At 64.1% G+C, this 55276-nt stretch carries 54 protein-coding genes and 1 tRNA gene (2 of these 55 only partly in view); 30 read left to right on the forward strand and 25 right to left on the reverse strand.

Annotated features, from left to right (window positions below; translation table 11 throughout):
• Together JY96_RS19965 and fliE are read right to left on the reverse strand one after the other, a co-directional pair.
• Positions 1 to 770, reverse strand: partial view of an MFS transporter gene (locus JY96_RS19965; RefSeq protein ID WP_235333995.1) — the 5' portion only. Its footprint begins 490 nt before the window's first position; 770 of the gene's 1260 nt are visible here — the first part of the coding sequence; its start codon is at positions 768 to 770; the stop codon falls past the left edge of the window.
• A 138-nt stretch (positions 771 to 908) separates the two neighbouring features.
• Positions 909 to 1259: a flagellar hook-basal body complex protein FliE gene (fliE, locus tag JY96_RS19970; RefSeq protein ID WP_035040083.1), complete on the reverse strand. Its 351-nt coding sequence runs from the start codon at positions 1257 to 1259 to the stop codon at positions 909 to 911.
• 303 nt (positions 1260 to 1562) lie between these two features.
• Between fliE and fliF the strand changes: the two genes are divergently transcribed.
• The 15 genes from fliF (at position 1563) to JY96_RS20045 (ending at position 16711) form a co-directional block, all read left to right on the forward strand.
• Positions 1563 to 3173, forward strand: a complete 1611-nt coding sequence (gene fliF, locus JY96_RS19975; RefSeq protein WP_235333996.1) for a flagellar basal-body MS-ring/collar protein FliF — start codon at positions 1563 to 1565, stop codon at positions 3171 to 3173.
• A 16-nt stretch (positions 3174 to 3189) separates the two neighbouring features.
• A complete protein-coding gene (gene fliG / locus JY96_RS19980) occupies positions 3190 to 4185 on the forward strand; it encodes a flagellar motor switch protein FliG (RefSeq protein WP_035040088.1) in 996 nt (331 codons plus the stop codon).
• Complete coding sequence (locus JY96_RS22595) at positions 4172 to 5263, forward strand: FliH/SctL family protein (RefSeq protein WP_052162789.1); 1092 nt, start codon at positions 4172 to 4174, stop codon at positions 5261 to 5263. The genes fliG and JY96_RS22595 overlap by 14 nt, the downstream gene beginning before the upstream one ends.
• The gene (gene fliI / locus JY96_RS19990; RefSeq protein ID WP_369796180.1) at positions 5260 to 6690 is read left to right on the forward strand and encodes a flagellar protein export ATPase FliI; all 1431 of its coding nucleotides are present in this window, start codon (positions 5260 to 5262) and stop codon (positions 6688 to 6690) included. Before JY96_RS22595 ends, fliI begins: the two co-directional genes overlap by 4 nt.
• A gap of 44 nt (positions 6691 to 6734) precedes the next feature.
• Positions 6735 to 7220: a flagellar export protein FliJ gene (gene fliJ / locus JY96_RS19995; RefSeq protein WP_081961480.1), complete on the forward strand. Its 486-nt coding sequence runs from the start codon at positions 6735 to 6737 to the stop codon at positions 7218 to 7220.
• 39 nt (positions 7221 to 7259) lie between these two features.
• On the forward strand, positions 7260 to 8657 hold the full coding sequence (locus tag JY96_RS20000; RefSeq protein WP_081961482.1) for a flagellar hook-length control protein FliK: 1398 nt from the start codon (positions 7260 to 7262) through the stop codon (positions 8655 to 8657).
• A gap of 161 nt (positions 8658 to 8818) precedes the next feature.
• Positions 8819 to 9466 (forward strand): flagellar basal body-associated protein FliL, encoded by a 648-nt coding sequence (fliL, locus tag JY96_RS20005; protein WP_035040094.1) that lies wholly within the window; start codon positions 8819 to 8821, stop codon positions 9464 to 9466.
• 45 nt (positions 9467 to 9511) lie between these two features.
• The gene (gene fliM / locus JY96_RS20010) at positions 9512 to 10513 is read left to right on the forward strand and encodes a flagellar motor switch protein FliM (protein WP_035040096.1); all 1002 of its coding nucleotides are present in this window, start codon (positions 9512 to 9514) and stop codon (positions 10511 to 10513) included.
• Positions 10506 to 10985 (forward strand): flagellar motor switch protein FliN, encoded by a 480-nt coding sequence (gene fliN, locus JY96_RS20015; protein WP_035040098.1) that lies wholly within the window; start codon positions 10506 to 10508, stop codon positions 10983 to 10985. The genes fliM and fliN overlap by 8 nt, the downstream gene beginning before the upstream one ends.
• A gap of 13 nt (positions 10986 to 10998) precedes the next feature.
• Entirely contained in the window at positions 10999 to 11349 is a 351-nt protein-coding gene (locus JY96_RS20020) for a flagellar biosynthetic protein FliO (protein WP_035040101.1), read from the forward strand.
• Positions 11350 to 11426: 77 nt separating this feature from the next.
• The gene (gene fliP, locus JY96_RS20025; protein ID WP_235334060.1) at positions 11427 to 12122 is read left to right on the forward strand and encodes a flagellar type III secretion system pore protein FliP; all 696 of its coding nucleotides are present in this window, start codon (positions 11427 to 11429) and stop codon (positions 12120 to 12122) included.
• A gap of 27 nt (positions 12123 to 12149) precedes the next feature.
• On the forward strand, positions 12150 to 12419 hold the full coding sequence (gene fliQ, locus JY96_RS20030) for a flagellar biosynthesis protein FliQ (RefSeq protein ID WP_035040107.1): 270 nt from the start codon (positions 12150 to 12152) through the stop codon (positions 12417 to 12419).
• Between the two features lie 13 nt (positions 12420 to 12432).
• Positions 12433 to 13194, forward strand: a complete 762-nt coding sequence (gene fliR, locus JY96_RS20035) for a flagellar biosynthetic protein FliR (RefSeq protein WP_035040111.1) — start codon at positions 12433 to 12435, stop codon at positions 13192 to 13194.
• Positions 13195 to 13273: 79 nt separating this feature from the next.
• Positions 13274 to 14674 (forward strand): alkaline phosphatase family protein, encoded by a 1401-nt coding sequence (locus tag JY96_RS20040; RefSeq protein WP_081961484.1) that lies wholly within the window; start codon positions 13274 to 13276, stop codon positions 14672 to 14674.
• Between the two features lie 30 nt (positions 14675 to 14704).
• Positions 14705 to 16711 carry a DNA topoisomerase IV subunit B gene (locus tag JY96_RS20045; protein ID WP_052162792.1) on the forward strand — a complete coding sequence of 669 codons (2007 nt, stop codon included), beginning with the start codon at positions 14705 to 14707 and terminating at the stop codon, positions 16709 to 16711.
• Between the two features lie 23 nt (positions 16712 to 16734).
• Here the strand turns inward: JY96_RS20045 and JY96_RS20050 are convergent, their stop codons facing one another.
• From JY96_RS20050 to JY96_RS20060, 4 genes are all read right to left on the reverse strand, one after another.
• Entirely contained in the window at positions 16735 to 17520 is a 786-nt protein-coding gene (locus JY96_RS20050) for a hypothetical protein (protein ID WP_035040116.1), read from the reverse strand.
• A gap of 125 nt (positions 17521 to 17645) precedes the next feature.
• Positions 17646 to 19199 carry a cryptochrome/photolyase family protein gene (locus JY96_RS20055; protein WP_035043795.1) on the reverse strand — a complete coding sequence of 518 codons (1554 nt, stop codon included), beginning with the start codon at positions 19197 to 19199 and terminating at the stop codon, positions 17646 to 17648.
• A complete protein-coding gene (locus tag JY96_RS22990) occupies positions 19196 to 19360 on the reverse strand; it encodes a DUF2256 domain-containing protein (RefSeq protein WP_081961487.1) in 165 nt (54 codons plus the stop codon). Before JY96_RS22990 ends, JY96_RS20055 begins: the two co-directional genes overlap by 4 nt.
• Positions 19361 to 20998, reverse strand: coding sequence for a cryptochrome/deoxyribodipyrimidine photo-lyase family protein (locus tag JY96_RS20060; RefSeq protein WP_052162793.1), 1638 nt, complete (start codon positions 20996 to 20998; stop codon positions 19361 to 19363).
• Positions 20999 to 21172: 174 nt separating this feature from the next.
• On the opposite strand from JY96_RS20060, the gene parC reads away from it, so the two are divergent.
• A complete protein-coding gene (gene parC, locus JY96_RS20065; protein WP_035040118.1) occupies positions 21173 to 23497 on the forward strand; it encodes a DNA topoisomerase IV subunit A in 2325 nt (774 codons plus the stop codon).
• A gap of 28 nt (positions 23498 to 23525) precedes the next feature.
• On the opposite strand, the gene JY96_RS20070 is transcribed toward parC, so the two are convergent.
• Positions 23526 to 24017 carry a DUF4405 domain-containing protein gene (locus JY96_RS20070; RefSeq protein ID WP_052162794.1) on the reverse strand — a complete coding sequence of 164 codons (492 nt, stop codon included), beginning with the start codon at positions 24015 to 24017 and terminating at the stop codon, positions 23526 to 23528.
• A 289-nt stretch (positions 24018 to 24306) separates the two neighbouring features.
• Here JY96_RS20070 and JY96_RS20075 point away from each other — a divergent pair, with 289 nt between their 5' ends.
• Entirely contained in the window at positions 24307 to 25128 is an 822-nt protein-coding gene (locus JY96_RS20075) for an NAD(P)-dependent oxidoreductase (RefSeq protein WP_035040121.1), read from the forward strand.
• 20 nt (positions 25129 to 25148) lie between these two features.
• On the opposite strand, the gene JY96_RS20080 is transcribed toward JY96_RS20075, so the two are convergent.
• A complete protein-coding gene (locus JY96_RS20080) occupies positions 25149 to 26558 on the reverse strand; it encodes a bifunctional serine/threonine-protein kinase/universal stress protein (protein ID WP_035040124.1) in 1410 nt (469 codons plus the stop codon).
• A 64-nt stretch (positions 26559 to 26622) separates the two neighbouring features.
• Positions 26623 to 27366, reverse strand: a complete 744-nt coding sequence (locus JY96_RS20085; RefSeq protein ID WP_035040125.1) for a metallophosphoesterase — start codon at positions 27364 to 27366, stop codon at positions 26623 to 26625.
• 196 nt (positions 27367 to 27562) lie between these two features.
• Here JY96_RS20085 and JY96_RS20090 point away from each other — a divergent pair, with 196 nt between their 5' ends.
• Positions 27563 to 27838: an H-NS histone family protein gene (locus JY96_RS20090; protein ID WP_035040127.1), complete on the forward strand. Its 276-nt coding sequence runs from the start codon at positions 27563 to 27565 to the stop codon at positions 27836 to 27838.
• Here JY96_RS20090 and JY96_RS22600 read toward each other — a convergent pair whose 3' ends face one another.
• The 10 genes from JY96_RS22600 to JY96_RS20140 form a co-directional block, all read right to left on the reverse strand.
• The gene (locus JY96_RS22600) at positions 27839 to 29074 is read right to left on the reverse strand and encodes a diguanylate cyclase (protein ID WP_161784369.1); all 1236 of its coding nucleotides are present in this window, start codon (positions 29072 to 29074) and stop codon (positions 27839 to 27841) included.
• A gap of 85 nt (positions 29075 to 29159) precedes the next feature.
• Positions 29160 to 29234, reverse strand: a tRNA-Arg gene (locus JY96_RS20100).
• Between the two features lie 16 nt (positions 29235 to 29250).
• Positions 29251 to 29895: an urease accessory protein UreG gene (ureG, locus tag JY96_RS20105; RefSeq protein WP_035040128.1), complete on the reverse strand. Its 645-nt coding sequence runs from the start codon at positions 29893 to 29895 to the stop codon at positions 29251 to 29253.
• Positions 29892 to 30659 (reverse strand): urease accessory protein UreF, encoded by a 768-nt coding sequence (locus JY96_RS20110; RefSeq protein ID WP_035040130.1) that lies wholly within the window; start codon positions 30657 to 30659, stop codon positions 29892 to 29894. The genes ureG and JY96_RS20110 overlap by 4 nt, the downstream gene beginning before the upstream one ends.
• Before the next feature lie 8 nt (positions 30660 to 30667).
• Positions 30668 to 31411 (reverse strand): urease accessory protein UreE, encoded by a 744-nt coding sequence (ureE, locus tag JY96_RS20115; protein ID WP_035043799.1) that lies wholly within the window; start codon positions 31409 to 31411, stop codon positions 30668 to 30670.
• Between the two features lie 47 nt (positions 31412 to 31458).
• A complete protein-coding gene (locus JY96_RS20120; protein WP_081961490.1) occupies positions 31459 to 32637 on the reverse strand; it encodes an acyltransferase in 1179 nt (392 codons plus the stop codon).
• A 92-nt stretch (positions 32638 to 32729) separates the two neighbouring features.
• On the reverse strand, positions 32730 to 34457 hold the full coding sequence (gene ureC / locus JY96_RS20125) for an urease subunit alpha (protein WP_035040134.1): 1728 nt from the start codon (positions 34455 to 34457) through the stop codon (positions 32730 to 32732).
• Positions 34458 to 34496: 39 nt separating this feature from the next.
• Complete coding sequence (locus JY96_RS20130) at positions 34497 to 34802, reverse strand: urease subunit beta (RefSeq protein WP_035040142.1); 306 nt, start codon at positions 34800 to 34802, stop codon at positions 34497 to 34499.
• 35 nt (positions 34803 to 34837) lie between these two features.
• Positions 34838 to 35509, reverse strand: coding sequence for a HupE/UreJ family protein (locus JY96_RS20135; RefSeq protein WP_035043801.1), 672 nt, complete (start codon positions 35507 to 35509; stop codon positions 34838 to 34840).
• A 95-nt stretch (positions 35510 to 35604) separates the two neighbouring features.
• Complete coding sequence (locus JY96_RS20140; protein ID WP_035040143.1) at positions 35605 to 35907, reverse strand: urease subunit gamma; 303 nt, start codon at positions 35905 to 35907, stop codon at positions 35605 to 35607.
• 65 nt (positions 35908 to 35972) lie between these two features.
• Between JY96_RS20140 and JY96_RS20145 the strand changes: the two genes are divergently transcribed.
• Both JY96_RS20145 and JY96_RS20150 read left to right on the forward strand, forming a co-directional pair.
• Positions 35973 to 39518 (forward strand): ATP-binding protein, encoded by a 3546-nt coding sequence (locus JY96_RS20145; RefSeq protein WP_035040146.1) that lies wholly within the window; start codon positions 35973 to 35975, stop codon positions 39516 to 39518.
• Positions 39519 to 39556: 38 nt separating this feature from the next.
• The gene (locus tag JY96_RS20150; protein ID WP_052162796.1) at positions 39557 to 40516 is read left to right on the forward strand and encodes a response regulator transcription factor; all 960 of its coding nucleotides are present in this window, start codon (positions 39557 to 39559) and stop codon (positions 40514 to 40516) included.
• 21 nt (positions 40517 to 40537) lie between these two features.
• On the opposite strand, the gene JY96_RS20155 is transcribed toward JY96_RS20150, so the two are convergent.
• Together JY96_RS20155 and JY96_RS22605 are read right to left on the reverse strand one after the other, a co-directional pair.
• Positions 40538 to 41323, reverse strand: a complete 786-nt coding sequence (locus JY96_RS20155; RefSeq protein ID WP_035040149.1) for a LytTR family DNA-binding domain-containing protein — start codon at positions 41321 to 41323, stop codon at positions 40538 to 40540.
• A complete protein-coding gene (locus JY96_RS22605; protein WP_052162797.1) occupies positions 41320 to 42504 on the reverse strand; it encodes a sensor histidine kinase in 1185 nt (394 codons plus the stop codon). The genes JY96_RS20155 and JY96_RS22605 overlap by 4 nt, the downstream gene beginning before the upstream one ends.
• 267 nt (positions 42505 to 42771) lie before the next feature.
• On the opposite strand from JY96_RS22605, the gene JY96_RS20165 reads away from it, so the two are divergent.
• Complete coding sequence (locus JY96_RS20165; RefSeq protein WP_161784371.1) at positions 42772 to 44382, forward strand: carboxylesterase/lipase family protein; 1611 nt, start codon at positions 42772 to 42774, stop codon at positions 44380 to 44382.
• An 18-nt stretch (positions 44383 to 44400) separates the two neighbouring features.
• Here the strand turns inward: JY96_RS20165 and JY96_RS20170 are convergent, their stop codons facing one another.
• Both JY96_RS20170 and JY96_RS20175 read right to left on the reverse strand, forming a co-directional pair.
• Positions 44401 to 44919, reverse strand: a complete 519-nt coding sequence (locus JY96_RS20170) for an NUDIX domain-containing protein (RefSeq protein ID WP_035040152.1) — start codon at positions 44917 to 44919, stop codon at positions 44401 to 44403.
• A 59-nt stretch (positions 44920 to 44978) separates the two neighbouring features.
• Positions 44979 to 45767: a fused MFS/spermidine synthase gene (locus tag JY96_RS20175; protein WP_052162799.1), complete on the reverse strand. Its 789-nt coding sequence runs from the start codon at positions 45765 to 45767 to the stop codon at positions 44979 to 44981.
• 50 nt (positions 45768 to 45817) lie between these two features.
• Here JY96_RS20175 and JY96_RS20180 point away from each other — a divergent pair, with 50 nt between their 5' ends.
• The 7 genes from JY96_RS20180 to urtE all read left to right on the forward strand — a co-directional run bounded on the left by JY96_RS20180 (position 45818) and on the right by urtE (position 53242).
• The gene (locus JY96_RS20180) at positions 45818 to 46540 is read left to right on the forward strand and encodes a FadR/GntR family transcriptional regulator (protein ID WP_052162800.1); all 723 of its coding nucleotides are present in this window, start codon (positions 45818 to 45820) and stop codon (positions 46538 to 46540) included.
• 20 nt (positions 46541 to 46560) lie between these two features.
• Positions 46561 to 47277 (forward strand): sterol desaturase family protein, encoded by a 717-nt coding sequence (locus JY96_RS20185; protein ID WP_081961497.1) that lies wholly within the window; start codon positions 46561 to 46563, stop codon positions 47275 to 47277.
• 176 nt (positions 47278 to 47453) lie between these two features.
• Positions 47454 to 48731 (forward strand): urea ABC transporter substrate-binding protein, encoded by a 1278-nt coding sequence (urtA, locus tag JY96_RS20190; protein WP_200883534.1) that lies wholly within the window; start codon positions 47454 to 47456, stop codon positions 48729 to 48731.
• A gap of 119 nt (positions 48732 to 48850) precedes the next feature.
• Positions 48851 to 50491: an urea ABC transporter permease subunit UrtB gene (gene urtB / locus JY96_RS20195; RefSeq protein WP_081961500.1), complete on the forward strand. Its 1641-nt coding sequence runs from the start codon at positions 48851 to 48853 to the stop codon at positions 50489 to 50491.
• Between the two features lie 38 nt (positions 50492 to 50529).
• Entirely contained in the window at positions 50530 to 51639 is a 1110-nt protein-coding gene (urtC, locus tag JY96_RS20200) for an urea ABC transporter permease subunit UrtC (protein ID WP_035040154.1), read from the forward strand.
• Positions 51636 to 52535: an urea ABC transporter ATP-binding protein UrtD gene (gene urtD / locus JY96_RS20205; RefSeq protein WP_035040156.1), complete on the forward strand. Its 900-nt coding sequence runs from the start codon at positions 51636 to 51638 to the stop codon at positions 52533 to 52535. Before urtC ends, urtD begins: the two co-directional genes overlap by 4 nt.
• A 2-nt stretch (positions 52536 to 52537) precedes the next feature.
• Positions 52538 to 53242: an urea ABC transporter ATP-binding subunit UrtE gene (gene urtE, locus JY96_RS20210; protein WP_035040158.1), complete on the forward strand. Its 705-nt coding sequence runs from the start codon at positions 52538 to 52540 to the stop codon at positions 53240 to 53242.
• Positions 53243 to 53245: 3 nt separating this feature from the next.
• On the opposite strand, the gene JY96_RS20215 is transcribed toward urtE, so the two are convergent.
• Together JY96_RS20215 and JY96_RS20220 are read right to left on the reverse strand one after the other, a co-directional pair.
• Complete coding sequence (locus JY96_RS20215; protein WP_035040159.1) at positions 53246 to 54016, reverse strand: hypothetical protein; 771 nt, start codon at positions 54014 to 54016, stop codon at positions 53246 to 53248.
• 23 nt (positions 54017 to 54039) lie between these two features.
• On the reverse strand, positions 54040 to 54441 hold the full coding sequence (locus JY96_RS20220) for a YkgJ family cysteine cluster protein (RefSeq protein ID WP_035040162.1): 402 nt from the start codon (positions 54439 to 54441) through the stop codon (positions 54040 to 54042).
• A 134-nt stretch (positions 54442 to 54575) separates the two neighbouring features.
• Between JY96_RS20220 and JY96_RS20225 the strand changes: the two genes are divergently transcribed.
• Together JY96_RS20225 and JY96_RS20230 are read left to right on the forward strand one after the other, a co-directional pair.
• A complete protein-coding gene (locus JY96_RS20225) occupies positions 54576 to 54929 on the forward strand; it encodes an FKBP-type peptidyl-prolyl cis-trans isomerase (RefSeq protein ID WP_035040163.1) in 354 nt (117 codons plus the stop codon).
• A gap of 6 nt (positions 54930 to 54935) precedes the next feature.
• Positions 54936 to 55276, forward strand: partial view of a DUF1841 family protein gene (locus JY96_RS20230; RefSeq protein WP_035040165.1) — the 5' portion only. The gene runs 91 nt beyond the window's last position; 341 of the gene's 432 nt are visible here — the first part of the coding sequence; its start codon is at positions 54936 to 54938; its stop codon lies off the right edge, out of view.

A 55276-nucleotide genomic window follows, 5' to 3' on the forward strand; every position in this document is an offset into this window, starting at 1 on the left:
TTCAGGTAACTGGGCAGGTGCACGCCGATGAAGGCCAGCTGGAAGCCGCACACGAAGTAGCCGGCGGTCAGCAGCAAGTAATCGCGGTGTTGGAACGCTTCGGCCAGGGCCTGCAAGGCGCCGGGTGAGGCATCGGTTGCAGAAGACGCGGATGTGGATGTGGGCTCACCCGCCTGTGCCGAAAACCGCGCTTCCCGCAATCCGAAAGCCAGTGGCCCGATGACCAGCGCCGTGGCGGCCAGCATCAGCAGCGCCGAGGACCAGTCCATGTTGTGCAGCAGAAAGCTGGCAACCGGCACCATCAGGAACTGGCCAAACGAGCCCGCTGCTGCCGTGATGCCCATGGCCGACGAGCGCTGCAAGGCCGTGACATTGCGCCCGACCACGCCAAAGATCACGGTGTAGGTGCTACAGGCCTGCGCCAACCCGATGAGCACACCGGTGGTCAGGATGAAGCCGCCGTGGTGGCTGGCGGTGGCCATGCCGACCAGGCCCAGGGCATACAGCAGGGCGCCAGCCCAGAGCACCTTGAACGCGCCACTGCGGTCGGCCCACCAGCCAATCACCGGGCCCGAAGCGCCCCACACCAGGTTCTGGATGGCCATGGCCATCGAGTAATCCTCTCGCGTCCAGCCATGGGCCATGGTGATGGGCTGCAGCCACAGGCCAAAGCTGTGCCGAATGCCCATGGACATGGTCACGATCAGCGCGCCGCACAAAAGCAATTGCCCCATCGGAATGGGGCGGTCAGAAGACGCCAACTGAGTCATGCCAGTTTCAATGGTGGGAAGGGGAGCACACACGCAAGCATGCCCCAACCCCCATCCCAGCGACCACCGCGGATCCGGCTTCGCCGGTCCGCTGGTGGTGCCCCCTTGAGGGGGCGCGCGCAGCGCGTAGGGGGTGGGCTAGACCTGCATGTTCATGATATCCGTGTACGCCTGCACAAGCTTGTTGCGTACCTGGACAGCAGATTGGAAGCCGAGTTGGGCCTTCTGCATGGCGACCATGGTTTCTTCCAGGCTGACAGTGGGGTTATCAAACTGGACTTCGCGCTGCATGGTCGCGGCCGTGGCCTGCGATTGGCTGATCGCGTTCAGCGCGCTGCTGAAACTGGTCTGGAAACTGGGTTTGTCGATGCCGGATGCCTGGCCGGTGGCCTCGGCGCGGGTCTTGGCTTCCACCCGCCGGGCGACGTCGGCCATGCCGGCCCGGGCGGCGGCTTGCGCGAAATCGAAGGGCTTGAGTTTCAGGTCCATGATGCCGATAAGTCCTGACAGGGCGTGATCCAGTTCACCACGATCTGGACTCTACCCACCCTTTGGCGGCGCCATGCTTGAAAGAGGGCGGCATTTGGCTGGCTGTTTCCGGCACTTTTACCCGGCCAGACTCCGAATAATGAGGTCGTTACGACGGGTTTGCGGCATCGTATTGTTTCGATGCGCGGCCCAACGCCTCGACCGCCCATGGAAGTCACTGTCGCTCAACCCACTCCTGTTGCTGTCGCCTCACCTGGCATGGTGATCGACCCAGCTCAGCCTCCTGGATTCGTCCAGCGGGTCATGGCCCTGCCGATGCAGCGCAAGCTGATGTTGGCCGGTGGTATTGCCGCGATCTTCGCCATTTTCCTGGCGATGATGGTGTGGGGGCGCGAAGGTGATTACCGCGTGCTGTACGCCAACCTGTCCGACAAGGACGGCGGCGCGATCCTGACTCAGCTGCAGCAGATGCAGGTGCCCTACAAGATGGCCGATGGTGGCGGCGCCATCCTGGTGCCGGCCGACAAGGTGCATGACGTGCGCCTGAAGCTGGCCTCGGCCGGTTTGCCCAAGGGCTCGGTGGTCGGCTTCGAGCTGATGGAAAACCAGAAGTTCGGCGTGACCCAATTTCAAGAGCGCCTGAACTTCCAGCGCGGCCTGGAAGGCGAGCTGACGCGCTCCATTCAATCCCTGGCCAGCGTGCAAAGTGCCCGCGTGCACCTGGCGCTGCCCAATCAGAACGGTTTCTTTCGCGAACAGCAAAAGGCCTCCGCCTCGGTGGTGCTGACCTTGTACCCTGGCCGCACCCTGGACCGCGGCCAGATCGCCGGCATCGTGCACCTGGTGTCGTCCAGCGTGCCGGAAATGTCGCCCAAGGCCGTGAGCATCGTGGACCAGAGCGGTTCGCTGTTGTCCGGCCCGCAAGAGGGCGCTGATCAAAGCGGCCTGGACGCGCAGCAGCTGCAGTACGTGCGCCAGATCGAATCGAGCTACACCCAGCGCATCCGCGACATCCTGGAGCCGGTGGTGGGCAAGGACAATCTGCGTGCCCAGGTGAACGCCGAGCTGGATTTCTCGCAGGTGGAATCCACCGCAGAAGAGTACAAGCCCAACCAGGGGCAGCAGGCTTCGGCATCCATTCGCAGCCAGCAGACCACCGAGCAGATCGGGCAGGGCAGTGCCACGCCTTCCGGCGTACCCGGCGCGGCCAGCAACCAGCCCCCTGTGCCCGCGACGGCACCGGTCAATGGCGCCTCCCAGCCTCTGCAGGCCGCACAAGGTGGCACCACGGGGGGCAACAGCCGCCGTGAAGCCGTGACCAACTACGAGGTGGACAAGACCGTGCGGGTGACGCGCAACGCCTCGGGCGGCATCAAGCGCCTGAACGCCGCTGTGGTGATCAACAACCGCACGGTGACCGATGCCAAGGGCAAGACCACCACCCAGCCGCTCAAGCAGGAAGAGCTGGACCAACTGACCGCCCTGGTGCGCGAGACCATCGGCTTTGATGAAAAGCGCGGTGATTCGGTCAAGGTGATCAACGCGCCGTTCCAGGTGACCAAGGAAGAACCGGACAACACGCCGCTGTGGAAACAGCCCGAGACGGTGGACATGATCCGCACGCTGGCCGTGCCGGGCGCGCTGACGCTGGCTGCGCTGATCGTGGTGTTTGGCGCGATCCGCCCGGCCATCAAGGCGGCCCAACCGGTGGTCACGCCTGAAGAGGAAGCCCGCCTGCAAAAGCTCAGCGCTGTGGTGGACGACGCCGAAGAGCTGCCCGTGACGAACCAGGCTGGCCACATGCCCCGACTGGAGGCACCCGCCACAGACGAGCGTCTGGACGCTGCCCGCCAGTTCGCCCGCGACAACCCGATGGCCATGGCCAACGTGGTGCGCGGCTGGATGAACAACTGACCGAGGACTGAGAGCCATGGACGACAAAGGTCTCGAAGACGCCGCCATCCTGCTGATGTCACTGGGTGAGGAAGAGGCGTCCGAGGTGTTCAAGCACCTGGAGCCCAAGGAAGTCCAGTGCCTGGGCGAGACCATTGCCAAGATGAAGACGATCAACAAGGATCGCATCGGCAATGTGCTGGACCGTTTCTCCAAGGAGTCGACCGAGATGGGCATGCTGGTGCCCGATACGGACGAGTACATCAAGGCCGTGTTGCGCAAGGCGCTGGGCGATGAGAAGGCCAATCTGCTGATCGACCGGATCATCCAGGGCAGCGACGTCACCGGCATCGAAAGCCTGAAGTGGATGGACCCGGGCTCTGTGGCCGAACTGCTGCGCAACGAGCACCCGCAGATCGTGGCGGCCATCCTGGTCCACCTGGATCCGGACCAGTCTTCGTCGGTGCTGAAGTGTTTCTCTGATCGCCACCGCAACGAGGTGATGGTGCGCATCGCCACGCTGGACGGCATCCAGCCTTCGGCCTTGAAGGACCTCAATGAGGTGCTGTCGCGCGTGCTGGCCGGTGGCACGCAGCTGCGCAAGGCCTCGCTGGGTGGCGCCAAGCCCGCTGCGGAAATCATCAACCTGATGGGCTCCAGCCACGAGACCTCTATCCTGGATTACATCCGCGAGGCCGACGGCGATCTGGCGCAGAAGATCATGGACAACATGTTCACCTTCGACGACCTGATCAAGCTGGACGACAAGGGCTTCCAGGCCCTGCTCAAGGAAGTGCAGACCGAATCGCTCATCATCGCGCTCAAGGGTGGTTCGCCCGAGATCCGCGAGAAGGTGTTCAAGAACATGTCCAGCCGTGCGGCCGAAACGCTGCGCGAGGACCTCGAATCCCGCGGCCCGGTCAAGCTGTCCGAAGTGGAAGCCGAGCAGAAGGAACTGCTGAAGATCGTGAGACGCCTGGCCGACGAAGGCCAGATCACGCTGGCCAGCGGAGGCGACGATGAATACGTCTAAGCCGGGCAACCCGCCTGGCGGCGCTCAGCCAAATGGCAACGGCAGCAACGGCAGCAACAGCACGTCGGCGCCCAATTCGTACACGCGTTTCATCCCTCGCGAAGAGCTGGGTGCCTTCTCGGCCTGGGCGCCGGAAACCTTCGAGCAGCCTGCCAGGCCCGCCAATGGCGAAGAGGGGGGGGTGCGCAAGCCCACGCTGGCCGAGCGCGCCGCCGCCGAGATGCGCCCGCCCAATATGAAGGCCAATGGCGCCCGGCATGCGCCGCAAGCCACGGGTGGCGCTGCTCCTGCCGCATCAGCTGCGGCCAAACCTGCTCAAGCCAAGCCAGCTGCTGCCAAACGACCGATCGTGGGCGGCGTGCCCGGCGAAACCCCGACTGAAGCGCCCAGCAAGGCCGCCGAGGCGCCCCCCGCACCGCCTGCACCAGACGTGGAAGAGTTGGTGCGCGAGGCCCGCCAGACGGGTTACCAGGATGGCTACCGCAATGGCCTGGCCGCCCTGGAGAGCTACAAACAGACCCAGGCTGCCCAGATGGCCGCCTACATGAGTGACCAGGTTGGCGTGCTCGCTTCGGATTTCCACCAGCGGCTGGAGTCGCTGGAGCAGCAACTGGCTGGCCGCATTGCTGGCGTGGCGCTGGAGCTGGCGCGCCAGGTGGTGCGCAGCGAGCTCAAGCAGAACCCGGAAGTGGTGGTGGACGTGGCCGAGCAGGCGCTGACGACCTTGCTGGCTTCGGCCCGCCAGATCGTGCTGCGGCTGAATCCGGACGACCACGCCATGGCGCAAGCGCAGCTGACGGATGTGCTGGCCGCGCGTGGTGCCCGCATGGTGCCTGATGCCAGCATCACCCGCGGTGGTTGCGTGGTGGAGTCGGACATTGCCGTGGTGGATGCCTCGGTGGAGGCCCGTTGGGACCGCGCAGCGGCTTCCCTGGGGCACAACGCCCCCTGGAACGATGGCAAGGAAGCGCTCGGTTCGACCGAAGTCCGCTTGCCAGAAGGGGCGGATGAGTTGGATGATTGGCCTGAGAGCGAAGCCGAAGTGTCGGCTGCGCCGCGTGGGGAGGGTGAAGTATGAACATGCCCATTCGCGTCAACCACGATGTGGCCATGGACCGCTGGAACCGGTTCCTGGACGACCTCGATGCCTGCGCCGGCGCGCGGCTGCCGCTGGAGAACCAGGGCAAGCTGGTCCGGGTGGCCGGCCTGGTGCTGGAAGCTGCGGGTTTGCGCCTGCCGGTGGGGGCTGTGTGCGAAATCCACTCCGAAACCCGCCTGGAATCGACGCCCGTGCTGGCCGAAGTGGTCGGTTTTGCCGGTGACCGTGCCTACCTCATGCCCACGGCTGAAGTGCACGGTCTTTCCAGCGGCGCCCGCGTGGTGCCGCGCACGATCCCGATCAACCCGCCGATCCTGGGCCGCCCCAATCACCCATGGCGCCGCAGCGAAGACCGCACCCGTCATCTGCCCGTCGGCAGTGGCCTGCTGGGCCGCGTGGTGAATGCCCAAGGTGAACCACTGGACCGCAAGGGCCCGTTGCAGCACGTGCGCAGCGAGCCACTGGCGCGCCGCCCCATCAACGCCATGGAGCGCGACCCGGTGCGCCAGCCGCTGGACACCGGCGTGCGCGCCATCAATTCGATGCTCACCGTGGGCCGTGGCCAGCGGATTGGCCTGTTTGCCGGCTCCGGCGTGGGTAAATCCGTGCTGTTGGGTATGATGGCGCGCTACACCCAGGCCGACGTCATCGTCGTGGGCCTGATCGGCGAACGGGGCCGTGAAGTCAAGGAATTCATCGAAGACATCCTGGGCGAAGAGGGCCTGGCCCGCTCGGTCGTGGTGGCGGCACCTGCTGATGCGCCGCCGCTGACCCGCATGCAGGGCGCCAGCTACGCCACGGCCGTGGCCGAGCATTTCCGCGATCAGGGCCTGCACGTGCTGCTGTTGATGGATTCGCTCACCCGCTACGCCATGGCACAGCGTGAAATTGCCCTGGCCATTGGCGAGCCACCTGCCACCAAGGGCTACCCGCCATCGTGTTTTGCCAAGCTGCCCCAACTGGTGGAGCGCAGCGGCAACGGCCTCAACGGCCACGGCTCGATCACGGCGTTCTACACCGTGCTGTCTGAAGGCGATGACCAGCAGGACCCGATTGCCGACGCGGCCCGCGCCATCCTGGATGGCCACATCGTGCTGTCACGCGAGCTGGCCGAATCGGGCCACTTCCCGGCCATTGACATCGAGCGATCTGCCTCCCGTGTGATGCACAACGTGGCGGACAGCCACCACATCGACGATGCCCGCCGTTTCCGCCAACTGTGGTCGCGCTACAGCAAGGCGCGTGATCTGATCCAGCTGGGCGCCTACACCCCGGGTGGCGATCATGACCTGGATCTGGCCGTCAAGCTGCACCCGCACATGGTCAACCTGCTGCAGCAGGACATGCACACGCCTTCGCACATGCATGACAGCGTGGCGGAGCTGCACCAGATCGTTTCCGGTTGATGTTGTCTGAGTAGTCAAGCCCGACAGGGCAGGGGACCCATTTCATGAGCGCCAATTCATCGCTGATGGTTGTACTGGAATCTGCGGAGAAGGCTCGGGACGAGGCTGTGGCCGAACTCGAAGGCGGCAAAAGGGCTTATGAAGCGGCCCGCCAACAGGCGCAGTCCTTGTCAGACTGGCGTCGCGAATACCAGCAACGCTGGCAGGCTCAATTTCGCCAGACGGGTGGAATGGAGATCATGCGGTGTTATCAGGACTTCATGCAGCGATTGGCCGAGGCCGTTTCGGATCAGGATAAGAGGGTAGAGCAGGCTCGCCTGTACATGGACCGTTGCCGTGCTCTGCTGATAGAGCGCGAGCGCAAGGTGGCTGCGGTGGCGCAATTGATGGACAGAAGGCTTGCCGAACTGCAGACGAAGCAGAACCGGCAGGAGCAGAAAGCCACCGATGAAATCGCTTCGCGCGCAGGCCGGATGAGTCAGGGGCTGGGCGCAGGCAGCAACCCGCTGGCGTCCGGTTCGCTTGGATGACGGCCGGGCTGGACCGGGTCATCAGATAAGGATCACATCATGGCTACACCGATCAAATCGACGACAAACTCGGGCATGAACCCCGGTGTGAACGGCGTGTCTCCCGCCATCAGCGATCTGCTGGCGCGTTTCGGCACGCAGGGCGGCGATGGCCAGAGCCAGCAGATGGCGTTTGCCCAGTGGATGGACAAACACACCGTGACCGCCAGTGACGCGCCTAAAAAAGCCCATACCGAGCCGGCCAAGGCGCCTTCTGCACAGCCCAATGCGAACGCACGAGCTGCGGAGCAGGCCCTGGCTCGCCAGCGCCAGCAAGCGATGCTGGCCAACAAGTCCGTTGAGAACAAACCTGCCGAGCAGACGGCTCAACAGGCGGACGATGACGCCGACAAGGTTGACAGCCGCCCCGCCAGCACGACGCGCAAGGACGCTGCCGGCAACAAGGCCGCCAAGGCAGGCGACAAGGTTGACAAGAAGGATGATGCCGACAAGGACGATCAGGACGAAGTGAAGTTCAGCACGGCCACCGGTGATGGGGCTGCTGTAGTGCGTGAACTCACACCGCCCGCCACGATTCAGGCGGGTGACGCCGCCGGCATGATGGCCTGGCTGGCCAGCCTGACCCACGGTGACCTGGCCCATGGCAAGGCCGTGGCGGGCGACGTACAGGGCGACGCTTCGGGTACGAGCACCGCACAACTGCAGGGCACGGATGGCCATGCGCAGGACGCCGCCTTGCTGGACCCCAAAGCCGCGGGCGCACAAGGTGCCATTGCCCTGGACAACCCCTTGTGGCAAAGCGCCAGCAGCACCGCCAGCCTGCAGGTTGACGCCCTGTTGGGGCAGTCGGGCCGGGCGCAAGAGAGCAAGGTGGACGTGGACCCGTTGGCCGGCCTGGTGGCTGGCGGCGGCATCAAAGGCGCGGGCTTTGGCACCAGCGAGGCCGGCAACGTGGCGCGCCATGAATCCGCCACGCTGAGCACCCCGCTGGATTCGCCCGATTTCGCCCAGGCACTGGCCGACAAGGTCAGCATGTGGGTGGGTTCGGCCAAGGACGATGGCTCGATGACGGCCGAGTTGCACCTCAACCCGGCAGACATGGGACCGATCAACGTGAAAATTTCACTCGATGGCCAAACGGCGCAGGTGGATTTCGCCGCCGCGGCGTTAGAAACGAGAAAGGCCATCGAAGCCAGCCTCCCGATGCTGTCGAGCGCCCTGAGTGACGTCGGGTTGAACATGACCGGCGGTGATGTTTCCTCGCAGACATCGCAGCAGCAGTTCGACCAGAACTTTGCCCAGGCACAAGGCGGTAACGGTCGCGGAACCGGTGCGTCCGGCCGTGATGATGCCGATACGGGCGTAGAGCCCGCCAGCATGCGAGCGGTTGCCGCACCTCGTCCTGGCCGCCTGGGCGGTCTGGACCTCTACGCCTGAGCCTTGCCCGAGCCTCTCAAGAGGCCCGCACAGGCCGCCGCCGGGAATCAAGCGACTTTCCCATCGTTTATTGATCCATTGCGACGGCGCTGACTTCGAATAATCCTCACATGGCAGCGGCACTTTTTGGCGCCCTGTCATGAACACCAGGAGATACACGAATGTCAGCTGCCCCCGCCGCCCCGGCCGAAGGCGAAGCCCCCAAGAAGGGCCCCAAGAAGCTCATCATCATCATTGCTGCCGTCGTCCTGCTCCTGGTTCTGGGCGGAGGCGGGGCCTTCTTCATCATGAAGAAAAAGGCTGCCGAGGCCGAAGCCGCCGCCGCGGCTGCGGACGAAGAAGATGGTGGTGATGGCGCCAGTCCCGCCAAGGAAGCCAAGAAGGCCGAACACGGCAAGGGCGATCACGGCACGCCGCCCGCTTTTGTGCCGCTGGAACCCTTCATCGTCAACCTGTCCGACCGCGACTCCGAGCGTTTTGCCCAGATCGGCATCACCTTGCAGGTTGAAGACCCGCACATGGCTGACGAGATGAAGGCCTATATGCCGGCCATCCGCAACGCCATCTTGCTGATCCTGTCGCACAAATCGTCTGACGAGTTGCTGAGCTCCGAGGGCAAGCTGAAGCTGGCACAAGAAATCCGCCGCGAAGCGGCACGCGCCATGGGGTACGAGGTCGCCGAGCCCGAAGAAGAGGACCCGGCTGCCGCCGACGACGAAGCCCCCAAGAAAAAGAAGAAGAAAAAGAAGAAGGCCGAGCCTTACAACCCGATTGTTCAAGTGCATTACTCGAACTTCATCATCCAGTGATGTCCAGCTGAGCCCCTTGTCAACGGTCCCGGAAGTCCTCAGGCCATGAACCAGCAAATCCTCTCACAAGACGAAGTTGATGCCCTCTTGCAAGGCATCACCGGCGAGAGCCAGAAGTTGGAGCAGGAAGAAGCGCCCAAGGAAGGCATTCGCGACTACAACCTGGCTCAGCAAGAACGCATCGTGCGTGGGCGCATGCCCACCATGGAAATCATCAACGAGCGTTTTGCGCGCAACATCCGCATCGGCTTGTTCAACCTGATCCGCAAATCGCCGGAAGTGTCGGTGGGCGGCATCAAGGTGCAGAAGTACAGCGCCTTCCTGCGCGAGATCGTGGTGCCCACGAACTTCAACATCATGGCCGTGCGCCCCTTGCGTGGTTCCGGCCTGATCGTGTGCGACCCGACCCTGGTGTTCGGCGTGATCGACGCGCTGTTTGGCGGCGTCGGCAAGTTCCACACCCGCATCGAAGGCCGTGATTTCTCGGCCACCGAACAGCGTGTGATCCACCGCCTGGTCGAGGTCATCACCGCCGAGTACAAGAAGTCCTGGCACGGCATCTACCCCGTCGAACTGGACTACCAGCGCTCGGAGATGCAACCCCAGTTCGCCACCGTGGCCACGCCCAGCGAGATCGTGGTGTGCTGCTCGTTCACGCTGGAAATCGGCGACACCAGCGGCACCATCCACATCTGCATCCCGTACGCGACGCTGGAGCCCATCCGCGACATCCTGTTCTCGTCCATCCAGGGCGACTCGGCCGAGCCTGACCGCCGTTGGGTGAAGCTGTTGACACAGCAGATCCAGTCCGCCGAGGTGGAGCTGGTGGCCGAGCTGGCGCATGCGCCCGCCACCGTCGAGCAGTTGCTGGCCTTCAAGCCCGGCGACTTCATCGAGCTGGACCTGGAAAAAGTCATCCAGGCCAAGGTGGACGGTGTGCCCGTTTTTGACTGTTATTACGGTACGTCGAACAACAAGTACTCCTTGCGTATCGACAAGCTTCTGACCGCCGGCAACATGAGTTGGCTTGGAGACCACAATGTCTGAAGAATTCCCGCCCGAGTCTGGTGGCAACGCCGAACAGGACGCCATGGCCGCCGAATGGGAGGCCGCGCTGGCGCAACAGGCCGCCACACCGCAACCTGACATGGACGAGTTCGCCAACGCTGCCAGCGAAGTGACCAATGCCCAGCCGCAGATGACGCCGGCCGCATTCGCCAACTTCGCGCCGGCCCAGGCCAGCTCGGCTGGCAACGACATCAGCATGATCCTGGACATCCCGGTTCAGCTGACGGTGGAGCTGGGCCGCACCCGCATCCCCATCAAGAACATCCTGCAATTGGCGCAGGGCTCGGTGGTGGAACTGGACGCGATGGCCGGCGAACCCATGGACGTGCTGGTCAACGGCTTCCTGATCGCGCAGGGTGAAGTGGTGGTGGTCAACGACAAGTTCGGTATCCGGCTGACGGATATCGTGACGCCGTCCGAGCGCATGCGCCGCCTGAGCAAGGGCAACTGAGGATCGACCTGACATGCCATCTACCGGTTTGACCGTGATCTGGTTCCTGGGCATCGTGGCCCTGATCCCGCTGACCTTGTGGGCCTTGAAGCGCTCCGGCCTGGCCAATGGCACCGTGGGTGCCACGCAAGCGCTGATCAAGCCCATCAACCAGATGAGCCTCGGGCCGGGCCAACGCCTGGTGACCGTGGAAGTGGGCACAGGTGATGACCGCAAGTGGCTGGTGCTGGGCGTGACCGCGCAGAACATCCACACGCTGCACACCATGGCGCCTCAGGCTGTTCCCGCTGGCGACAACGCCACACCATCTTTCACCAATTTGCTGCGCCGCTCGCTGGGCCAGCAAGACAAGGGGCAAGCCTGATGCGCGCTGCTTCGGTTTCCAAGGGCTGGCTGAGTACCGCGCTGGTGTCCGTGCTGGTTCTGGGTTCGTCCACGGCCATGGCGCAAAGCGCCGGCGGCAGCAGCACCTTGCCTTTGCTCGTGGGGCAGGGCGCTGGTGGCACCAGCTATTCGGTGCCTGTGCAGACCTTGCTGTTCTTCACGGCACTGAGCTTCCTGCCCGCCGTGCTGCTGATGATGACGGGCTTCACCCGCATCGCCATCGTGCTGAGCCTGATGCGCCAGGCCATTGGCACGCAGGCGGCGCCACCCAACCAGGTCGTGATCGGCCTGTCGCTGTTCCTGACCATGTTCGTCATGGGCCCCACGCTGGACAAGGTCTACAAGGACGCCTACGAGCCTTTCGCTGCCAACCAGATCAGCTTCAACGAAGCGCTGGAGCGTGGCCAGGGCCCCATGCGCGCCTTCATGCTCAAGCAGACCCGCCAGTCCGACCTGGGCCTGTTCGTCAAGCTCGCCAAGATCGAGGGCGACGTCAAGCCCGAGACCGTGCCGTTTCGCGTGCTGGTGCCGGCCTTTGTCACCAGCGAGTTGAAGTCCGCCTTCCAGATCGGTTTCCTGATCTTCATTCCCTTCCTGGTGATCGACATGATCGTGGCCAGTGTGTTGATGAGCCTGGGGATGATGATGCTTTCACCCGTGATGGTGGCGCTGCCCTTCAAGCTGATGCTGTTCGTGCTGGCCGATGGCTGGAACCTGTTGCTGGGCTCGCTGGCTGCCAGCTTCGTGCAATAAGAAGTGCAATAAGAAAGAGGCCGGATCATGGATCCCCAACAAGTACTGACCTTTGGCCGTGACGGCTTGCTGACGCTGCTGATGGTCTGCGGCCCCATCGTGATGGTGGTGCTGGTGGTGGGCCTGCTGGTGAGCATCTTCCAGGCGGCCACCCAGATCCATGAACAGACCTTGTCCTTCGTGCCCAAGCTGCTGGCGGCCTTTGCCACGCTGGCGGTGGCCGGCCCCTGGATGCTGACCAAGCTGGTGGAGTACATCCAGCAGGTGCTGCAGTCGATCCCGTCCGTGGTGGGCTGATCGGCCTTCACACATGGTCAGCTTCTCCGAAGCCCAGGTCCTGGCGTGGATCACGCCCTGGCTGTGGCCCTTCTTCAGGGTCATGGGCCTGTTCACCTCGGCGCCCGTGCTGTCGATGCGTGTGATCCCGCGCCGCGTGCGGCTGAGCCTGGGCATCCTGATCGTGGTGTGCGCGCAGCCCAGCCTGCCCGAGATGCCCCCGATCTCGCTGAACTCTGCTGCTTCGCTGATGGTGATCGCGCACGAGGTGCTGATCGGCCTGACCATGGGTTTTGCGGCCCGCGTGGTGTTCGCTGCCATCGAGTTTGCGGGCGAACTGGTCGGCTTGCAGATGGGCCTGAACTTCGCGAGCTTCTTCGACCCACTCAGTGGCACGCAGGTCACGGCGGTGAGCCGCTTTTACGGCACCACGGCCGCCTGGCTGTTCGTGGTCATGAACGGGCATCTGATGCTGACGGGTGCTGTGCTGGGCAGCTTTCATGCCTTCCCGGTGTCACCCGAGCCTTTGAACTTCCTCAACGCGGTGCAGCCGCAGGTGTGGGGCGCCGAGGTCTTCAAGCTGGGGCTGTGGGTGTCGCTGCCTGTGGTGTCCATGCTGATCCTGGTCAACATGGTGATGGGGTTGGTGGCCCGCGTCGCGCCGCAGATGAACATCTTCTCGATCGGCTTCCCGATCACGCTGGCGGTGGGGTTCACTGGCCTGTGGCTCACGCTGCCCATGATGCAGACGCCGCTGACCATGGCGCTCGAGCGGATGATGGCCTACTTCCAGTAGGTCTGCAGACGACCTGATCTGGCCATTTCGGCCCTGAGCTTGCCACGCTTGCACTGAATTGGCGCTAACCTTGGCGCCCATGAAAGTGCCATCTCGCCCATCCCATCCCGCTTCTTCGACACAGGCCTCGCCCGAGGGCGCGCCGCAGGCTGACGGCCTCGCGCGGCGACAGGTGCTGGGCGGCTTGCTGGGGGCAGGTGTCAGCGGCACGGTGGGGCTGCCCGCCTGGGCCGCCAAGGGCGAGAAGGGCGAGAAGCCCTCCGAGCCCACGCCCGTCTGGAAGCCGGACCACACCGTCATCGTCGTCCTGGAAAACCTGTCGGCTTATGACGCCACCGCGGGCCAGCGCAAGGAGCGCAAGGCGCCGGTGTACGACGCCGCTTCGGACTGGCGCTTCCTCAATGAACTGGCCGACAAGGGCGCACGTTTCAGCAACTCGAACTTCGGGCGCACGCCTTACAACTCGCCGCTGCCGACGCGCTCCAGCCAGCCCAATTACCTGTTTTTGTTCTCTGGCCACCACCAGGGTGTGCTGCCCGCGTGGTTTGAAGATGAACGCTCACCGTACAAGGGCGTGGCGCTGCGCGACCGCAATGGCAACCCCCTGGCCACCCAGAGTGAAACCAATGTGGGCGTGGCCAACAGCAACGTGCCCAACGCCTGGCTGCCGTTTACCTCGCCCAACTTGGGCGCGGCCATCTTGCAGGGCGGCGGCACCTTCCTGAGCTTTTGCGAATCGCTGCCGTACCCGAGCTGGAACTGCGGCACGGACTCCAGCATCGCGCCTTGCAACGCCAACTTCGCCCTGTCAGACGACTACCGCCGCAAGCACAACCCTACGGTCAACTGGACGGACCAGATCCACCCCACCAGCCCGCGTGGCCTCAACGGTGATCTGGCCCAGCATGTGATGCCCCTGAGCGTGAACTTGGCCTTCGAGCCCACCCGCGACCCGCTGCTCAAGCAGAGCTTTCGGGGCTTTGCCAAGCACGCCGATGGCACCGTTTTGCCTTTTGACAAGTTGCCTGATGTGGCCATCGTCGTGCCCAACGAGCAGCACGACGCCCACAGCAACACGGCCAAGGCGGCTGACGACTGGCTGCGCCAGCACATCGGCCCGTATGCCGAATGGGCGGTCAAGCACAACAGCCTGCTGATCATCACCTTCGACGAAGACGGCAGCACCGACGACAGCCGGGGTGATGCCTACATCACCGGCACGCACCGCATCCCCACGCTGTTTTATGGCGCGGGCGTCAAACCCGGTGTGTACGAGCAGCGCATCGATCACCTCAATGTGCTGTCGACCGTGTTGTGGTTCAACGGGGCCCTTGCGCGCTTCAAGGACGATTTCCGGCGCTACCACAAGGTGGTGGATGGCTCGGGCTCGGAGGCCGAGAAAGAGTGGCTCAATCTGCAGCCCATCACGGAAGTGTTCGACAAGGTGCCCGCCCGGGTATCCGGCAAACCCGCGAAGTAAGTGCCACCGAAGTTCGTAGAATCGGCGCCCATGTCATCCAAGTCTTCCCCCAAAGCCGCCAGCGTGTCGTCTCAACCCAGTGCCAACTACGGCGAAGGCTCGATTCGGGTCCTCAAGGGCCTGGAGCCTGTTAAACAGCGCCCGGGCATGTACACCCGGACGGACAACCCCCTGCACATCATCCAGGAGGTGATCGACAACGCCGCCGACGAGGCCCTGGCGGGTTTCGGCAAACGCATTGCCGTGACGCTGCACACCGACGGTTCGGTCAGCGTGGAAGACGAGGGGCGCGGCATTCCTTTCGGTTTGCACCCGGAAGAGGGCGTCAGCGTGGTCGAGATCGTGTTCACCCGCCTGCACGCGGGTGGCAAGTTCGACAAGGGTTCGGGCGGCGCCTACAGCTTCTCGGGTGGCCTGCACGGCGTGGGCGTGAGCGTGACCAACGCGCTGTCCACCCGCCTGCAGGTGACGGTGTGTCGCGAAAAACAGGTGGCCCAGCTGGCCTTCAGCGGCGGCGACGTGATCGAGCCGGTGACGGTGCGCCCGGCCGCCAGCGGCGACCGCAAGAACGGCACCACCGTGCGCGCCTGGCCCGACGCCAAGTATTTCGAAAGCGCCGAGCTGCCCAAGGCCGAGCTGGTGCACATGCTGCGCAGCAAGGCCGTGCTGATGCCTGGGGTGACCATCACGCTGACGCACGAGAAGTCCGGCGAGGTGCAGACCTGGCTGTACAAGGGCGGCCTGCGTGACTACCTGACCCAGACGCTCACCACCGACCCTATCATCCCGCTGTTCGAAGGCGAGCAGTACGCCTCCGGCGGCGAGACCGAGAACTTCGCCGAAGGCGAGGGCGCCGCTTGGTGCGTGGCTTTCACCGAAGAGGGCTCGCCCATGCGCGAGAGCTACGTCAACCTGATCCCCACGGTGGCAGGCGGCACGCACGAGGCAGGCCTGAAGGACGGCCTGTTCAATGCCATCAAGGGCTTCATCGAGATGCACTCGCTGATGCCCAAAGGCGTCAAGCTGATGCCGGATGACGTGTTCAGCCGCGCGAGTTTCGTGCTCTCGGCCAAGGTGCTGGACCCGCAGTTCCAGGGCCAGACCAAGGAGCGCCTGAACAGCCGCGACGCCGTTCGCCTGGTCAGCACCTACGTCAAGCCTGGGCTGGAGCTGTGGCTCAACCAGCACGTGGAATACGGCAAGAAGCTGGCCGAGCTGGTGATCAAGCAGGCGCAAGCCCGCCAGCGTGCCGGCCAGAAGATCGAGAAGAAGAAGGGCTCCGGCGTGGCCGTGCTGCCCGGCAAGCTGACCGATTGCGAAAGCCGTGACCTGAGCTTGAACGAAGTCTTCCTGGTCGAGGGTGACTCGGCCGGCGGCAGCGCCAAGATGGGCCGCGACAAGGAAACCCAGGCCATCCTGCCCCTGCGCGGCAAGGTGCTCAATGCCTGGGAGGTCGAGCGCGACCTGCTGTTCAAGAACAATGAAATTCACGACATCTCGGTGGCCATCGGCGTGGACCCGCACGGGCCCAACGACTCGCCCGATCTGTCAGGCCTGCGCTACGGCAAGATCTGCATCTTGTCTGATGCCGACGTGGACGGTTCGCACATCCAGGTGTTGCTGTTGACGCTGTTCTTCCGCCACTTCCCCAAGCTGATCGAGACCGGGCACATCTACATCGCGCGCCCGCCGCTCTACCGGGTGGATGCACCCGCGCGTGGCAAGAAGCCGGCGGCCAAGCTGTATGCGCTGGACGAAGGCGAGCTCACCGCCATTCTGGACAAGCTGCGCAAGGAGGGTTGCCGCGAGGGCGCCTGGTCCATCAGCCGCTTCAAGGGCCTGGGCGAGATGAACGCCGAGCAGCTGTGGGACACCACGCTCAACCCGGATACACGCCGCCTGCTGCCTGTGGCTTACGGCGAGCCCGGCTTCGAGTCGACCGAGGGCTCGTTCAACAAGCTGATGGGCAAGGGCGAAGCCGCCTCACGTCGTGAACTCATGGAGCTGCACGGCGACGCGGTCGAGATCGACATCTGATCAGGGGCCTGTCGCAGGCTGGTTCAGAGGCTGGCGGCCGAGCGCTCGTCCAGCCTGACCCGCTCGCTCTTGAGCCAGCCTTGCGTGGTGACATGGGTGATCGGGTGCGTGTAGCTCACACGCGTCCAGCCAGGTACATGGGCAAGGATCTGAACCTTGTCGCCGCCCACGATGTGCTTGCCCATGAAGCACGCCAGATCCGGGGCGAAGTGCAAGAGGCTGCGGCCCGGCAGGCTGACCACGCCGGGGCCTGACGGTTGCGGGTTGGCGTGTTTCGGTTCGGCGTCCGCGCACTGGGCCTGCGTGCCTGCCGGCGCATTGGCCGCATGGGCCACGGCTTTCGCGGCCGGCGCGCTTCGGATGCCCGCTGTCGGTGGATGCGCGTCCAGCTCTTTGAGCGCGGTGGCGAGTTGGGGATCGGGTGCGCCGTGCCCACATGCGTCGGGCATGGACTGATCCTCGCGCATGACAAGGTGCTCGGCGCGTTCTACCGCCCAGCGTGCGCCTCGCTTTTGGAACACCACCCGTTTGAGCTGCAGTCGGCCATCCTGCACAAGCAAGTCGCCATCCGCGCTTCTTGCCGCAGCGCACACCTTGGCCTGCCCGCCGTCGATCCAGGCCAGGCTGAGGCTCAGTCTTGAATCATTGGGCAGGCCGGCCACCTGAACGTCACGCGCCAGGTTGATGAGCGATGCACGGACCGGGTCTTTGGCATCCAGCTCGCGTGCGCCCGACGTGGCGCAGGCAGCCGACAGCAGGCTGGTCAGCGCGAGGGTGCGCAGACAGGCAAGGCTTGCGGGTTGGCCCATGACGCGTCTCCGAAACAGAATCCAGGAACTTGCAAGATAGCGCGAAGCCCGGCGCCACCATGCGAGCAGTTCCAGGGCCTCTTGCGGCCTTTTCCTGCAATCAACCCGGGCCTGCAAGCGCGGATCTACAGCTCGGCCAGGTTCGCTTGCAGGTGCCTGGCTTGCGCCTGAATGGCCGTGATGGCCTCTGGTGCCATCTTGTCGATCTGCCTGTAGACCATGCCGATGCGCGGGTTGTGACGCAGCAAGGGTGCGTGGCGGATGTGGAAGTCCCAGTACAGGGCGTTGAAGGGGCAGGCCCGCTCGCCGAGCCGCTCCTTCTTGCGGTAGTGGCAGTTGCCGCAATGGTCACCCATGCGATCCAGGTAGGCCGCTGACGACACATAGGGCTTGGTCGCCAGCAGACCACCGTCGGCGAACTGGCTCATGCCCAGGGTGTTGGGCAGCTCCACCCACTCGAAGGCATCGATGTACACGCCCAGGTACCACTGGTGAACGGCGTGCGGGTTCAAGCCCGCGAGCAGGGCGAAGTTGCCGATCACCATCAGGCGCTGGATGTGGTGGGCATACGCCTGATCCAGTGACTGGCTGATGGCTTTTGCCAGGCAGGCCATTCTGGTGTCGCCCGTCCAGAACCAGTCGGGCAGGGGATGCCGGTGTGCCAGCGCGTTGTGCTGTGCATAGCCTGGCATGTGGGCCCAATACACACCGCGCACGTACTCTCGCCAACCCAGGATCTGCCGGATGAAGCCTTCGACCGCTGCAAGGGGCGCGTGGCCTTCGCGCCAGGCTGCTTCCGCGCGGGTGACCACCTCGCGGGGATGGAGCATCTTCACGTTCAGCGCGAAGGACAGCAGCGAGTGGAAGAGCCGCCAGCTCTGCTGGCTGAGGGCGTCCTGAAACCGACCAAAGTGGGGCAAGGCGTGCTGGATGAAGGCCTCCAGGTGCTGCAAGGCCTCGTCGCGATGCAGGGGCCAGGCGAACTGACTGGCTTGCGGTTGACCGAAGCTTTGGACCCCACTGGTCTCGATGGTGTGCCACAAGGCCTGGTGATCATGTTGCTGGCGCCAGTCCATCGGTTCGGGCGGCGAGCCGTTCCACGGCTCCCGGTTGTCATGGTCGAAATTCCATTGCCCGCCAGCGGGCTTCTGGGGCGTCTCCATCAGTACGCCATGCTGCCGCCGCATGTGGCGGTAGAAGTGCTCCATCAGCCAGCTGCGCCGGCCCTCGAACAGACGGGCTGCCTCGTCGCGCTCCGTGTAGAAATGGTGGCTGCTGACCATCTCGCCATGCAGACCCCGCTGGATCAGGCTTTCGCGCCAGGCAGCCAACTGCGCGTCGAGTCGCCACTCATCTGGCGCCTGGTACTGCACCGACGAGGCGCCGTAGTGCGTCATCAAGGCATCCAGGTTGGCCGTGACCGACTGGCGGTTGCTGGGCGAATCGATGGCGATGTAGCGCACGCGGTGGCCGGCTTCGCGAAGCTGGCGGGCGAACGCCCGCATGGCCGCGAAGATGGCCAGGATCTTCTGCGCGTGGTGCAGCACGTAGTCGGTTTCCTGGCGTACTTCCATGAGCACGTAGACGACGTCTTCACGCACCTCGTCAAACCAGGGGTGAAGCGGGTTGAGCTGGTCGCCCAGAACGAGGCGCAAAGTCTGCTCGGGCGTTGGCTTCATGGCGAGGATGGCGCGGATGAGGGCTTCTTGTTGAGACGGCATCGCTCGGAGCAATAACGCACCTCATCCCAGACCTTGGCCCACTTCTTTCGCCAGGCAAAGGGGCGCCCACAGTGAAGGCAAGGCTTCTGAGGCAAATCGCCTTTCTTGATCATGCGCATTCAAAAATCCAGCGTGAGTTGAGGGCTGCCGTGCGATGCGGCTGCGGCCGTATCGGCCTCGCGTCTGACGGGGCGCGGCGTGGCACGTGAGCGGGTGCCGTCGCGGTGCATGCGCGAGCCGTGCTTGTGAACGATCTCGCCCACAGCGGCCCTGATCTCCGGCCTGACCCGCAGGGCATGCACGCTGGTTTTCGCTGCCCGTGTGGCGACCGCGAGATCAACCAAGGGCACGGGGATGTCTTCGCCGACGCGCAGGCCGCAGCGAGTCTGCACGGTTTCGGGCATCAGCCAGGGTTCGAACAGCCACTCAGGCGGCACCCGGCGCATGACGGGCAGCCAGTGCCTGACGAAGTGCCCCTGCGGGTCATGGTCACGGGCCTGCTTGATGGGGTTGTAGACCCGCGTGGTGTTGATGCCCGTGGTGCCGGATTGCATCTGCAACTGGCTCCAGTGGATGCCGGGCTCATAGTCCAGGAACTGCCGTGCCAGCCACTCGCCCACGGGCCGCCAGTGCAGCCACAGCGGGTAGGCCGCCACCGACACCAGCATGGCCCGCATGCGGAAGTTGAGCCAGCCGGTGTGGCGCAGCATCGCCACGCAGGCGTCTACGAGTGGCCAGCCCGTGCGCCCCTGCATGAGGGCCTCGAAATGCCGGGCGTTGAAGTCGGGTTCGCGCAATTGGTCGTAACCGCGGTGCAGGTTGCGCCACTCGAGCTCGGGTTCGCTCTCCAGCTTCTGGATGAAATGGCAGTGCCAGTGCAGGCGGCTCATGAAGGCGCTGAGCCCCGAACGCTGGCGCGCCGCCCAAGGCAGGGAGGCCTCGTCTTCCAGATCATTCAAGCGCGCCTGCGTGGCCTGCACCACTTCCCGGATGCTCAAGCAGCCGTGGGCGAGGTAGGGGGACAGCCGCGAACAGGCCGTTGGCGCGGACAGTGGCGAAGAAATGCCGCCGCGGTACTGGCCGCAACGGTCGTGCAGGAAGTCATCCAGGATCGCCAGGGCCTCGCGGCGCCCGCCACGTTGGCGAGCAGGCGGCTCCTCTGGCGCAAGGCCCAACTGGCTGGCACTCGGCCACCGCTCGGCCGGCAGGTGAACAAGCTGCTTGAGCCCTGAGGCATCTGGCTTGACAGCCGCGGTGGCCGGTGTGGCAGCGAAGGGCCGCACAGCCAGCGGCGCCTTGTTCATGAAGCCGTGCCAATGGCGGTGCCACAGGTCGCGGTCGCGAAGGCGGCGCACCACGCCAAACTGAGGCCGCTCTTGCCACGCGATGCCGTGCGCTCGACACCAATGACCCACCGCCACGTCCCTGGCGTACGTGTAGGCATTGCCCGTTTCCTCGTGCGAGAACAGTGCCAGGAAAGGCTCAACCTGGTGGATGCGCGCCAGCACGGCGGTGACCTCGCCGGCCATCACCCACAGTTCGCCGCCCAGCTCGCTCAGCGCGGCCTCCAGGTCGGCCAGACACTCGCGCACGAAGCCCCAGTGCTGTGCCGACGCGTCCGGCTGCTGCCACAGGCCGGGCTCGATCACGTACACACAACGAACGGGGCCGCCATCCGCGAACCGCTGCGCCGCACGCAAGGCGGCGTGATCGGGTGTGCGGAGGTCGCGCTTGAACCAGACAAGTGCAGAGGGCATGCCGCCATGTTGACGCCGATGGTGGGGTGATCAGTCATCAAAAGTGGCGTCAAAGGCTTGTCAATGCATCGTTTCACGCTTGCAGGCATTCGGATCTGGGCGTGGCGGGAGGAGGGGCTTGCACCCACTACACTCGGCACCGCAGATTTGGATTTCTGACCCTGATTTTTAGCGATGACCCAACAGACCATCGATTTCAACCCGCCGCCCCCCGATGGCGGCGAATCCCTGACCCTGGCCCACTACGCCGAGCGGGCTTACCTGGAATACGCCCTGAGCGTGGTCAAGGGCCGCGCCTTGCCGGACGTGTGCGACGGCCAGAAGCCCGTGCAGCGCCGCATCCTGTACGCCATGGACCGCATGGGCCTGAGCTACTCGGGCAACAGCGGGCCCAAGCCGGTCAAGAGCGCCCGTGTGGTGGGCGACGTGCTGGGCCGTTATCACCCGCACGGCGACACCGCCGCCTACGACGCCATGGTGCGCATGGCGCAGGACTTCGCCCTGCGCTACCCCTTGATCGACGGCCAGGGTAACTTCGGCTCCCGCGATGGCGACGGCGCTGCCGCGATGCGTTACACGGAAGCCCGCCTGGCACCGATCTCCCGCCTGCTGCTCGACGAAATCGACATGGGCACGGTGGACTTCATCCCCAACTACGACGGCTCGACCGAAGAGCCCAAGCAGTTGCCCGCGCGCCTGCCCTTCGTGCTGCTCAACGGCGCCAGCGGCATCGCCGTAGGCCTGGCCACCGAGATCCCCAGCCACAACCTGCGTGAAGTGGCCGCGGCCACCGTGGCCCTGATCAAGAACGACCGCCTGCCTGACGACGAGCTGTTCGAGCTGATCCAGGGCCCGGACTTCCCCGGTGGCGGCCAGATCATCTCCAGCGCGCAGGACATCCAGGACGCCTACCGCAGTGGTCGTGGCAGCTTGAAGGTGCGCGCCCGCTGGAAGATCGAAGACATGGCGCGTGGCCAGTGGCAACTGGTGGTGACCGAGTTGCCACATGGCACCAGCACGGCCAAGGTGCTCGAAGAGATCGAGGAGCTCACCAACCCCAAGATCAAGAGCGGCAAGAAGGCCCTGACCGCCGAGCAGACCCAGCTCAAGACCACGGTGCTGTCGGTGCTGGACACAGTGCGCGACGAGTCCAGCAAGGACGCCCCCGTGCGCCTGGTGTTCGAGCCCAAGACCCGCACGATCGACCAGCAGGAGTTGATCACCACCTTGCTGGCCCACACCAGCCTGGAAACCTCTTCGTCCATCAACCTGACGATGGTCGGCGCCGATGGCAAGCCCACGCAAAAGAGCCTGCGCCAGATGCTGGGCGAGTGGATCGGCTTCCGCATGGAGACGGTCACCCGCCGCACCAAGTACCGCCTGGGCAAGGTGCTGGACCGCATCCACATCCTCGAAGGCCGCCAGCTTGTCCTGCTGAACATCGACGAGGTGATCCACATCATCCGCAACAGCGACGAGCCCAAGGCCGCGCTGATCGAGCGTTTCAAGCTCAGCGACCGCCAGGCCGAGGACATCCTGGAAATCCGCCTGCGTCAACTGGCGCGGCTGGAGGCGATCAAGATCGAGCAGGAGCTGGCGGAGCTCAAGGGCGAGCAAGCCAAGCTCGAAGACATCCTGAACAACCCCGGCGTGCTCAAGCGCACCGTGATCAAGGAAATCGAAGCCGATGCCAAGCAGTTTGGTGACGAGCGCCGCACCCTGATCCAGGCCGAGAAGCGCGCGGTGGCCGAGGTCAAGGTGATTGACGAGCCGGTGACGGTGGTCATCAGCCTCAAGGGCTGGGTGCGCGCCAGAACGGGCCATGGCCATGACCCGGCGAGCTTTGCTTTCAAGGCGGGCGATGGCCTTTACGGCACTTTCGAATGCCGCACCGTGGACCCGATGATCGTGGTCGGCAGCAATGGCCGTGTCTACAGCGTGCCCGTGAGTGCGCTGCCGGGTGCGCGCGGCGACGGCTCACCGATCACCACCATGATCGAGCTGGAATCGGGCACGCAGCCGGTGCACTACCTGGCAGGCAACGTCGAGCAGACGCTGCTGTTCGCCAACACCGGCGGCTTTGGCCTGCTGGCCAAGCTGGGCGACCTCATCACGCGCCAGAAGGGCGGCAAGGGCTTCCTGACGCTGGATGAAGGTGATCTGGTGCTGCCACCGGTTCTGGTGCAGCCGGGCCACACGCAGGTGGCCTGCCTGGCGCAAGGCGGCCGCATGCTGGTGTTCGGCCTGGACGAGCTCAAGCTGCAGTCCAACGGCGGGCGCGGCCTGACGCTGATGGAAGTCGATGCCAAGAAGGACCCGCTGATCTCGGTGGCCACTGTGCACAACGGCGTCAAGGTGATCGGTTCAGGCCGAGGAGGCAAGGCCAAGGAAGAGGACGTGCGCAACTCGGCCTATACGGCCCACATCGGCAAGCGCGCCCGCAAGGGCAAGGCCGTGGACGCCTTCCAGAAGGTGATGCGCGTGTTGCCGCTGGCCTGAGCTGCGGCGCTCAGTGCGCACAAGCCACTCAGTGAAAGACCACCGCCAAGGCCTTGAACTGATTGGCTTGCTCGGGCCCCGTGACACTGATCAGGCTCTGGTTGGTGGACTCGATCAGGAAACCGGCCTTTTGCAGGTCGGCCAGCAGGGCTTGTGGTGTCTGATGCGCCAGCGGCGCAATGTCGCTGATCGGTGCATTCAGCACGGCCATGGTGGCGCGCCGCCCGGGGTTGCCGCCCTTGCCATCTTTCTCTTCCTGGATGAAGAACGAAGCCGCCAGGATCAGCAGGAACACGGCCACGATGCCCAACGCTGCGGGCTTGGTGAAGTAGCGCTTGAACGAGCTGATGTTGGCCAGGGCATGTGCGCCCACGCCAGCGACCATGGCCCAGCCCAGCCATTCATGCGCTTCCTTGTTGAGGCCGATGTCGGCGTGGAAGAACATCAGGATGCCGGTGGTGGCCATCAGGACGAACGCGCCCATGGTGAGGGGCGTGGCCCATTCGCGAGAGATCTGCATGGCAGTCGTTCCAGTTGGAAACGGAACCTTGTTTGTTGACAGGTCATCAGTGTGCGGCGGCATTGTTGCCCGTTTGTTGAGCCTGGCTAAAGTTCATCGAGATTGTGTTGGTGCGTACGTTTTTTGACGCGATGGTTGGGTGCGGTTGGTTCATTGACGTATGGGTCAGGCACGGCAGGTGGGGCTGGCCGCAAACAAGCTGGAAAACGCCAACAAGCTAGGCCTGCGCGCCTGGGTTAGGCTCGGTGGCCAGAGGCCATAGACGATCACATCAACGATCAGGAATCCCATGACATCCCTTGCAGGCAAGACACTGTTCATCACCGGCGCCAGCCGCGGCATCGGCAAGGCCATCGCCTTGCGTGCTGCGCGCGATGGCGCCAACATCGTGGTCGCCGCCAAGACCGCCGAGCCGGATCCGCGCCTGCCGGGTACGATCCATTCCGCTGCCGAGGAGATCGTGGCGGCCGGCGGCAAGGCTTTGCCCCTGGTGCTTGACGTGCGCGATGAGGACCAGGTACGCGAGGTGGTGGCCAAGGCCGCCGCGCACTTTGGTGGCATCGACATCCTGGTCAACAACGCCAGCGCCATCAACCTCACGAAGACGCCCGAGACCGCAGCCAAGCGCTATGACCTGATGATGGACATCAACGTGCGCGGCACCTTCATGTGTTCACAGGCCTGCCTGCCGCACCTGGAAAAAGCGGCCAACCCGCACATCCTGGTGCTGTCGCCACCCATCAGCCTGCAGGCCAAGTGGTTCGAGTCGCACGCGGCGTACACGGTGTCCAAGTTCAGCATGAGCATGGTGGCTTTCGGTCTGGCCGCCGAGCTGCGTGCCAAGGGCATTGCCGTCAATTCACTGTGGCCACGCACGCTGATCGCCACGTCGGCTTTGAACGTCGCCGGCTCTCAATTGGGCACCCTGGGCCGCACGCCCGAGATCATGGCGGATGCCGCCTACCTCATCCTCACCCGCGCCAGCCGCGAGGCCACTGGCCAGTTCTACCTGGATGAGCAGGTCTTGCGTGATGCTGGCGTGACCGACTTCGAGCGTTATCTGGTGACGCCGGGCAGCACGCCCATGATCGACCTGTACGTCGAGCCCTGAGCGCGAGCGCGCGTCGAGCCCTAGACCCGCACCACGGTGACCGAGCATTCCGCCTCGGCCACCACCTGCGCACTCACGCTGCCCAGGTAGCGCCGCAGCGCCGAGTTGCCGCGCGCGCCCATCACGATGTGGTCCACCTGGTTCTTGTTGGCGAACTCGACCAGCGCGTGGGCCGTGTCCGTGGCCTCCAGCACATGGAAGGTCAGGCGGTGCTCGTCCAGCTGCAGTTGTTGTTGCAGCGGGCGCGCCCAATGCTTGATGGTCACCAGCTGCTGCACATGCAGGCTGTTGCCTTCTTCGTCCATGAGCTTGTCCATGCCCACGCGGTTGATCTTCATGACGCTGACGCAGGCCAGGCGCGCACCCGGCTCGATCTGCATGATGCGCCGCACGGTGGCCAGCAGCTTCTTGTCCAGCTCGGGTGTGCTGGCCTTGGTCGCGATGGCCACCATGATGATGGGGCTGTGCTCGACATGCTGGGTGGCGTTGGCCTGTGCTTCGGGCTCGGCGCCCATGGCCTTGAACCAGCGCTTGATGTTGCTCAGGCTGCCTCTGGGTGCCGTGTGCTCGGCTCGTTTGGTCAAGGGGATCTGTTCCGGGTGTTGCAGATCCAGCGCGAGCTGGGCGCCGGTCTGGTAGCGCTTGGCCGGGTCCACCTCCAGGCAGCGCATGATCACTTCCTGCAGCCAAGGGGGGGTGTCAGGGCGGTGCGCGCGCGGCGGCACGGCGTCTGTGTACAAGCGCTTGCGCAGGCCGGACACGCTGGTGGGGTTGCCAAAAGGGCGCTCGCCGGTGGTGAGGTGGTAGAGCATCACGCCGAGCGCAAACAGGTCGCTGCGCGGGTCGTTGCGGATGAACTGCACCTGCTCGGGCGACATGTACGGCCCCGTGCCCATGGGCAGCGAAAACTCTTCTTCCAGCAGGTCGGGCAGCTGTGCGTGGCTGGACAAACCAAAGTCCACCAGCACCGCCTCACCCGTGTGGCGGAACATGATGTTGCTGGGCTTGACGTCCAGGTGCACCAGGTGCTGCTTGTGCAGTTCGTGCAAGGCGAAGGCCACGCGCTGGCCGATATCGGCTACCTCGTCAAAAGGCAAGGGCGCCTTGTCCAGCCTGGGGCGCAGGGATTCACCCTGGATGCGTTCCATCACGATGTAGGGTTGCTGGATGAAGTCGCCCTTGGTCACGAAGCGCGGCACATGGGGCCCGCTGAGCATGGGCATCACCATCTGCTCGACCTCGAAACCCACGATGGTGGCCGGATCCTCGCCGCCCTTGATGCGGGGGATCTTCATGATCAGGGGCACATCCTGATCCCCTTGCAACGCCTCCACATCCCACAAGGTGGCCATGCCGCCCAAGTGCAGCTTGTCCTTCAGCTTGAATTGATCGATCACCTCGCCGGCTTGCAGTTTTCCAGGTGGCGTCATCGGCTGGTCCTTTGTCTGCTGATCTTGATTGGCCGTGATCTGGTGGTGATCTGACCGGAAAGCGCTAACGCCCGTCGCGCAGGCGTTGCGCCAGGAACATCGGCAAGCCCGCTTCGAGGATGCGTTGCGCGGCCCGTTCATGGTCATAAGGCACGCGGTGGAAAGTCAGCTGCTTGCTGCTGGTGTCGAACACGGCATAGCAGGCGGCAGGGTTGCCATCACGCGGCTGCCCGACCGAGCCTGGTATGGCCAGCCAGCGCCGCATGGGTGACAGGATGATGGGCGTGCCGTCCACCGGTGAGAACTCGCCTGACTTGCCCGTTGCAGACAGGTGGTACAGGCAGGGCTGGTGCATGTGCCCGCAAAACACGAAGGGGTGCGCGCTGACCTGCATGCTGCGCACGGCTTCCATGCGGCCGTCCAGATAGGCCCATTTCGATGGCGCATGCAGGTTGGCATGCGCGAAATGGCAGTCGTCCAGTTCGGCCACCAGCGGCAGCGATTCGATGAAGGCCACGTGGGCGGCGCTCAGTTGCTGCCGTGTCCAGGTCAGGGACTCCTGAACGTGCTCGCCCATGTTGTGCGAACCTTCGTGGCGGATGGCATCGTCGTGGTTGCCTTTGAGCGCAATGGCGCCTTCCTGAACCCTTTGCTGCACGAAGTCCAGCACCCAGACGGGGTCGGCCCCGTAGTCCACGTAGTCACCCAGCAACACGGTACGCTCACAGCCTTGTTGCCGGGCGTGTTCCCAGATGGCTTCCGTGGCTTGTCGATTGGCGTGCAGGTCTGAGAGGATCGCGAGTTTCATGGGAACGGACTTCAGCTTGAACTCAGTTTAGACCCTTCGTCCCTCGGGATGCCATGCGGGGTATCGGGGCTTGCGCAATCTGGCATTTTCCGTGGATTTATTGAAAATGCCCGGCTGGGCAAATCAGCCGGCGGTTTGATACCATAGGCCGATACGGTCGCCCATCATCGTCGGGCTTGCCGACTCAAGAGACACGATGAGAACAGCAGAACAAGAAGCCGTGCTGCGGTCGGTGCGCAAGCTCGTCGCTTTCTGGCAAATCACTGCGGACGAACTAGCTGGTATTCCTGAACCTGTGAGGGTCCAGGAGCCTGTGCGCGTGCCGGTGTTGAAATATCGGCACCCTCGCACCGGTGAAACCTGGGATGGCGAAGGTGCCCAGCCAACCTGGTTGCGCGAGGCTCTGACCCGTCAGGGTTACACCGTTGAAGAATTGCGCCTGCCTCAAAGCGAGAGCGCTTCCGAGGCCTGATCAGGCCAGCACACCCAATTCACGGTTCTCGCCTGCGGTGTCGGTGGTTTCGCCGGTGCTTTCCGGAGGCGGCGGCATATGCGCCACCACCCGCCCACGGCCACTGCGTTTCGCCTGGTACAAGGCGGCATCGGCCTGTTGAACCAAGGCCTGGGCCTGGTCGTCGGAGCCCGGCTGCCAGGTGGCGACCCCGATGCTGCAGCTCAACATCGCGGCGTGTTCGTCCTGGGTGACATAAGTCTGCATGATCTGATCGAGCATCAGCTGGGCCATCTGCATGGCGCCTTCGTGGCCCGTGTTGGGCATCAGCACAACAAACTCTTCGCCACCGTAGCGGGCCACCAGATCGGTCGGGCGGCGCAGCTTGCTGCTCAAGCCCTGCGCAGCGGCTTGCAGGCACAGGTCACCAAAGGGGTGGCCGTGGCTGTCGTTGATGTGCTTGAAGTAGTCCAGATCGACCATGGCCACTGACAGCGGCTCGTGGCGCCGGCGTGCGTCGCGCCAGGCCACCGTCAGGCTCTCCTGGAATTTGAGGCGGTTGGGCACACGGGTGAGCGCGTCGGTGCGGCTGAGGGTCTCCAATTCCCGGGCGCGCTGTTCGAGCTGGGCCTGAGAGCGTTGCCGTGCCCAGTATTCCCGCCCCACCATCCTGGCAATGCCCAAGGAGTAGGCAAAGAAGATGGCGCTGAGACCGGCAATGGCCAGGTCTGCCGCCCCGCCCCGAGGCAGCACGGCCAGCACACTCGGGCCCAAGGTACAAAGCGGGTAGAGCAGGGGCAGCACCGAATCAATGGCCACGATCACGGTGCCGCCAGCCGTGATGCCGACGGTGCTCATCAACATGAGCCAGCGCAGCGTGGGGGCATCTGGCGCGACCAGGATGATGGCGCACAGCGTGCCCCAGTAGGCGTTGTAGAGCAGCGAGAAGGCCCGAAACAGCCTTTGTGCGCGGAGGAAGTCCCGCTCCATGGCGCGTTTGAGGCCGCTGTTGTAGATCAACCTGATGGCGCTGGCCAGGAAGAGGGCCACGCCATGGCCAATGGCAAAGCGGGTGTGGAGGCTGGCGTAGTTGTCAACCTGCATCAGCACCACCCAGACCGCGGGGTAGAGCAGCAGGCCGTTGCGCATGCGGTGGACGGCATCCAGCACGCATTGCTTCTGGTAGGACAGCGGCACATGCGTGCGCGCCACCAGCGCTTCGACGTCGTCGGATGTATGGGGAGCTTTGGGAACCATGTTGGCGTAGCCTTGAAAAGCGTCAGGCCACATCCGAAGAGCCTTGACGGTCACATGGTTTTCGGACAAGGCCGCGCCAACTTGATGGTCCCCCCGACAGGAATCGAACCTGTATTTGCCGCTTAGGAGGCGGCCGTTCTATCCATTGAACTACGGGGAGATCAAGGCAGGCGGCATTATGCCTTGAGCATGCCCTTGGTTTCGATGAAGGCGATGACGTCCTGCAGGCCCTGTTGCGTTTTGAGGTTGGTCATCACGAAGGGGCGGGTGGGGCGCATGCGTTTGGTGTCGGCTTCCATGATGTCCAGGTTGGCGCCCACATAAGGAGCCAGGTCCGTCTTGTTGATGACGAACAGGTCGCTCTTGGTGATGCCGGGGCCGCCCTTGCGCGGGATCTTTTCACCCGCGGCCACGTCGATCACGTAGATGGTCAGGTCGCTGAGTTCGGGGCTGAAGGTGGCCGCCAGGTTGTCGCCGCCGGATTCGATGAACACGATGTCCGCATTGGGGAACTTGGCCAGCATGCGGTCCACGGCCTCCAGGTTGATGGAGGCGTCTTCGCGGATGGCGGTGTGGGGGCAGCCGCCGGTTTCCACGCCCATGATGCGTTCGGGGTCGAGTGCACCGGCCACCGTCAGCAGGCGCTGGTCTTCCTTGGTGTAGATGTCGTTGGTGACCACGATGAGGTCATAGGTGTTGCGCATGGACTTGCACAGCATCTCGACCAGGGTCGTCTTGCCGGAGCCCACGGGGCCACCGACACCCACGCGCAGCGGTGGGAGTTTCTTGGTTCGGCCGGGGATGTTGTGGAGGTTGCTCATGATCGGAACAGGCGTGAGTACTGGGTTTCGTGCTGGGCGCTGAGGATGGCCAGCATGGGGGTGAAGGCCTGGCGCTGCGTGTCGGGCAGCGCCAGGGCGTGGTCGATGGCGGCCGGGATCTGGTCGATCAGGGCTTGCAGGATGCGTTGGCCCGCGCTTTGACCCAAGGGGACGGCCTTGATGGCGGCCTGCACAATGTTCTCGGCCCAGCCGAAGCTGAAGCTCAGCAGGGCTTCGCGTGCCGTTGAAGCACTCGCCTGAGCCGCGCCTTTGCGCGCGCGATCGGGCAGGCATTGCGCCACCGCCAGTGCGAAGGCCACGGGCCAGGTGGGGGCGGGCGGCAGGGCTGCACATTGCGCAAGACGTTGGTCGGCCTCCGCCTGCGATGCGTCGCCGCTGCGGTTGCGCAGCCACTCCACCAGCGAGCGGCCCATCTGCTCCGTCTGCAGGCGCAGCTCGCTGGTCTCACGGGTCTGCACCACCCAGTCGTTCAACTCGGTCACGCGGGCGATGTCATGGCGCAGCCAGGCCAGCAAAGCCTTGGCCACCACGGCCAGATCGGCGCGCGCGAGGCTCAGGTGCAACTGGTCCTGCAGCCACAGGGCGGCTTGCGCCTCGGTGGTGACCTGGCCGGACTCCACGGCAGCCTCAAGACCTTCGGAATAACTGAAGCCGCCCACGGGCAGGGCCGGAGAGGCCAGCCACATCAGCTGCAGACGGGCGGCGGCGTTCAAGGCCTCGGAACGGGCAACAACACGCGGCATGGATGGTGTCAGTGCTTGTGGCCATGACCATGATCATCGTGATCATGGTTGCACCCTGGGCCATGTACGTGGGGCGTGGTGGCGGCCTTGATGGCAATGCCGACTGGCTTGCCGCGCGGTGCTGCGGGCGTGGTCGACGGGGCCGCGGCATCATGCGGGCCGTGCTCGTGACCGTGATGGCCATGATCATGGCTGCACCCGGGGCCATGGACGTGTCCGGGTTCGCCGTGCGCCGGGTTGCTGTGGGCATGGGCATGCCCGTGGTCGTGATCGTGTGCATGGCCGTGGCCATGACCACCGGCCGCATAGGCGCCGCCTTCAGGCTCGAAGGCCGCCTGTGTTGCCTTGACGGTGAGGTGCATGGCGCGCAGCATGTCGGCCAGCACGTGATCGGGTTCGATCTTCAGGTGGTCCGGTTGCAGCTCGATCTGGACGTGGCGGTTGCCCAGGTGGTAGGCGGCACGGACGAGATCAAAGGCGCTGCCATGGTCGGCGCAAGGCGTGATGACCAATACGGCTTGCGCAGCCGCCTGCACGCGGATCATGGCGCCATCTTCGGCCACCAGCACATCGCCGCCGCGGACCACCGTGCCGCGTGGCAGGAACACACCCAATGCGCGCCCCTGGCTGTCCGTGGCATCAAAGCGGCTTCTTTGCCGAACGTCCCAATCCAGCTCGACGGTGGCAGCGCGCTTGAGCAGGACAGGGGCCAGGCCTTGGCCTTGGGGGAGCAGTTTGTTGACGGTGAGCATGGGTCCGCGTGGCGAGTTGAACTTGACAGCGCGGATTGTCGCGCCGATCAGGGCCTTGTGATGCGCCGGCTCCATTCGTGGCTGGGTTGTTCGATGCACCGGTAGAACAGATCGGCGATGAGCAGCGACAGCAAAGAGCCCGCCAGCATCTCCAGCAAGACCTGTTCCCCTGCCGAATGCAGATGCAAGGGATGTACCAGCAGCAGCCAGACGATCTGCAGCATGGGGGCATGGACCAGGTACAGCGAGAAGCTGCGCTCACCGGCAAACCGCAGGAAGCGCCGGGGCCACAGCTTGCTGACCAGGGCAAACAGGCCAATCTGCCTGCCATAGAGCAGCACGAGCAGCGTGATCAGGCCGACGAAGAAGCTGGTGATGGGGTCGGCCACATGCCCGTGGTAGCGCATGCACTCGACGCCCCACCACAAGCCCATCATCAGCACGATCAAGCCGACGGCCAGCTTGTCGAGCAAAGAGACTTCCCGGGCGATGTGGCCTGGCTGGGGGGTACCCAGGCGGGCCGCACTGATGCCCATCGAAAACAGGGCCCAGTAGTAGGGCGATGAGCCAAAGACGGAGGGGTTGCCGACATGCGTGGTGAAGCTCAGGCGCCAGAACAGGTAGCCCACGGCGGTGACGAGGGCCAGCGATTTCCAGGGGCCCAGCCTGTTCTGAAACCACAGCAGCACGGGAAACAGGAAATACAGCTGGTACTCGACCCCGATGGACCAGTAGGGATGGTTGAGCGTGATGGCATATTGCGGCCACCAGTTGTGGATCAACAGCAAATGGGTGATGACGCTGCCTTCCGTCACGGGCAGGCTGTAGTCCCAATGGGTGCCGGTGGGGGTGCCTAGCCAGAAATGCAATAAGAGCACGCTCATTGCGCATCCCGCAAAATAAGGGATGAGCAGCCGAACGGATCGGCGCAATATGAAATCCTGGAAGTTGGCAATGCGTGTTGCGCCACGCAAACCCAGCGTCAGGCAGTAACCAGAAAGTACAAAGAAAATATCGACGCGAAACTGCCCATGCCCGAAAGCCACGTGCAGAACGGACCATAAATCATCGAGGGCGCCGCTGGCGTCGATATTCAATGCCGCATGATGAAGCAAGACATACATCGCGAGGAAACCTCGGACGTCTACAACCCAGTTCAGCCGCTGGGATAACGCTTTGGTGTTAAACCCTGCAACCGAGCCTGCAGATACTGCTGGTACTGCCATGCCTGAAAAATATATTAAATTGCCGAAAAAGGCCCGCCTATTTTAAAGCGGGCCTATTGTTTTCGGCCATCAGGCACGACAAGTGAAACGATTTAAAACAAAAAATACCGCTGAGCCAAGGGTAGTGAGGTAGCCGGCTCGCATGTGAGCAGTTGCCCATCGGCGCGCACCTGGTAAGTTTGCGCGTCAATTTCCATCACCGGCATGTAAGCGTTGTGAACCATGTCGGCCTTTTTGACTGAGCGGCACCCCTTGACGCCAACCACCTGCTTTTTCAAGCCGTATTGCGCAGGCAGGCCGGCGGCGATGGCAGCCTGGCTCATGAAGGTCAGCGAACTGCGCGACAAGGCCCCGCCGAAGGCACCGAACATCGGGCGGTAGTGCACAGGCTGCGGGGTGGGGATGGACGCGTTCGGGTCACCCATGGCCGCCGCCGCGATGAAGCCGCCCTTGAGGATGAGGCTGGGTTTGACGCCAAAGAAGCCAGGTTTCCACAAGACCAGATCGGCCCATTTGCCTTCCTCGATGCTGCCCACTTCATGGGCCACGCCATGCGCCAGCGCAGGGTTGATGGTGTACTTGGCGACGTAGCGTTTGACGCGGTGGTTGTCGTGGCGCTCCGTGTCGCCGGGCAGCTTGCCACGCTGGGCCTTCATCTTGTGGGCGGTCTGCCAGGTGCGCATGATGACTTCGCCCACGCGGCCCATGGCCTGCGAGTCGGAGCTGAACATGCTGATGGCGCCCAGGTCGTGCAGGATGTCCTCGGCGGCGATGGTTTCGCGGCGGATGCGGCTTTCGGCGAAGGCCAGGTCCTCGGCGATGGCGGCGTCCAGGTGGTGGCACACCATGAGCATGTCCAGGTGCTCGTCGATGGTGTTGACCGTGAAGGGCCGCGTCGGGTTGGTGGAAGACGGCAGCACATTGGGCTCGCCCACCACCTTCATGATGTCGGGCGCGTGGCCGCCACCCGCGCCTTCGGTGTGGAAGCTGTGGATGGTGCGGCCCTTGAACGCGGCCACGGTGTCTTCCACGAAACCGGATTCGTTGAGCGTGTCCGAGTGAATGGCGACCTGGATGTCGGCCTCTTCGGCCACGCTCAGGCAGGTGTCGATGGCCGCTGGCGTGGTGCCCCAGTCCTCGTGCAGCTTCAAGCCGATCACGCCGGCATCAACCTGCTGGCGCAGCGCCTGGGGTTGGCTGGCGTTGCCCTTGCCCAGAAAGCCCAGGTTCATCGGGAAGGCCTCGGCGGCCTTGAGCATCATGGCGATGTTGTCGGGGCCCGGTGTGCAGGTGGTGGCAAAGGTACCGGTGGCGGGGCCCGTGCCACCGCCGATCATGGTGGTCACGCCGCTGTTGAGCGCTTCTTCGATCTGCTGCGGGCAGATGAAGTGGATGTGGGTGTCGATGCCGCCTGCCGTGACGATCATGCCTTCGGCCGCGATGATCTCGGTGCCGGGGCCGATGACGATGTTCACACCGGGTTGCACGTCGGGGTTGCCGGCTTTGCCGATCTTCACGATGCGGCCTGCCTTGATGCCGATGTCGGCCTTGACGATGCCCCAGTGGTCCAGGATCAGGGCGTTGGTCAGCACGCAGTCGAAGGCTTCCATGGCGCCGGGCCCGTTGGGCACCTGGCTTTGGCCCATGCCATCTCGGATGGTCTTGCCGCCGCCGAACTTGACTTCTTCACCATAACCGCCGGCACGCAGCGTCAGGTCCTGTTCAACCTCGATGACCAGATTGGTGTCGGCCAGACGCAGCCTGTCGCCCACGGTGGGGCCGAACATCTCGGCATAAGCGCGTCGCTGGATGCTTGCCATCTTGCGGATCCTTCTTTTGCTTCTTGTGAGGTGGCTTGCTCAGAGCTTGCCTTGGGTCAGGCCGCGAAAGCCATAGACCACGCGATCGCCGGCGTAATCCACCAGCTCGACCGTGCGTTGTTGACCGGGCTCGAAACGCACGGCCGTGCCTGAAGCGATGTTCAGGCGCATGCCGCGGGCTGCGTTGCGGTCAAAGCGCAAGGCGCCATTGGTTTCGCCAAAGTGGTAGTGCGAGCCGACCTGGATGGGGCGGTCGCCGGTGTTCTCCACCACCAGCGTGATGGCGCGCCGGCCGGGGTTGAGGGGCAGATCTGGGCCGTCTGTGATGAGTTCGCCGGGGATCATGGAGGGCTTTCTTTGGTGGGTGCGAGGCCAGGGGCTCAGAACGAAGCCGCGATGGCCGGTGTCAGCATGCTCAGCCCCAGCAGGGCCACACCTGCACCCGCCCAGCTGGCCAGCTGGCGCTGTTGGTGGTGTCGGGCAGAACGCAGGCGCAAGCCCAAGGCGATGCCCAGTGCATGGAGGCCGACGGTGCTGATCAGCATGCCCGTCAGCGCGGCAGCGGCGTGGCCACCCAGTTCGCTGCCATGCGCCAGGCCATGGAACACGGCGAACACCGCGACCAGCAAGGCGCCCAGACCGGCGCGCACATGCAGACGGGTCGCCAGCAACAGGCCCAGCACCAGCAGGGATGCGGCCACCATGGGCTCGACGCCGGGGAGGCTCAGCCCGGCCATGCCGGCCATGGCCCCGAGCAGCAGCGCCGAGGCAAAGGCGGCCGGCGCAGCCAGCAAGGTGCGCACGCGGCTGGTGTCGTCACCCTCGTTGGACTGCCCCAAGGCGCTCCAGGCGCCCACGCTGACCATGGCTGCCAGGTGATCCAGGCCGGTAAGTGGATGGGCGGCACCCGAGATGAGGCTCGACAGGATGCTGCCGTCGTGCAGGTGTGGCGCGCCATCGGCGCCGACGTGCGCCATCACCAGCGGGGAGGCAAGTGCGGCGGTGGCGCCGATCGTGGCCATGATGGTGCGGCGAATCTGAGTGCTTTGCATGGTCATGGTTCCAATATGGTGTGGGTGAGTAAGACTGGGGCTCGTTGCGCGCTTATTTGGTGCATGAGGCTACAAAGTCTGAATAAGCAGCTCGTTTATGCAATAGGTTGGTGCACGGTCACCAATTTGGTGCCGTCGGGGAAGGTGGCTTCAACCTGGATGTCGGGGATCATGTCGGCCACGCCTTCCATGACCTGCTCACGCGTGAGCACGGTCTTGCCTTCGCTCATCAGCGAGGCGACGCTCTTGCCGTCACGGGCGCCTTCCATGATGAAGGCCGTGATCAGGGCCACGGCCTCTGGGTAGTTGAGCTTCAGGCCTCGGGCCATGCGGCGCTCGGCCAGCAAGGCAGCGGTGAAGATCAGCAGCTTGTCTTTTTCGCGAGGGGTGAGTTCCATCGGGTCTCTCGGGGTGAAGGCTTCGGCATCGAAATTGCGATGTCAGGCACAGACGAATCCACACTATGCAAGACCCAGACCAAAACCGTCCAGCAGATCAAACCAGCGAAGCCTTGCAAAGGGTGGTCAAGGTGCGTCGTGACTACAACACCTGGGTGGCCTCTGAAACGCTGGAGGATTACGCGCTGCGCTTCACGCCCCGCTCGGCCCGGCGCTGGACGGACTGGCGGGTGGCCAACACCGCTTTTGGTGCGGCGGCGTTTCTGGTGCTGGAGGCCGTTGGCGCCACGCTGCTGGTGGACCACGGTTTCATCAACGCTTTCTGGGCCATCATGGCCACGGGCCTGATCATTCTGCTGGCGGGCTGGCCCATCAGCGTGTACGCCGCGCGCCACGGCCTGGACATGGACCTGCTGACGCGGGGCGCCGGGTTCGGCTACATCGGCTCGACCATCACCTCGCTGATCTACGCCTCGTTCACCTTCATCTTCTTTGCGCTCGAAGCCGCGGTCATGGCCTACGCGCTGGAGCTGGCGTTCGACATCCCGCCCGCCTGGGGTTACCTGATCTGCGCCCTGGTGGTGGTGCCGCTGGTCACCCATGGCGTCACCATCATCAGCCGCCTGCAACTCCTCACCCAGCCCCTGTGGCTGCTGATGCTGGTGCTGCCCTTCGTGTATGTGTTCAAGGAGCACCCGCACATCCTGCAGGACCTGGCCGCTTACGCCGGGGAGGACGGCACCCACCACGGCTTTGATCTGCTGTCCTTCGGCTCCGCCATGACGGTGGGCATCGCGCTCATCACGCAGATGGGCGAGCAGGCCGATTACCTGCGCTTCATGCCCGAGGCCAGGCCCGGGCACAAGGCCCGCTGGCTGGCGGCGGTGTTCGTGGGTGGCCCCGGCTGGGTCATTCCCGGTGTGCTCAAGATGCTGGGCGGTGCCCTGCTGGCCTATCTGGCCATCAGCTATTCGGTGCCGGTGGACCGGGCACTGGACCCGAACCAGATGTACCTGGTGGCCTGGGAAAAGATCTTCCCGCGCCAGTCCTGGGCGATTGCCGCGGTGGCGCTCTTCGTGGTCGTGTCGCAGCTCAAGATCAATGTGACCAACGCGTATGCGGGCTCGCTGGCCTGGTCGAACTTCTTTGCCCGGGTCACGCACAGCCACCCCGGGCGCGTCGTGTGGGTGGCGTTCAATGCGGTGATCGCCTTGCTGCTGATGGAGCTCAATCTGTTCCAGGCGCTGGGCAAGGTGCTGGGCCTCTATTCCAATATCGCGATTGCCTGGATCATGGCCGTGGTGGCTGACTTGGTGGTCAACAAGCCCATGGGTTGGTCGCCCAAAGGGATCGAATTCAAGCGCGCCTACCTGTATGACGTGAACCCGGTCGGTGTGGGCGCGATGGGCCTGGCTTCGCTCGTGTCCGTGATGGCCTATGTGGGGTGGCTGGGGGAAATCGCCCAGGCCTTCTCGGCGGTGATCGCCATGGTCGTGGCCTTCGTCACCTCGCCCCTGATCGCCTGGGCCACCAAAGGCCGCTACTACCTGGCACGCCAGCCCTTGACGCAAACCCAGGTGGGCCGCCCGCCATTCGTTCATGAAGCCGATGCGAGTGTGGCGGGGCGGCCGCTGAGCAAGGTCATCCGATTGCGGGCGCTGCACAAGTGCACGGTGTGCGAGCGTGAGTACGAGGCCGACGATGTGGCTCATTGCCCGGCCTACCAGGGCTTCATCTGCTCCTTGTGCTGCTCGCTGGACGCCCGCTGCCAGGATCTGTGCAAGCCCGAGGCGCGCTGGGCGGAGCAATGGCGCGGCCTGGGGCGGCGCCTGATGCCCGCTTTCATCTGGCGACGCATGGACACCGAGCTGGGGCAGTTCATGCTGATCATGCTGGTGCTGGGGCCCTTGCTGGCGGGGGTGTTCGGCCTGGTCTACCAGCAACAGCTGCGCGACCTGGATGTGCTGGACCTGACTTCGACCGGTGCCGCTGCCGACATGCTGCGAGCCGCCTTCACCAAGGTGTTTGCGGCCTTGCTGCTGGTGGTGGGGGTGGTCGCCTGGTGGGTGGTGCTCACGCACAAGAGTCGGCAGGTGGCGCAGGAAGAATCCAACCGGCAGACGCACCTGCTGGTGCGGGAAATCGCCTCACACCGCGTGACCGACGAGAAGCTGCAGCAGGCCAAGCAAACGGCCGAGCAGGCCAACCAGGCCAAGAGCCGCTACATCACGACCATCAGCCATGAGTTGCGCACCCCGCTGAACGGCATCCTGGGTTATGCGCAGTTGCTGGATGAAGACAGCGCCTTGCCCGAGCACGTCAAGCATGGTGTCGGGGTGATCAAGCGGGGTGGGGATCACCTGCTGTCGCTCATCGAGGGCACGCTGGACATCGCCCGCATCGAAAGCGGCAAGCTGACACTGGATGTGAAGCCCGTCAGGCTGGATGAACTCCTGAAGCAGATCACGGGGCTGATCGAGCATGAGGCCAGAGCCAAGCACTTGCGTTTTGTGGCCGACATCGACTCCGCCTTGCCCGAGGCCGTGCGTGCGGACGAGCGCCGGGTGCGCCAGATCCTGATCAATGTGCTGGGCAACGCGGTGAAGTTCACCTCCACAGGGCAGGTGACCTTCAAGGTGCGTTATGCCCGCGAGATCGCGCAGATCGACATCAGCGACACGGGGCCTGGCATCGCGCAGGAAGAGCTCGACAAGATCTTCGAGCCCTTTGCGCGTGGTTCCTCCGCGGCGGGCAATGCCATCAGCGGGACCGGCCTGGGGTTGACCATCAGCAAGATGCTGACCGATCTCATGGGGGGCGAGATGCAGGTGCAAAGCAAGCTGGGCCTGGGCACCAACTTCCGCATCCGCTTGTTTTTGCCCCAGGTGCGCGCGGCCGAGGCCATGCGGGCGGCCCCGCGAGGGCAGCGTACCGGCTACGTGGGCGAGCGCCGCCGCATCTGGGTGGTGGACAACGAGGAAGCCGATCGCGGCTTGCTGGTTCGCATCCTGGAGCCGCTGGGTTTCGAGGTGACGCCACTGGCCTCGGGCCTGGAGTGCCTCGCCCATTTGCGCGCCTGCCCACCCCAGCTGATGCCCCATGCCTTGTTCATGGACCTGGCCATGCCCGGCCTGGACGGCTGGGCCACGCTGCGGGCCATTCGCGTGTCCGAGTTGAGCGAGGCGCCTGCGGCCATCGTGTCGGCGAACGCCTTTGACAAGGCGCTGGACAACGATGTGGGCATCACCCCCGACGATTTCATCGTCAAGCCCGTGCGTGTGCCAGATCTGCTGGACTGGCTGGGGCGCAAGCTGGCGCTGCAATGGATCGAGGTGGAGCGGGCTGTGGCGCCTGTGGCGACGGAAGCGGCGGTTGGCGATGAGGCTGCATCGGGTGCGCTGCCTTCCGTGACCGCGCTGCGCAGCCTGGAAGACCAGGTTCACGCGGGCTACATCCGGGGGGTGCACAAGGCCTTGGATCAGATTGCCGCGGCCGAGCCGCAATGTGCAGCCTTTGTGCAGCGCCTGCGCGCGATGGCCAGGCAGTTTCAGCTCGATGCCATGGCCGCTTTGCTGAAAGAGTCATTGCAGCAGGCACAATCCGGTGCATGAAACGTGTCTCAAGCCTCTGATTGATTGTTGTTGTCACCATGTTCGAGAGACTTGATCGCAGCCGCACCGACGTCGTGCTCATCGTGGACGATGTGCCTGACAACCTGTCGCTGCTGCATGACGCGCTGGACGAGGCCGGCTACACCGTGCTGGTCGCCACGCACGGCGAGGCCGCCTTGCAGCGCGCCACGCAGGCGGTGCCCGACATCATCCTGCTGGACGCGATCATGCCTGGCATGGATGGCTTCGAAGTGGCCAGGCGCCTGAAGGCCCAACCCGAGACCAGCCACATCCCGATCATCTTCATGACCGGCCTCACCGAGACCGAGCATGTGGTGGCAGCTTTTGCCGCAGGCAGCGTGGACTACGTCGTCAAGCCGATCCGGCCGCGCGAGGTGATGGCCCGCATCGAGGCCCACATGCAGAGCGCGCGGCAAGCCAGGCAGGCCCGCAATGCGCTGGATGCCTTTGGCCATGCCTCGCTGACCGTGCGCGTGACCGATGGCCGGGTGCTGTGGCAGACGCCCCTGGCGCGCAAGCTGCTGCAGGACTATTTCGACACGCCCGAGTCGGTGGCACCGCTGGAACTGGCTGCGTGGCTGAGCCAGGCCGCGCCCCGCCTGAGCAAGGACATCGCCGAGGGCCAGGCCCCTGTGAGTGCGCCCGTCTGGGCCGTGAACCAGGCCGGTCGCCGCTTGAGCTTCACCCTGCACCAACCCACGGGTGACGACGAGTGGTTGCTGGTGATGCAGGAAAGCTCCGACCAGGCCGCCATGGATGCGCTCAGCGCGGAGTTCAAGCTCACGGCGCGCGAGGGCGAGGTGCTGTACTGGGTGGTCAAGGGCAAGACCAACCGCGACATCGGCGACATCCTGGGCAGCAGCCCGGCCACGGTCAAGAAGCAGCTGGAGCACGTGTTCGCCAAGCTCGGCGTGGAGACGCGCACGGCGGCTGCCGGGCTGGCCATGAGCCGCGTGGCGCAACTCAAGGTGCGTTGACAGCTCTCAGGCCAGCCGGCTTCACATGGGCTTGAACAGGTGCGCGTAGCTGCGGCTGACCGCCAGACGCTCGGTGCGCCCCTTGAGGTAGAGGTGAATCTTGCCAGAGTCCTCACGGACCACTCTGTCGATCAGTTCGGTGCGCACGATGGTGCCCCGGTGGATCTGCATGAACTGCTGGTTGTCCAGCCTGGGCATCAACTCGCGCAAGGGCGTGCGGATCAAGAGCGCGCGGTCTGCCGTCACCACGCGCACGTACTTGTCGTCGGCCTCGAAGAAGTGCACATCGTTGGTGGACACCATCTGCAGTGTCGAGCCCAAGCCCGCCTGGATCAGCTTGAGTGGCGGCTCCGCCCTGGGGGACTGGATCAGGGCGCGCAAGGGGGCGAGGGCCGCCGCATCACCGCCTTGGCGCTCCTGCAGGCGGCGCTGCAGCCGTTCACAGGTGAGCGACAGGCGCTGGGGCTCCACGGGTTTGAGCACATAGTCCACGGCAGCGCGCTCGAAGGCATCAATGGCAAAACGGTCGAACGCGGTGACGAAGACGATCAAGGGCAGGGGGCGGTCTTCGGGCCAGTCGTCGACGATCTGTTCGGCGGCATCCAGGCCATTGCGCTCGGGCATCTGGATGTCCATGAACATCACATCGGGCAGGTGTAGCCCGGCCGCCTCGATGGCGGCCTCACCGTCGTGCGTGATGGCGCAGATCTGCAGCGCCGGCCAAAGCTTGCTCAGCGTCTTGACCAGGCCTCTGGCCAGTACAGGTTCATCTTCGGCAATCAGGGCGGTGGGTGCAAGGGCATTCATGCAGCGTGTTTCGGTGTGGTCGCCAGAGGGAGGCGGATCGTGACTTCGGTGATGTCCTGATCAGGATGGTGCGACCGCTCCAGTTGAGCGGCCTCGCCATACAAGTTTTCCAGGCGTTCTCTCACATAACGCAAGCCAAAGCCCCCTTGGTCGGCCTTTGCTTCATGTGAGTCCGATGTGGTGCCGTGCTTGCGGGCGCCCGAGTTGCGCACGCGCAGCACCAGTTGCCCTGCCTCGTCCTGGGCCGCCACGATCAGATCACCGCCTTGTCTGGCGGGTTCCAGGCCGTGCTTGATGGCGTTTTCAATCAGGGGCTGCAGCAGCATGGCGGGCACTTCGACACCTTGCAGCGCATCGGGCAGGAGCAGGCTGGTGCGCAGCCTGTCGCCCATGCGTATCTGCATGAGGCTCAGGTAGTCGGATGCCAGCTTGAACTCGTCAGCCAGCGCGTGCTGGGTGACCAGGCTGCCGTTGAGGGTGGAGCGCAGGAAACCGATCAGGTGCAGCAGCATGGCCCGCGCCTGCTGCGGGCTGTCGTCAATCAACTCATAGAGGTTGGACAGCGTATTGAACAGCATGTGCGGGTCGAGCTGGGAACGCAGCAGATGAAGCTGGGTTTCTGCGGTGAGCTTGTGTGCCTTGCGTTCGCGCGCCTCGGTGACGGCTGCGCGGTCCTGGAAATATTCGAAGACGTAGACAGACAGGGTGCCGTAGGTGGCATTGAACAGGGTCAGCTTGAATGGCGGATAAGCCTGCGAAAGATGCGCCTGCCCCCAGGTCGAAGTCTGTATGGCGATGAATATCTGCTGAGACAGCCAGGACCCGGCCAGCAGGCACGCGAGCGTGGTGGCCAGCAATTCCCACTTGGTGCGCGTTGGCAGGCCCTTGTACAGCCCTTCCCGGTCGTAGCGGGCCTGGGCGTCGGGCATGGTGCGCCAGCCGTTGCGGGCCACCAGCAACATCGCATTGGCGGTCAACAGCAGGCCGACCATGCCAACACATTGCAGCCAGGTGAAGTAGTAAGCCAGGCCCAGGCTCTGAGGCTGCTGTGGGGAGAGCACTTCCGTGGCGTGCAGCGAGAAGGCGCCGACCACCAGCAGTACCTGGTTGAGGACGAACAGCCGGGGGGCGATGCGGCGCCAGGTCAGGTTGGGAGGGTAAGGGGCCACAGGGTGAGACATGGGCGAGGAGCGTAACCGAAGCGGTGCCTGGCGCCTGGCACACGAGGCAGGATGCGGATTCACGGTGTGAATCGCGATTTGAACAGCGCAAGTTGCAGGCGATCCGCGCTGGCGGTATTGGCTGGCGGCTCACGCATTCGATCTGCCATGCGCCTGCTGCATTGGCGATTCATCGGCCCGGCCTTGGCTTGCCGTGGTGCAGCGCCTAGATTGCAGGCTCGATGCATGTCGGGCCTCATCAGCCTTCGCAAACAAAGGGATTCCGCAATGAAACACACATGGGCAAGGCGCGTGGGCGCCACCATCTCCATGGTCTGCCTGGGGATGGGCGTGGCGCAGGCGCAAAGCAATCCGGTCGTTCAACTGGCCGAGGGGGATCTGATCGGCATCGTGCAGAACGGTGTCAGTCAGTTCCGAGGCATACCCTATGCCGAGCCGCCAGTGGGAAACTTGCGGTGGGCCGCGCCTCAGCCCGCCAGGCCCTGGGGTGGCCAGCGTGACGCCACGCAGTTCGGCGCAGCCTGCCCGCAGGCGCCCGAGCCTTTTGGTGACAACCTGCGCAACAGCGAGGACTGCCTGTTCCTCAATGTCTACGTGCCGCAAGGCAGCACAACGGGTAGACGCCCGGTGATCGTCTGGATCCCGGGCAGTGGTCAGGTGCTGGGGTCCTCGCGCCAGTACGATGCCACTCGTCTGGCCCAGGCCACGCAGGCGGTGGTGGTCACCATGAATTACCGGCTGGGTGCGCTCGGCTGGTTGTGGACCTCCGGCATGGTTGCCGAGGCCAAGGGGCACAACTTCGCCTTGCAGGATCAGCAGGAAGCCATGCGTTGGGTCAAGCGGCACATCGAGGCTTTCAACGGCGACGCCGATCGCATCACGATGGCGGGTGAGTCGGTGGGCTCGATCTCGGCTTCCCTGCACCTGGTGTCGCCCACAGCTGCGGGGCTCTTTCACCGCGCGATCCTGGCCAGTGGCATCGAACCTCCTGGTTTGTTGACCTCGGCCAAGGCCGCGGAGCTGGGTGATGCGTTTGCCGCCAAGGTGGGGTGCGCCGCAGGGCCTGAGCAATTGACGTGTCTGCGCAGCAAGTCGCCGCAGGAGCTGCTGAAGGTGTCTCCCACTTACGCGGACATTGGAAAGGACGGACTGGGTTGGCGGAATTTCATCGACGGTGAGATGATCACGACCGATGTCTTTGCCGCCTTGTCCAAGGGCAATTTCAACAAGGTGCCGTTGATGGTGGGTACGACCAAGGACGAGGGCAGGGGCTTCATCCCGCTGTCATTCGATCTGGACGGCACGCCCATGACGCAGGACGAATACATCACGGCCACCAACAAGTTCATCGGCAGCTTCATGCAGCCCGTGTTGACCGGCCTGATGTACCCCAGCAGCAAGCTGGGCAGCCCGGCTCAGGCCTATTCGCAGTTGGTGACAGACGGCTGGTTTGCCTGCCAGGCCAATGAGGTGGCCAACCGGGCGAGCAGCCAGGTGCCCACGTATGCCTACGAGTTTGCTGACCGCACGGCGCCGGAGTTTGTGAAGGACCCGTTCATGGAATCCGGGGCATTCCATGCGTCGGATCTCTTGTATTGGTTTCAGACGCCTGTTGGCGGGGCGCCTTTGACGCTGAGCCCCGCGCAAAAGCGTTTGTCAGATCAGATGCAGACGTACTGGAAGCAGTTCGCCGAGACGGGCAACCCCAATGGCGCGGCCAACGCGGTGAGCTGGCCAAGGTTCAACAAGTTGAACACACCGTATCTGACGCTGGTGCCGGATGCGATCAACGTTCAGGACTGGGGGGCCTTCCAGCGGGCGCATCAGTGTGCGGCCTGGTCGTTGCTCTACAGCATGCGCTCGCTGGGTATAGCCTGATCGGCCCAGGCTGATCGCTCAGAGCTTGGGCAGGTCCATCGCCTGTGGCGCATGGCCCTGCCTGATCAGCCAGTCGCGCAGCGCCAGGCCCGTGCTTGAAGGCCAGTAGCGCGCCTTGGCGGGCTCGATGCGCTTGTAGTCCACCAATTCTTCGTTGAGCACGATCTCGCCTTCGGCGGGCACGTGGTAAGCGATGATGATCTGGTTCAGGCGCGGGAAGGCGTAGTGGCCAATGAAGTTCACGCCGGTGGCCTGCAGGCCCAGCTCTTCCTGCACCTCGCGCGCCACGGCTTCTTCCGGGCTGGGGTCGGTCTTCTCCAGGAAGCCGGTGATCAAGGCATAGAAGGGCATGGGCCAGGCACGGTTGCGCGCCAAGATGATGTGGCCTTCGTGCTCCACCACGGCCGCGACCACGGGCGTCGGGTTGTCCCAATGCACATAACCGCAGGCTTCATCCGGGCAGGCCTGGCGGGACACACCCTCGTCCACCTTGGCTTGCAGGGGTTTGGCGCATTGGGGGCAGTAGTTGAATGCCATCTGACTTTCTCTCCTTGCATGACCCCCGGTCAGCCTTGGCCCTTGTTCAGTCGGCAGGATCAGGCTGCGGGTGGTGGCACAAGCCTAACCGACTTGAGCAAGGCACGTTGAAAGCGGCTGGAGCTGACGGCCAGGATTCCCTGGTGAACCGGCGCCAGCGCCGCCCATCTGGCTTCAAAGTCGGTGAGCCCCTGGGCGAGCGCCGCTGCCTCGCCTGCAATGGCGATGTCATTGCCGCCTTCGTCTGACTCCGCAGAAATCACCGCGCCAGAAAACGCCTTGCCCATGCGGCGCATGACCTCGCGCGTCTGTTCGGTGTCAGCCTGCACATTGGCCACGAGCCAGCCACCTGGCGCCAGTGCAGCGCGGCAATGCTGGTAGAAGCTGCGTGTGCACAGGGCTTCGGGCAAGCCTGCACCGGTGAAGCCGTCCACCAGGATCACGTCGTAGGGGCGCGGCGGCTTGTGCACAAAGCGGGCGCCGTCCGCGCAGATGATGCGCAGGCGCTCGCTGTCGGGCGGGATCATGAATTCATGGCGCATGTCGATCACGCCCTGGTTGATTTCCACGGCGGTGAGGTCGGTTGCCGGTAGATGCTTGTGCAGGTACTTGAGCATCGAGCCACCCCCCAGGCCGATCATCAGCACGGCCTTGGGCGCGGGGTTGAACAGCAGGAAGCCCATCATGGCGCGCGTGTAGTCCAGCACCAGCTCGTCCGGCGCGTCCAGGCGCATGCAGCTCTGGATCAGGGAGGATTCGAAGCTCAGCGATACGGTCTGGCTGTTGGTGTGGAGGCGGGGCGTTTCGGTCATGACGGCAGTGGGCAATGGCCAGCGAGTGTAGGTCATGCCGGGTTTGCCCTTGCTTAACTTGTCAACTGGTATGATAAGTTTCGGGCATGGACAAATTGCTTGAACCCATCCTGCGCCAGCCCTTGTCGGATGCGCTGTACGTGCAGCTCAAGGGCAAGATCATCGATGGTGAGCTCAAGCCCGGTGAGCGCCTGCCTTCCGAGCGGGTGCTCAGCGAAGAGTCTGGCGTGAACCGCGGCGCGGTGCGCGAGGCCATCAAGCGCCTGCAGCAGGCGGGCCTGGTCGCCGTCAAGCAGGGTGGCAAGCACGAGGTGCTGGATTACCGCCTGCAAGGCAGCCTGGAGTTGCTGCCCAGCCTGCTGATCAACAGCAAGGGCGTGGTGGACCCCAAGGTGGTGCTGGGCGTCATGGGCATGCGTTCGGCCATTGCGCCAGAGATCGCGGCCGATGCGGCCCGATTGGGCGGCGCCGAGCTGGCCGACAGGCTCGATCAGGTACTCAGCGTGATGGAAGGCGGGCTGCACGACCTCAACGCCTTGCAGGTTGGCGCCATGCATTTCTGGCAGAGCCTGGCCATGGCCTGCGACAACATCGCCTATCAACTGGCCTTCAACACCATGCGGCGCAGCTACCACGAGGTCTGGGACAAGCTCACCTATGTGATGGCGCGCGAGTTTCAGGACGTCGGCAACCTCAAAGCCATTGCCGTTGCCGTACGGCACGCCGATGTCGAAGCAGCTCGTGCTGCGGCCAGGGCCCATGTGGACCTGGGGCGCAAGGCGCTCGAGTCCGTGTTCGCCTTGATGTGATCGTTTTACCGGAGTCGCCCATGCCTGCTCAACGTGCGACCGATACGGTCATGCCCACGGCCGACGAAACGGTCAACCACAACCCGATGCGCCCGCCTGCGGACTCGCCGCGTACGGCCGGGCAGGCTTTCAGTGTCTTCCTGCGGCACCCCAGCCCCTTGATCATTTTGCTGGCCCTGGCCGTGCTGGGCGTGCTGCGCTGGCAGGCGGGCGGCCTGGGTTGGCGGGACGTGGCCATTGCACTGGGCTTGCTGGCCTTGTTCCCCATCAACGAGTGGATGATCCATGTGTTCATCCTGCACTATCGCCCTCGCGAGATCGGTGGCATCAAGGTGGATTTCTACCTGCCCAAGACCCACCGCCGCCACCATGCCGATCCGTGGAACCTGGCGTGGGTGTTCGTGCCCCGGCACGTGCATGTCCTGATACTGGGGGCGGTTGTGCTGGGCTACTACCTTGCCGGCCACTGGCGGGCCGAGTGGCTGAGCTTCTGTTTCGTCTACCTGCTGCTGGGGCTGCACTACGAGTGGGTGCACTACCTCACCCACATCACCTGGTGCCCGCCACTGGCGTACTACGAGCGCCGCGTGCTGGAGCACCGCTGGCACCATTTCCGCAACGAGAACTACTGGTGGGGTGTCTCCATGGGCATGGGTGATCGCCTGTTCCGCACGGCCCCCAATGCCAAGGACACCGCCCGTTCGGGCACCAACCGGGACCTGGGCCTCAAGCGCTGAGCCCCTCTTGATATCGATACGCCACTGATACGCCATGTGGCGTATTTCGCTCTTTGAAGCCCCTGGGCACACTGAACGCATCGGATCTGAAAACGGCCTCCAAAGCCGGCTCTTCAGAGACGTGACAAGCAAGAGTCAAGCGTTCAAAACCCCACCGCTTCAAAGGAGCGAAATCCATGAGCATCTCTCGTCGCCGCGCCGTCCAAACCCTGTCCGCCGTCGCCCTGGGCGTGGCCGGTCTGGCCTTCAGCACCATGGCCTCCGCCGCCGACACCATCAAGGTGGGTGTGCTGCACTCCCTGTCGGGCACCATGGCCATCTCCGAGACCGTGCTGAAGGACACCGTCCTGATGGCCATCGACGAGATCAACTCCAAGGGTGGCTTGCTGGGCAAGAAGCTGGAGCCCGTGGTGGTCGACCCCGCCTCGAACTGGCCCCTGTTCGCCGAAAAGGCCAAGCAGTTGCTGACCCAGGACAAGGTCGCCGTGACCTTCGGTTGCTGGACCTCGGTGTCGCGCAAGTCGGTGCTGCCGGTCTTCAAGGAAAACAACGGCCTGCTGTTCTACCCCGTGCAGTACGAAGGTGAAGAGCTCGAGAAGAACGTGTTCTACACGGGTGCCGCCCCCAACCAGCAAGCTATCCCTGCTGTCGAGTACCTGATGAGCAAGGACGGTGGTGGCGCCAAGCGCTTCGTGCTGCTGGGCACCGACTATGTGTACCCCCGCACCACCAACAAGATCCTGCGCGCCTTCCTGAAGTCCAAGGGCGTGAAGGACGAGGACATCATGGAGGAGTACACCCCCTTCGGTCACTCCGACTACCAGACCATCATCGCCAAGATCAAGAAGTTCGCTTCTGAAGGCAAGAAGACGGCCGTGGTCTCCACCATCAACGGTGACTCCAACGTGCCTTTCTACAAGGAACTGGGCAACCAGGGCTTGAAGGCCAAGGACGTGCCCGTGGTCGCTTTCTCGGTGGGTGAAGAAGAGCTGCGCGGCGTGGACACCAAGCCCCTGGTCGGCCACCTGGCTGCCTGGAACTACTTCATGTCCATCAAGAACCCGACCAACGACGAGTTCATCAAGAAGTGGTCCGCCTACGCCAAGGCTCACAACATCCCTGGCCACAAGGACAAGCCGCTGACCAACGACCCGATGGAGGCCACCTACATCGGCATCAACATGTGGGCCCAGGCCGTGAAGAAGGCCGGCACCACGGATGTGGACAAGGTGATTGCTGCCATGGCCGGCCAGACCTTCAAGGCCCCGGGTGGTTTCATGTCCACCATGGACCCTAAGAACCACCACCTGCACAAGCCCGTGTTCATCGGCGAGGTGAAGGCCGATGGTCAGTTCAAGGTGGTGTGGAAGACGCCTGGCCCGATCAAGGCCCAGCCTTGGAGCCCCTACATCGAGGGCAACGACAAGAAGAAGGACGAGCCTGAAACCAAGTAACTGGCTTGCCGGATCGAGTGCCCGTCCTCTCTGACGGGATGAACCAAGAAGCAGAGCGGTTCGCCCCGTTGGGGTCTCCAACGGGGCGTTTTTTTCTGCTGGACTGTTTGAGACAGGACATGTCTGTGACACCACATCACGCCAAGAACCCATCGACGAATGCGTCGCGAGCATGGCGCACCCTGTCGGCTTTCGTGCTGACGCTGGCCCTGGCCTTCACCGCAGGGCTCGACGAAGCTCACGCGCTGACCTCGGAAGAAGCCTATGCGCTGTCAGCGGGCGACAACGACGCCCGTATCGCTGCCTTGCAGGCACTGGTCGCCAAGGGCGATCCGGCTTTGCCCGCCTTCCTGGAAGCCCTCAACGCCGATACCGTGAAGGTGGCCGGCAACAAGGCCTACATCGTCAACGGGGATGAGGTCAAGGAGGCCGCAACCGGCGCGCTCACCAAGTTGCCTGAAGGCGCTGAAGACGTGGTCAACAACAACCGCATGAGCAGCGAAATCGAAGCGGCCCTGGCTGCGGGCAAGCTGCTGTCCAAGGATGCGGCCACGCGGGCAGAAGCGATCGACTCTCTGTCCAAGGCCGCAGACGAATCCAAGTTGCCGGTGATCGAGAAGGCCCTGGCCGCCGAGACCGATCCCAAGCTCAAGACGCTGCTCAAGGCGGTGCGGGCCCAGGCCATGCTGTCGTCGCCTGATGCCGGTACGCGCATCGCGGCCACCAAGGCGCTGGGAGAAGACGCCACGCCCGAAGCCCGTGCCTTGCTGATGGAACGCATGGCCGACGCGGGCGAAACGGATTCCGCCGTGAGGGGGGCCTTGCAACTGGCGCTGGACAAGGTCAACCGCAAGCTGGCCTGGGGTGAATACGCGGGCGTGCTGTTCACCGGTGTCAGCCTCGGCTCCATCCTGCTGCTGGCGGCGCTAGGCCTGGCCATCACCTACGGCCTGATGGGCGTGATCAACATGGCGCATGGCGAGCTGATGATGATCGGCGCCTACGCCACTTACGCAGTACAGAACGTGTTCCGCAACCACTTCCCGGGGGCGTTCGACTGGTACATCGTGCCGGCCGTGCCAGCCTCCTTCCTGGCCGCCGCGGCGGTGGGGGCGGTACTGGAGCGGGGCGTGTTCCGCTTCCTGTATGGCCGCCCGCTGGAGACCTTGCTCGCATCCTGGGGCGTAAGCCTGATGCTGATGCAGGGCGTGCGCAGCCTGTTTGGTGCACAGAACGTGCAGGTCGAGAATCCTTCGTGGATGTCGGGCGGCTTCGACATCCTCAGCAACCTGACCTTGCCCTACAACCGGCTTGTCATCATCGCGTTTGCGGCCCTGGTGCTGTTGGCCATGACGCTGCTGATCGGCAAGACCCGCATCGGCCTGTTCGTGCGCAGCGTGACCCAGAACCGCCCGATGGCTTCCTGCATGGGCGTGAACACGGCGCGTGTGGACACCATGGCCTTTTCACTGGGGGCGGGCATCGCCGGCCTGGCGGGCTGCGCTTTGTCGCAGATCGGCAATGTGGGCCCGGACCTCGGCCAGAGCTACATCGTGGACTCGTTCATGGTCGTGGTGCTGGGTGGCGTGGGCCAGATCGCTGGCACCGTGTATGCCGCGCTGGGCCTGGGCCTGATCAACAAGTTCCTGGAAGGCTGGGCGGGTGCCGTGCTGGCCAAGATCATGGTGCTGGTCATTGTGGTGATCTTCATCCAGAAGCGCCCGCAAGGCATCTTTGCGTTGAAAGGACGTGAGGCTTGACCGCTATGACGACAACAACATTGAACCCCACAATCGCGATGCCCAAGATAACCGTTCCCCGCAGCGCGCTGGGCACCAAAGGCTGGACAGCCGTGTTGGCTGCGGCGATCACCGTGCTGGTGCTGGCACCTGTGCTCAATCTGCTTGTCCCGGCGGGTTCGGCGTTGCACCTGTCCGACTACGCCGTGGCGCTGGTCGGCAAGATCATGTGCTACGCCATCTGCGCGCTGGCGATGGACCTGATCTGGGGCTATACCGGCATCCTGTCGCTGGGCCATGGCCTGTTCTTCGCCCTGGGGGGCTACGGCATGGGCATGTACCTGATGCGCCAGATCGGCCGTGATGGCAGCTACCACAGTGATTTGCCTGACTTCATGGTCTTCCTGGACTGGAAGACGGTGCCCTGGCACTGGACCTTCAGCGAGTCCTTCATCGCCCAGATGATCCTGGTGGTGCTGGTGCCCGGCTTGCTGGCCTTCATCTTCGGCTTCTTCGCCTTCCGCTCGCGCATCAAGGGCGTGTACTTCTCGATCATCACGCAGGCCATGACGTTCGCGGCCATGCTGCTGTTCTTCCGCAATGAAACCGGTTTCGGCGGCAACAACGGCTTCACGGACTTCAAGCGCATCCTGGGTGTGCCCATTGCGCAGCCGTCCACCCGCATGGTGCTGTTCGTGCTCACCGGCCTCACACTGATCGGCTTTTACCTGATGGCCCGCTGGCTGGTGAACACCAAGTTCGGCCGCGTGCTGCAGGCCATCCGTGATGCTGAGAACCGCGTCATGTTCTGCGGCTACAACCCGCTGGCCTACAAGCTGGCCATCTGGACGCTGTCGGCCGTGATGTGTGCCATCGCCGGCGCCTTGTACGTGCCGCAGGTCGGCATCATCAACCCCAGCGAGATGTCGGCGGCTTCGGGCATTGAGATCGCCATCTGGGCGGCGGTGGGTGGCCGGGCCTCGCTCATCGGCCCGATCATCGGCGCCTTCTTTGTCAACGGCGCCAAGAGCTGGTTCACGCAGGTCTTCCCCGAGTTCTGGCTGTACTTCCTGGGGGCGCTGTTCATCCTGGTGACCTTGTACTTGCCCGACGGCATCGTCGGTGGGGTGAAGAAGCTGCTCAACAAGAACACCGAGGTGAAAGCATGACGCCGGAGTTGATGGAAGAGGGCACCAAAGCCCTGAACAAACACCTGGGGCTGGCGGACGGTGGCGCCGGTGAATCGGGTGGCCGCACCGCCTCGTATGGCCGCGTGGTCGAACCTGATCAACTGGACGTGACGCACGGCTCCATCCTGTATCTGGACGACATCTCGGTGAGCTTCGACGGCTTCAAGGCGCTCAACAAGCTGTGTCTGAATATCGCCGTGGGCGAGATGCGCTGCATCATCGGCCCCAATGGCGCGGGCAAGACCACGATGATGGACGTCATCACCGGCAAGACGCGGCCTGATGCGGGTACCGCCTTTTTCGGTTCCACCATCGACCTGCTGAAAAAGCGCGAAAACGAGATCGCGCAGATCGGCATCGGCCGCAAGTTCCAGAAGCCCACGGTGTTCGAGCAGCTCAGCGTGTTCGAGAACCTGGAGCTGGCCTTGAAGGCGGACCGCCGTGCACGCGCCTCGGTGTTCTTCAAGCTCGACAGCGCCCAGCTCGACCGCATCGGCGAGATGCTCAAGCTCATCCACCTGAAGGATCAGGCTCAGCGCACAGCCGGGCTGTTGTCGCACGGCCAGAAGCAGTGGCTGGAGATCGGCATGCTGCTGATGCAAGACCCGAAGCTGTTGCTGCTGGACGAACCCGTGGCCGGCATGACCGATGAAGAAACCGAGCGCACCGCCGAATTGTTCTTGTCGCTGGAAGGCGCGCACTCGCTGGTGGTGGTGGAGCACGACATGAAGTTCATCAACGAACTCACTACCCGAGGCGCCAACGCCGATCGCAAGAAGGTGACGGTGCTGCACGAAGGCTCGGTGCTGGCCGAAGGCACGCTGGCGCAGGTTCAAGCCAACGACAAGGTCGTTGAAGTCTATTTGGGGCGTTGAACATGTTGAACGTAGAAAGCGTCAATCAATACTACGGCGGCTCGCACATCCTGCGTGGCCTGGACTTCGAGGCCAAGGTGGGGGAGGTCACCGTTGTGCTGGGCCGCAACGGCGTGGGCAAGACCACGCTGCTCAAGAGCCTGATGGGCCTGGTGCCGATCAAGTCGGGTGCCATCAAGCTGGGCGGGCAGGGTATCGACAAGCTCAAGCCTTATGAGCGCGTGCGCCTGGGTGTGGGTTATGTGCCGCAGGGCCGTGAGATCTTCGGCCGCCTGACTGTGGCCGAGAACCTGCAGATGGGGCTGGCCAGCAAGCCGGGCGGTGCCAAGGTGCCCGAGCAGCTGTTCGAGTTGTTCCCGGTGCTCAAGCAGATGATGCACCGCCGTGGTGGCGACTTGTCTGGCGGGCAGCAGCAGCAACTGGCCATCGCGCGCGCACTGGCCGCCGGCCCGAAGTTGCTGATCCTGGACGAGCCCACCGAGGGCATCCAGCCCAGCATCATCAAGGACATCGGGCGTGCCATCCGCAAGCTGGCCGACGAGGGCCTCAATGGCCAGAAGATGGCCGTGGTGCTGGTGGAGCAGTTCTATGACTTCGCCGCGGAACTGGCCGACCAGTATCTGGTGATGGAGCGCGGAGAGATCATCCGGCGCGGCCGAGGCGCGGACATGGAAGCCGACGGCGTGCGCCAGCTGATGTCGATCTGAGCCTCAGGCTTTTGCGCCGTCTTCGCTGAAGGGCAGCAGCGCCTTGGCCGCTTCAATGCGCAAGGCCAGCGGCGCCGCCTCGTCGTTCATCACCCGAAGCAGGAAGCCCTTGGGGTCCAGCGCGGGCGGCAGGGGCGCGCCGTTGCTGGCTTGAGCACCCGGGGTGCCGGGCGTTGTCGCTGCCTGCGGTGCGGGCTGGAGCAGTGACTGTGCATGCTGGAAGGCAGCGGTGGTGATGCAGTCGAGTTGCGACAGCAGATCGGCCTGACCATGCTCGCTGGGCGGGAAGTCCAGCCAGGGCGTGTCGGCGAACACGGGCGCCAGATCCGGCGCAACGAAGGCCGACCAGTGTTCGGCGTTGACCTGCTGGGCAGGCACATGGCTGGCGTGCGGGATCTTTGATGGGGCGCAGGCGTCGACCGTCGGCAGCAAGGTGACGCGATTGGCAGCGACCTCTGGCAGGTACCGCGCGCGCAGGGCCTCCAGAAACGCAAAGGCCTGCGCGGCCGGCACGGCCTCGGCCAGCGAGAACCAGAGCTGGTAGCCATCAAGCCCGGAGACCGCAATGCCGGGTGCAGGCAGCGCCAGGTCGAGCTGCACGCCTCGCCAGACCGCGGACAAGGCCTCCCAATCGGCAGGCCTGGCCAGCTCCAGCACCATCGCCCGCACCCGGGCATGCTCGTCGACCAGTGGTGCGGTTTGCCCGCCGGTGTGCGGGCAGACCGTGGTGTCCGGCAGATAAAGGCGTCGCCATTCGGTTTGAAGTCTGCTCATGGTCGGTTCGTGTCCATGCTGAATCAGGCCTTGCCTTTGCCCTGGTAAGGGCAGTATCCCGGCCGGGGGCCGACCTGCGGGTGGCTGCGACACGTGCCTGGCCGTCGCTCGTACACCGTGCAGCGGCGCGTCTGTGCGTCCAGGAAGTGGCAATCCCCATTGGCTCGGCGGGCCAGGGTGAAGATGCTGTGCTTGAAGTTGAAATGCTCGATCAAGCCCGCCTTGCTCAGGCGTTTGGCAATCTGCTTGGGCGCCTCGTGTTCGGCCTCGAACGGGTCGACCAGTTGCAGGCGAACCAGGTCAGGCAGCCTGACCTCGACCGGCATGGTGCAGCAATTGGCCACGCAGGTGTCGCACAGACCATTGCGGTAGCGGGTCCAGGTTTCGGGCCGGTCAACGTCGACAAAGTAGATGGAAGGCTTCATGACAAGGGTGGTACAGCGCAGGGCGCATTTTGCCCGCTCGAATCCGGTTGCGATTCACGCCATGAAACACACACCGCCGCCAAGCAGGTAGACTCGGCGCTCTTTTGTAATCAGGACAGTCGAAAGGACCCGCCATGCCCGTCACCACCACCGCTTCCGGCCTGCAATATGAAGACACCGTCGAAGGCTCTGGCGAGGTCGCCAAGGCCGGCGCTTATGTGACCGTGCACTACACCGGCTGGCTGTACGAAGGCGGCGTCAAGGGTGCCAAGTTCGATTCCAGCAAGGACCGCAACGATCCCTTCGAGTTCCCCCTGGGCGCCGGCCATGTGATCCGTGGTTGGGACGAAGGCGTGCAAGGCATGAAGATTGGCGGCACCCGCATCCTCGTGATCCCGCCTGCGCTGGGCTATGGTGCCCGTGGTGCCGGTGGCGTGATCCCTCCCAACGCGACGCTGATGTTCGAAGTCGAACTGCTGGGCGTCTGATCACCCATGTTCGCCCCCAGCCAGGAGCAGGTTCGCCGCTTCTTCTGCGATGCCTGGTCCAAGCACCAGGCTGGCCAGCCGCTCACGCCTCTGGAGGCGCAGGCGGCTGACTGGATCGCCGAGCACCCCGAGTACCACGAGGATCTGGCTGATGTCGAGGCGGCCATTGCCCGCCAGTACACGGTGGAGGAGGGGCGCACCAACCCCTTCCTGCACCTGTCCATGCACCTGTCCATCACCGAACAGGTCAGCATCGACCAGCCGCGTGGCGTCAAGGCAGCCGTCGAGCGCCTGGCGCACCGCCTGAACTCCCTGCACGAGGCCCACCATGTGGCCATGGAAGCCCT

Source organism: Aquabacterium sp. NJ1 (assembly GCF_000768065.1).
GTDB lineage: Bacteria > Pseudomonadota > Gammaproteobacteria > Burkholderiales > Burkholderiaceae_C > Aquabacterium.

Excerpts from the sequence above, each read along its gene's own strand:
- fliE (WP_035040083.1), bottom strand. The coding sequence starts at position 1,259 with ATGGACCTGAAACTCAAGCCCTTCGATTTCGCGCAAGCCGCCGCCCGG.
- fliF (WP_235333996.1), top strand. The coding sequence starts at position 1,563 with ATGGCCCTGCCGATGCAGCGCAAGCTGATGTTGGCCGGTGGTATTGCC.
- fliG (WP_035040088.1), top strand. The coding sequence starts at position 3,190 with ATGGACGACAAAGGTCTCGAAGACGCCGCCATCCTGCTGATGTCACTG.
- JY96_RS22595 (WP_052162789.1), top strand. The coding sequence starts at position 4,172 with ATGAATACGTCTAAGCCGGGCAACCCGCCTGGCGGCGCTCAGCCAAAT.
- fliI (WP_369796180.1), top strand. The coding sequence starts at position 5,260 with ATGAACATGCCCATTCGCGTCAACCACGATGTGGCCATGGACCGCTGG.
- fliJ (WP_081961480.1), top strand. The coding sequence starts at position 6,735 with ATGAGCGCCAATTCATCGCTGATGGTTGTACTGGAATCTGCGGAGAAG.
- JY96_RS20000 (WP_081961482.1), top strand. The coding sequence starts at position 7,260 with ATGGCTACACCGATCAAATCGACGACAAACTCGGGCATGAACCCCGGT.
- fliL (WP_035040094.1), top strand. The coding sequence starts at position 8,819 with ATGTCAGCTGCCCCCGCCGCCCCGGCCGAAGGCGAAGCCCCCAAGAAG.
- fliM (WP_035040096.1), top strand. The coding sequence starts at position 9,512 with ATGAACCAGCAAATCCTCTCACAAGACGAAGTTGATGCCCTCTTGCAA.
- fliN (WP_035040098.1), top strand. The coding sequence starts at position 10,506 with ATGTCTGAAGAATTCCCGCCCGAGTCTGGTGGCAACGCCGAACAGGAC.
- JY96_RS20020 (WP_035040101.1), top strand. The coding sequence starts at position 10,999 with ATGCCATCTACCGGTTTGACCGTGATCTGGTTCCTGGGCATCGTGGCC.
- fliP (WP_235334060.1), top strand. The coding sequence starts at position 11,427 with ATGGCGCAAAGCGCCGGCGGCAGCAGCACCTTGCCTTTGCTCGTGGGG.
- fliQ (WP_035040107.1), top strand. The coding sequence starts at position 12,150 with ATGGATCCCCAACAAGTACTGACCTTTGGCCGTGACGGCTTGCTGACG.
- fliR (WP_035040111.1), top strand. The coding sequence starts at position 12,433 with ATGGTCAGCTTCTCCGAAGCCCAGGTCCTGGCGTGGATCACGCCCTGG.
- JY96_RS20040 (WP_081961484.1), top strand. The coding sequence starts at position 13,274 with ATGAAAGTGCCATCTCGCCCATCCCATCCCGCTTCTTCGACACAGGCC.
- JY96_RS20045 (WP_052162792.1), top strand. The coding sequence starts at position 14,705 with ATGTCATCCAAGTCTTCCCCCAAAGCCGCCAGCGTGTCGTCTCAACCC.
- JY96_RS20050 (WP_035040116.1), bottom strand. The coding sequence starts at position 17,520 with ATGGGCCAACCCGCAAGCCTTGCCTGTCTGCGCACCCTCGCGCTGACC.
- JY96_RS20055 (WP_035043795.1), bottom strand. The coding sequence starts at position 19,199 with ATGAAGCCAACGCCCGAGCAGACTTTGCGCCTCGTTCTGGGCGACCAG.
- JY96_RS22990 (WP_081961487.1), bottom strand. The coding sequence starts at position 19,360 with ATGCGCATGATCAAGAAAGGCGATTTGCCTCAGAAGCCTTGCCTTCAC.
- JY96_RS20060 (WP_052162793.1), bottom strand. The coding sequence starts at position 20,998 with ATGCCCTCTGCACTTGTCTGGTTCAAGCGCGACCTCCGCACACCCGAT.
- parC (WP_035040118.1), top strand. The coding sequence starts at position 21,173 with ATGACCCAACAGACCATCGATTTCAACCCGCCGCCCCCCGATGGCGGC.
- JY96_RS20070 (WP_052162794.1), bottom strand. The coding sequence starts at position 24,017 with ATGCAGATCTCTCGCGAATGGGCCACGCCCCTCACCATGGGCGCGTTC.
- JY96_RS20075 (WP_035040121.1), top strand. The coding sequence starts at position 24,307 with ATGACATCCCTTGCAGGCAAGACACTGTTCATCACCGGCGCCAGCCGC.
- JY96_RS20080 (WP_035040124.1), bottom strand. The coding sequence starts at position 26,558 with ATGACGCCACCTGGAAAACTGCAAGCCGGCGAGGTGATCGATCAATTC.
- JY96_RS20085 (WP_035040125.1), bottom strand. The coding sequence starts at position 27,366 with ATGAAACTCGCGATCCTCTCAGACCTGCACGCCAATCGACAAGCCACG.
- JY96_RS20090 (WP_035040127.1), top strand. The coding sequence starts at position 27,563 with ATGAGAACAGCAGAACAAGAAGCCGTGCTGCGGTCGGTGCGCAAGCTC.
- JY96_RS22600 (WP_161784369.1), bottom strand. The coding sequence starts at position 29,074 with ATGGTTCCCAAAGCTCCCCATACATCCGACGACGTCGAAGCGCTGGTG.
- ureG (WP_035040128.1), bottom strand. The coding sequence starts at position 29,895 with ATGAGCAACCTCCACAACATCCCCGGCCGAACCAAGAAACTCCCACCG.
- JY96_RS20110 (WP_035040130.1), bottom strand. The coding sequence starts at position 30,659 with ATGCCGCGTGTTGTTGCCCGTTCCGAGGCCTTGAACGCCGCCGCCCGT.
- ureE (WP_035043799.1), bottom strand. The coding sequence starts at position 31,411 with ATGCTCACCGTCAACAAACTGCTCCCCCAAGGCCAAGGCCTGGCCCCT.
- JY96_RS20120 (WP_081961490.1), bottom strand. The coding sequence starts at position 32,637 with ATGGCAGTACCAGCAGTATCTGCAGGCTCGGTTGCAGGGTTTAACACC.
- ureC (WP_035040134.1), bottom strand. The coding sequence starts at position 34,457 with ATGGCAAGCATCCAGCGACGCGCTTATGCCGAGATGTTCGGCCCCACC.
- JY96_RS20130 (WP_035040142.1), bottom strand. The coding sequence starts at position 34,802 with ATGATCCCCGGCGAACTCATCACAGACGGCCCAGATCTGCCCCTCAAC.
- JY96_RS20135 (WP_035043801.1), bottom strand. The coding sequence starts at position 35,509 with ATGCAAAGCACTCAGATTCGCCGCACCATCATGGCCACGATCGGCGCC.
- JY96_RS20140 (WP_035040143.1), bottom strand. The coding sequence starts at position 35,907 with ATGGAACTCACCCCTCGCGAAAAAGACAAGCTGCTGATCTTCACCGCT.
- JY96_RS20145 (WP_035040146.1), top strand. The coding sequence starts at position 35,973 with ATGCAAGACCCAGACCAAAACCGTCCAGCAGATCAAACCAGCGAAGCC.
- JY96_RS20150 (WP_052162796.1), top strand. The coding sequence starts at position 39,557 with ATGTTCGAGAGACTTGATCGCAGCCGCACCGACGTCGTGCTCATCGTG.
- JY96_RS20155 (WP_035040149.1), bottom strand. The coding sequence starts at position 41,323 with ATGAATGCCCTTGCACCCACCGCCCTGATTGCCGAAGATGAACCTGTA.
- JY96_RS22605 (WP_052162797.1), bottom strand. The coding sequence starts at position 42,504 with ATGTCTCACCCTGTGGCCCCTTACCCTCCCAACCTGACCTGGCGCCGC.
- JY96_RS20165 (WP_161784371.1), top strand. The coding sequence starts at position 42,772 with ATGAAACACACATGGGCAAGGCGCGTGGGCGCCACCATCTCCATGGTC.
- JY96_RS20170 (WP_035040152.1), bottom strand. The coding sequence starts at position 44,919 with ATGGCATTCAACTACTGCCCCCAATGCGCCAAACCCCTGCAAGCCAAG.
- JY96_RS20175 (WP_052162799.1), bottom strand. The coding sequence starts at position 45,767 with ATGACCTACACTCGCTGGCCATTGCCCACTGCCGTCATGACCGAAACG.
- JY96_RS20180 (WP_052162800.1), top strand. The coding sequence starts at position 45,818 with ATGGACAAATTGCTTGAACCCATCCTGCGCCAGCCCTTGTCGGATGCG.
- JY96_RS20185 (WP_081961497.1), top strand. The coding sequence starts at position 46,561 with ATGCCTGCTCAACGTGCGACCGATACGGTCATGCCCACGGCCGACGAA.
- urtA (WP_200883534.1), top strand. The coding sequence starts at position 47,454 with ATGAGCATCTCTCGTCGCCGCGCCGTCCAAACCCTGTCCGCCGTCGCC.
- urtB (WP_081961500.1), top strand. The coding sequence starts at position 48,851 with ATGTCTGTGACACCACATCACGCCAAGAACCCATCGACGAATGCGTCG.
- urtC (WP_035040154.1), top strand. The coding sequence starts at position 50,530 with ATGCCCAAGATAACCGTTCCCCGCAGCGCGCTGGGCACCAAAGGCTGG.
- urtD (WP_035040156.1), top strand. The coding sequence starts at position 51,636 with ATGACGCCGGAGTTGATGGAAGAGGGCACCAAAGCCCTGAACAAACAC.
- urtE (WP_035040158.1), top strand. The coding sequence starts at position 52,538 with ATGTTGAACGTAGAAAGCGTCAATCAATACTACGGCGGCTCGCACATC.
- JY96_RS20215 (WP_035040159.1), bottom strand. The coding sequence starts at position 54,016 with ATGAGCAGACTTCAAACCGAATGGCGACGCCTTTATCTGCCGGACACC.
- JY96_RS20220 (WP_035040162.1), bottom strand. The coding sequence starts at position 54,441 with ATGAAGCCTTCCATCTACTTTGTCGACGTTGACCGGCCCGAAACCTGG.
- JY96_RS20225 (WP_035040163.1), top strand. The coding sequence starts at position 54,576 with ATGCCCGTCACCACCACCGCTTCCGGCCTGCAATATGAAGACACCGTC.